This window comes from Jiulongibacter sediminis (assembly GCF_001306455.1).
Classification (GTDB): domain Bacteria; phylum Bacteroidota; class Bacteroidia; order Cytophagales; family Spirosomataceae; genus Jiulongibacter; species Jiulongibacter sediminis.
The window spans coordinates 461372-519042 of the sequence record NZ_LGTQ01000009.1 but is presented as its reverse complement, the minus strand read 5'-3'; the positions used below and the strand labels follow the sequence as shown (position 1 = coordinate 519042).

The 57671-nt window shown below is 42.6% G+C and carries 42 protein-coding genes (2 of these 42 running past the window's edge); 28 read left to right on the top strand and 14 right to left on the bottom strand.

The window, feature by feature from the left end; genetic code table 11:
* The 3 genes from AFM12_RS12900 to AFM12_RS12890 all read left to right on the top strand — a co-directional run.
* A protein-coding gene (locus AFM12_RS12900; protein WP_055148828.1) for an efflux RND transporter permease subunit crosses the window boundary here: on the top strand, positions 1 to 1428 show its final stretch. It extends 1827 nt beyond the left edge of the window; 1428 of the gene's 3255 nt are visible here — the last part of the coding sequence; its start codon lies off the left edge, out of view; the stop codon is at positions 1426 to 1428.
* A 4-nt stretch (positions 1429 to 1432) separates the two neighbouring features.
* Positions 1433 to 2857 (top strand): TolC family protein, encoded by a 1425-nt coding sequence (locus AFM12_RS12895; RefSeq protein ID WP_055148826.1) that lies wholly within the window; start codon positions 1433 to 1435, stop codon positions 2855 to 2857.
* A gap of 169 nt (positions 2858 to 3026) precedes the next feature.
* Entirely contained in the window at positions 3027 to 4571 is a 1545-nt protein-coding gene (locus tag AFM12_RS12890) for a M81 family metallopeptidase (protein WP_055148824.1), read from the top strand.
* A gap of 122 nt (positions 4572 to 4693) precedes the next feature.
* On the opposite strand, the gene AFM12_RS12885 is transcribed toward AFM12_RS12890, so the two are convergent.
* A complete protein-coding gene (locus AFM12_RS12885; RefSeq protein WP_055148822.1) occupies positions 4694 to 5056 on the bottom strand; it encodes a DNA gyrase inhibitor YacG in 363 nt (120 codons plus the stop codon).
* Between the two features lie 212 nt (positions 5057 to 5268).
* Here AFM12_RS12885 and AFM12_RS12880 point away from each other — a divergent pair, with 212 nt between their 5' ends.
* Positions 5269 to 5583 carry a single-stranded DNA-binding protein gene (locus tag AFM12_RS12880; protein ID WP_055148820.1) on the top strand — a complete coding sequence of 105 codons (315 nt, stop codon included), beginning with the start codon at positions 5269 to 5271 and terminating at the stop codon, positions 5581 to 5583.
* 115 nt (positions 5584 to 5698) lie between these two features.
* Positions 5699 to 6688, top strand: coding sequence for a sterol desaturase family protein (locus AFM12_RS12875; protein ID WP_055148818.1), 990 nt, complete (start codon positions 5699 to 5701; stop codon positions 6686 to 6688).
* A 68-nt stretch (positions 6689 to 6756) separates the two neighbouring features.
* On the opposite strand, the gene acs is transcribed toward AFM12_RS12875, so the two are convergent.
* From acs to AFM12_RS12855, 4 genes are all read right to left on the bottom strand, one after another.
* The gene (gene acs, locus AFM12_RS12870) at positions 6757 to 8649 is read right to left on the bottom strand and encodes an acetate--CoA ligase (RefSeq protein ID WP_055148816.1); all 1893 of its coding nucleotides are present in this window, start codon (positions 8647 to 8649) and stop codon (positions 6757 to 6759) included.
* A 35-nt stretch (positions 8650 to 8684) separates the two neighbouring features.
* Positions 8685 to 10382 (bottom strand): sodium:solute symporter family protein, encoded by a 1698-nt coding sequence (locus tag AFM12_RS12865; RefSeq protein WP_055148814.1) that lies wholly within the window; start codon positions 10380 to 10382, stop codon positions 8685 to 8687.
* Position 10383: 1 nt separating this feature from the next.
* Positions 10384 to 10644, bottom strand: a complete 261-nt coding sequence (locus tag AFM12_RS12860; protein ID WP_055148812.1) for a DUF4212 domain-containing protein — start codon at positions 10642 to 10644, stop codon at positions 10384 to 10386.
* A 157-nt stretch (positions 10645 to 10801) separates the two neighbouring features.
* Positions 10802 to 12994, bottom strand: a complete 2193-nt coding sequence (locus AFM12_RS12855) for a S9 family peptidase (RefSeq protein ID WP_055148936.1) — start codon at positions 12992 to 12994, stop codon at positions 10802 to 10804.
* A gap of 268 nt (positions 12995 to 13262) precedes the next feature.
* Between AFM12_RS12855 and AFM12_RS12850 the strand changes: the two genes are divergently transcribed.
* The 7 genes from AFM12_RS12850 (at position 13263) to AFM12_RS12820 (ending at position 19951) form a co-directional block, all read left to right on the top strand.
* Positions 13263 to 14393, top strand: coding sequence for a Re/Si-specific NAD(P)(+) transhydrogenase subunit alpha (locus tag AFM12_RS12850; RefSeq protein ID WP_055148810.1), 1131 nt, complete (start codon positions 13263 to 13265; stop codon positions 14391 to 14393).
* 112 nt (positions 14394 to 14505) lie between these two features.
* Entirely contained in the window at positions 14506 to 14796 is a 291-nt protein-coding gene (locus AFM12_RS12845; RefSeq protein WP_055148808.1) for an NAD(P) transhydrogenase subunit alpha part 2, read from the top strand.
* Between the two features lie 108 nt (positions 14797 to 14904).
* A complete protein-coding gene (locus AFM12_RS12840) occupies positions 14905 to 16290 on the top strand; it encodes an NAD(P)(+) transhydrogenase (Re/Si-specific) subunit beta (protein WP_055148806.1) in 1386 nt (461 codons plus the stop codon).
* Positions 16291 to 16528: 238 nt separating this feature from the next.
* On the top strand, positions 16529 to 17035 hold the full coding sequence (locus AFM12_RS12835) for a glutathione peroxidase (RefSeq protein ID WP_374754269.1): 507 nt from the start codon (positions 16529 to 16531) through the stop codon (positions 17033 to 17035).
* Positions 17036 to 17078: 43 nt separating this feature from the next.
* On the top strand, positions 17079 to 17957 hold the full coding sequence (locus tag AFM12_RS12830) for a 1,4-dihydroxy-2-naphthoate polyprenyltransferase (protein ID WP_055148802.1): 879 nt from the start codon (positions 17079 to 17081) through the stop codon (positions 17955 to 17957).
* Positions 17958 to 18021: 64 nt separating this feature from the next.
* A complete protein-coding gene (locus AFM12_RS12825) occupies positions 18022 to 19356 on the top strand; it encodes a tetratricopeptide repeat protein (protein WP_055148934.1) in 1335 nt (444 codons plus the stop codon).
* A gap of 16 nt (positions 19357 to 19372) precedes the next feature.
* A complete protein-coding gene (locus AFM12_RS12820; protein ID WP_055148800.1) occupies positions 19373 to 19951 on the top strand; it encodes a hypothetical protein in 579 nt (192 codons plus the stop codon).
* Between the two features lie 49 nt (positions 19952 to 20000).
* Here the strand turns inward: AFM12_RS12820 and AFM12_RS12815 are convergent, their stop codons facing one another.
* From AFM12_RS12815 to AFM12_RS12795, 5 genes are all read right to left on the bottom strand, one after another.
* Positions 20001 to 20717 (bottom strand): DUF2927 domain-containing protein, encoded by a 717-nt coding sequence (locus AFM12_RS12815; RefSeq protein WP_055148798.1) that lies wholly within the window; start codon positions 20715 to 20717, stop codon positions 20001 to 20003.
* A 30-nt stretch (positions 20718 to 20747) separates the two neighbouring features.
* The gene (locus AFM12_RS12810; protein WP_055148796.1) at positions 20748 to 21197 is read right to left on the bottom strand and encodes a GNAT family N-acetyltransferase; all 450 of its coding nucleotides are present in this window, start codon (positions 21195 to 21197) and stop codon (positions 20748 to 20750) included.
* 65 nt (positions 21198 to 21262) lie between these two features.
* The gene (locus tag AFM12_RS12805; RefSeq protein ID WP_055148794.1) at positions 21263 to 22033 is read right to left on the bottom strand and encodes an XRE family transcriptional regulator; all 771 of its coding nucleotides are present in this window, start codon (positions 22031 to 22033) and stop codon (positions 21263 to 21265) included.
* Positions 22034 to 22168: 135 nt separating this feature from the next.
* A complete protein-coding gene (locus AFM12_RS12800) occupies positions 22169 to 22768 on the bottom strand; it encodes a DUF4126 domain-containing protein (RefSeq protein ID WP_055148792.1) in 600 nt (199 codons plus the stop codon).
* Positions 22769 to 22921: 153 nt separating this feature from the next.
* Entirely contained in the window at positions 22922 to 23806 is an 885-nt protein-coding gene (locus AFM12_RS12795) for a YicC/YloC family endoribonuclease (RefSeq protein ID WP_055148933.1), read from the bottom strand.
* Positions 23807 to 24101: 295 nt separating this feature from the next.
* Here AFM12_RS12795 and argS point away from each other — a divergent pair, with 295 nt between their 5' ends.
* Positions 24102 to 25877, top strand: a complete 1776-nt coding sequence (gene argS, locus AFM12_RS12790; RefSeq protein WP_055148790.1) for an arginine--tRNA ligase — start codon at positions 24102 to 24104, stop codon at positions 25875 to 25877.
* Positions 25878 to 25881: 4 nt separating this feature from the next.
* Here argS and AFM12_RS12785 read toward each other — a convergent pair whose 3' ends face one another.
* Positions 25882 to 26391 carry a hypothetical protein gene (locus AFM12_RS12785; RefSeq protein ID WP_055148788.1) on the bottom strand — a complete coding sequence of 170 codons (510 nt, stop codon included), beginning with the start codon at positions 26389 to 26391 and terminating at the stop codon, positions 25882 to 25884.
* 66 nt (positions 26392 to 26457) lie between these two features.
* The gene (locus tag AFM12_RS12780) at positions 26458 to 27366 is read right to left on the bottom strand and encodes a histone deacetylase family protein (RefSeq protein ID WP_229308502.1); all 909 of its coding nucleotides are present in this window, start codon (positions 27364 to 27366) and stop codon (positions 26458 to 26460) included.
* A gap of 187 nt (positions 27367 to 27553) precedes the next feature.
* Between AFM12_RS12780 and AFM12_RS12775 the strand changes: the two genes are divergently transcribed.
* The 5 genes from AFM12_RS12775 (at position 27554) to AFM12_RS12755 (ending at position 32875) form a co-directional block, all read left to right on the top strand.
* The gene (locus AFM12_RS12775; RefSeq protein WP_055148786.1) at positions 27554 to 28507 is read left to right on the top strand and encodes a glycosyl hydrolase family 18 protein; all 954 of its coding nucleotides are present in this window, start codon (positions 27554 to 27556) and stop codon (positions 28505 to 28507) included.
* Between the two features lie 118 nt (positions 28508 to 28625).
* The gene (locus AFM12_RS12770; protein WP_157687395.1) at positions 28626 to 29069 is read left to right on the top strand and encodes a lipocalin-like domain-containing protein; all 444 of its coding nucleotides are present in this window, start codon (positions 28626 to 28628) and stop codon (positions 29067 to 29069) included.
* A gap of 65 nt (positions 29070 to 29134) precedes the next feature.
* Positions 29135 to 30115, top strand: a complete 981-nt coding sequence (locus AFM12_RS12765; protein ID WP_055148782.1) for a polysaccharide deacetylase family protein — start codon at positions 29135 to 29137, stop codon at positions 30113 to 30115.
* Positions 30112 to 30861, top strand: a complete 750-nt coding sequence (locus tag AFM12_RS12760) for a LytR/AlgR family response regulator transcription factor (RefSeq protein ID WP_055148780.1) — start codon at positions 30112 to 30114, stop codon at positions 30859 to 30861. Before AFM12_RS12765 ends, AFM12_RS12760 begins: the two co-directional genes overlap by 4 nt.
* Before the next feature lie 97 nt (positions 30862 to 30958).
* A complete protein-coding gene (locus AFM12_RS12755) occupies positions 30959 to 32875 on the top strand; it encodes a sensor histidine kinase (RefSeq protein ID WP_082391326.1) in 1917 nt (638 codons plus the stop codon).
* Here the strand turns inward: AFM12_RS12755 and AFM12_RS12750 are convergent.
* Positions 32855 to 33595: a methyltransferase family protein gene (locus AFM12_RS12750; protein ID WP_055148776.1), complete on the bottom strand. Its 741-nt coding sequence runs from the start codon at positions 33593 to 33595 to the stop codon at positions 32855 to 32857. The two genes, AFM12_RS12755 and AFM12_RS12750, sit on opposite strands and share 21 nt — an antisense overlap.
* A gap of 36 nt (positions 33596 to 33631) precedes the next feature.
* Complete coding sequence (locus AFM12_RS12745) at positions 33632 to 34261, bottom strand: DUF4230 domain-containing protein (RefSeq protein ID WP_055148774.1); 630 nt, start codon at positions 34259 to 34261, stop codon at positions 33632 to 33634.
* Positions 34262 to 34336: 75 nt separating this feature from the next.
* Between AFM12_RS12745 and miaA the strand changes: the two genes are divergently transcribed.
* The 10 genes from miaA to AFM12_RS12695 all read left to right on the top strand — a co-directional run.
* Positions 34337 to 35245 (top strand): tRNA (adenosine(37)-N6)-dimethylallyltransferase MiaA, encoded by a 909-nt coding sequence (gene miaA, locus AFM12_RS12740; protein WP_055148773.1) that lies wholly within the window; start codon positions 34337 to 34339, stop codon positions 35243 to 35245.
* Positions 35246 to 35343: 98 nt separating this feature from the next.
* On the top strand, positions 35344 to 35967 hold the full coding sequence (locus AFM12_RS12735; protein ID WP_157687391.1) for a YceI family protein: 624 nt from the start codon (positions 35344 to 35346) through the stop codon (positions 35965 to 35967).
* Between the two features lie 100 nt (positions 35968 to 36067).
* Positions 36068 to 36769 (top strand): (d)CMP kinase, encoded by a 702-nt coding sequence (cmk, locus tag AFM12_RS12730; protein ID WP_055148769.1) that lies wholly within the window; start codon positions 36068 to 36070, stop codon positions 36767 to 36769.
* The gene (locus tag AFM12_RS12725; RefSeq protein WP_055148767.1) at positions 36762 to 37814 is read left to right on the top strand and encodes an NAD(P)/FAD-dependent oxidoreductase; all 1053 of its coding nucleotides are present in this window, start codon (positions 36762 to 36764) and stop codon (positions 37812 to 37814) included. Before cmk ends, AFM12_RS12725 begins: the two co-directional genes overlap by 8 nt.
* Complete coding sequence (locus tag AFM12_RS12720; RefSeq protein ID WP_055148765.1) at positions 37801 to 40104, top strand: BamA/TamA family outer membrane protein; 2304 nt, start codon at positions 37801 to 37803, stop codon at positions 40102 to 40104. The genes AFM12_RS12725 and AFM12_RS12720 overlap by 14 nt, the downstream gene beginning before the upstream one ends.
* A gap of 567 nt (positions 40105 to 40671) precedes the next feature.
* Positions 40672 to 52110, top strand: a complete 11439-nt coding sequence (locus AFM12_RS12715; RefSeq protein ID WP_165492348.1) for an SdrD B-like domain-containing protein — start codon at positions 40672 to 40674, stop codon at positions 52108 to 52110.
* 51 nt (positions 52111 to 52161) lie between these two features.
* Positions 52162 to 53253 (top strand): PorP/SprF family type IX secretion system membrane protein, encoded by a 1092-nt coding sequence (locus AFM12_RS12710; protein WP_229308501.1) that lies wholly within the window; start codon positions 52162 to 52164, stop codon positions 53251 to 53253.
* A gap of 51 nt (positions 53254 to 53304) precedes the next feature.
* On the top strand, positions 53305 to 55812 hold the full coding sequence (locus tag AFM12_RS12705) for a carboxypeptidase regulatory-like domain-containing protein (RefSeq protein ID WP_055148761.1): 2508 nt from the start codon (positions 53305 to 53307) through the stop codon (positions 55810 to 55812).
* 59 nt (positions 55813 to 55871) lie between these two features.
* Positions 55872 to 56759, top strand: a complete 888-nt coding sequence (locus tag AFM12_RS12700) for a type IX secretion system membrane protein PorP/SprF (RefSeq protein ID WP_055148760.1) — start codon at positions 55872 to 55874, stop codon at positions 56757 to 56759.
* 192 nt (positions 56760 to 56951) lie between these two features.
* On the top strand, positions 56952 to 57671 hold the 5' portion of the coding sequence (locus tag AFM12_RS12695; RefSeq protein ID WP_055148758.1) for a 2-oxoglutarate dehydrogenase E1 component. Its footprint extends 2046 nt past the window's final position; 720 of the gene's 2766 nt are visible here — the first part of the coding sequence; its start codon is at positions 56952 to 56954; its stop codon lies off the right edge, out of view.

The window sequence follows — 57671 nt, the reverse complement described above, 5'->3', positions numbered from 1 at the left end:
TCCTCGTTGGCAGGCTATGAAATCATGACCGAAGGCCGTGGGTCCAATGCCGGAACCTGTTTAATTAATCTCAAAAACTGGTCTGATCGCGAACACACCGTCAACGAGGTGATTGAAGAACTGGAAGAAAAGTCTAAAGACCTTGGGGCTATCATTGAGTATTTTGAACCGCCGGCTGTTCCTGGTTTTGGCTCCTCAGCAGGTTTCTCCTTACGATTGCTTGACAAAAATAACACTGTTGACTATCAGGACTTTGACCGTATCAATAAACAATTCATGGATGCTCTTGGTAGGCGGGAAGAGTTAACAGGACTGTTTACCTTTTTTGCAGCCAATTACCCACAATATGAACTCGAAATTGATAATCAGGCAGCCATGCAAAAAGGGGTTTCAATTGGCAAAGCCATGGAAAACCTGAACATCATGATCGGTAGTACTTATGAACAGGGGTTTATTCGTTTCGGGCGTTTTTTCAAAGTGTATGTTCAGTCGGGTCCTGAATTCAGGCGACTGCCCTCTGATGTACTTAATATGTTCGTGAAAAATGAGCACGATGAAATGGTACCCTATTCTTCGTTCATGAAACTGGTCAAAAAGCAGGGGCCTAATGAGATTACCCGGTATAATATGTATAACTCGTCTTCTATTCAGGGGCAACCCGCCAAAGGCTTTACCACCGGAGATGCCATTAAGGCCATTGAACAGGTAGCCAAAGAAACCCTGCCGCGTGGTTATGATATTGCCTGGGAAGGCCTCTCCTATGATGAAGCACGTCGCGGTAATGAGTCAATTTATGTTTTTGCCGTAGTTCTCATCTTCGTTTACCTCGTTTTGGCAGCTCAGTATGAAAGCTTTCTGCTCCCGATGGCTGTTATCTTCTCTTTACCGGTCGGAATCTTCGGCTCGTTTGTGATGCTGAAGGCCATGGGACTCGCCAATGACGTCTATGCTCAGGTAGGGCTTATCATGCTCGTAGGTTTGTTAGGAAAAAACGCCGTGCTGATTGTGGAGTTTGCCGTGCAGCGTCGCAGAGAGGGAGCTACCGTACTTGACGCTGCCATCGAGGGAGCGAAGGTGAGGTTCAGGCCAATTCTGATGACCTCTTTCGCCTTCGTAGCTGGTTTGATTCCGTTGGTGATTTCACACGGTGCCGGTGCTATCGGTAACAAAACTATTGGGGGCTCGGCCTTGGGAGGTATGCTCTTCGGGACACTGTTCGGAGTACTCATCATTCCGGGTCTGTACTACATTTTCGGAACACTGTCTGATGGTAAACAACTCATTAGGGACGAGGATAGCGACTCCCTCTCTGAACACTTTGTCCAGAGCAATGAAAGCCGAAGCCGCCTTATGGAGAGTCTGCGAAAAGCCAATGCCAAACTCAAGAATCTTCTTGGCAGTAATTCTGAAAACGAAAACGACGAGTAAAATCATGAAAAAACTAAAATTCATTGCAGTAGCAGGCATTTTGCTAATCATGAGCTCATGTAAAACGCCTCAAATCACGGGAAAAATTGAGAACAGAAACTTACCGGCTGATTTTGGTGGTCAAAAAACGGCCGAATCTGTGGAAAAAGTCAACTGGGAGGAGTATTTCCAGGATCCCTACCTGGCGTCACTCATAGATACAGCCCTGAATAAGAATCAGGAGTTGAATATCATGATGCAGGAGATTGAGATCAGTAAAAATGAGGTCCTGGCCAGAAAAGGTGAATATTTGCCTTTTGTAGGTTACCGGGGCGGAATGGGCCTTGACAAAGTGGCCCGCTACACAAATATCGGTGCCATGGAAGCGACTACTGACATCAAAGAAGGTAAAGAGATGCCTGAGCCACTTCCTGATTTCCTGGGTGGTTTATACGCCACCTGGGAGCTGGACATTTGGCACAAATTGCGAAATGCACGCAAAGCTGCCTTTAACCGTTATCTGGGAAGTCAGGAAGCCCGAAATTTTATGGTGACCAACCTCGTGGCTGAAATTGCCAATTCCTATTATGAATTGCTGGCTCTTGACAATCAGCTGGAAATTGTACAACAAAACATTGAGATTCAAAGTAATGCTCTTGAAATTGTCAAGATTCAAAAAGAAGCCGCCCGTGTGACACAATTAGCCGTGAAGCGATTTGAGGCCGAAGTCTATAAAACCAGAAGTCTTCAGTATGAAATTCGTCAGGATATCGTAGAAATAGAGAACCGGATCAATTTTCTGACCGGCCGTTTTCCTCAACCTATTTTGCGAAGTTCCGGTGATTTTGTCAATCGACAGATCGTTTATAAGGAAGCGGGCCTGCCTGCTCAGTTACTGGCAAACCGACCAGACATCAGACAGGCCGAATACAACCTGGAAGCGGCCAAACTGGATGTGGACGTGGCCAGGGCAAACTTTTACCCCTCGCTGGGTATTTCAGCAGCCTTGGGTCTGAGAGCTTTCAATCCCATTTACCTCGCAAATGTTCCAAAATCTTTACTGACCTCCCTCGCGGGAGATCTGATCGGGCCCTTGATCAATAAACGAGCCATTACAGCGACATATTTAAATGCCAATGCTGCTCAGATTCAAACGGTCTATGAATATGAGAAAACCATTCTGGGGGCCTATCTGGAAGTGGTGAACCAACAAGCCAATATTGAAAACCTGGCTCAAAGTTTTGCACTCAAAAACCAGCAGGTAGATGCTCTGGTGGCTTCCATAGGTATCTCTAATGACCTCTTTAAAAACGCAAGAGCAGATTATATGGAAGTTTTACTTACGCAAAGAGAGGCGTTAGAGTCAAGATTTGAGCTAATAGAAACGAGAAGACAACAAATGAACGCCCGGGTCAATATTTACAGAGCTCTGGGTGGTGGCTGGAATTAACTTTTCCGATTACAGGTTAGTTTGGGTGAAACAGGTAGCCTCCTTGGTCTTTGACTTTGGAGGCTCTTTTTTGAATAAAAAATGACGATTGACCATACCATTAATCCTTTCTTAATTTCCCATTAAGACAAATGGCGTATATTCATTGCTCAAAACTAAACCAATTCGAATGCATAAACCGCTTCTCGCCCTTCTGGGTATTTTGGGCCTGTTCGGCTGTACCGGAGAAGATAGCCTCCCTAAAATTGCCATTGCCGGTCTGGCCATAGAGTCCAGCACTTTTTCACCAGCTATTACAGAAGCAGAGGCCTTCCATCCATTAACAGGAGAAGAGATTTTCGATTATTACCCTTTTATGGCTGAGAATACTCCACAAAGAAACAGTGCTCAGTGGGTACCGACTCTTACCGGAAAAGCCTTGCCTGGCGGTACGGTAAGTAGAGCGGCCTATGACTCTCTGGTTAATCTGACGCTGGAAAAACTAGCTACCGAAGCCCCCTATGATGGTCTCTTTTTTGACATTCATGGAGCCATGAGTGTTGTTGGGCTTGACGACCCTGAGGGTGACTTCATTGAAAAAATAAGGGAAGTAATAGGTACTGAAACGCTTATTTCTACCTGCATGGATCTTCACGGAAATGTCTCTGAGAAACTGGCTAAAAATACCGATTTGATTACAGCCTACAGGCTTGCACCACATGAAGATGCTATGGAATCAAAACAAAGGGCAGTTGATAATCTGCTCGACAGGCTTAAAAGTGGAAAAGGTAAGCCGAAGTTTAAAGCATGGATTCCGGTTCCTATCCTGTTACCGGGGGAAAAAACGAGTACTCGAATAGAGCCCGGAAAAAGTCTTTATGCCAAAGTAGAACCTTTAACGCGGCAAGAGGGGGTTATTGACGCTGCCATCTGGATTGGCTACGCATGGGCTGATGAGCCTCGAAATCATGCCGTGGTTATGGTAACGGGAGACGATCAGCAGGCTGTGGCCTCCGCGGCGGAAAAGTTGGCGAAAAGCTTTTGGGAGGTCAGAGATGAGTTTGAGTTTGTAGCTCCTACAACAACCTTTGAAGAAGCCATGGAAATGGCCTTAGATAATCTCCGCCCTCCTTTCATGATCAGTGATATGGGCGATAATCCAACTGCTGGAGGTGCCGGAGACGTAACCTGGACACTGAACGAAATTTTAAAAAGGCCGGAATTTAAAACTGAAAAGGGGCCTTCTCTGATTTATGCCTCTATCCCGGGACCTGATTTTATTGAAAAAGCCAAGGCTGCTGGCATCGGTAATATAGCAGAAGGCATGGCCGGTGCGGCTGTCGACAATCGCTTTGCTCCGCCTCTTAAACTAAAAGGAAAGGTTCTAGCGATCAAAGAGGGCGACCGTCATGCTGAGACTGAGGTGGTGGTACAAATTGGTAGTGTAAAAGTTATCGTTACCGGGAAACGGAAACCGTACCATTATGAAAAGGACTTTACCGAACTTGACCTGAACCCAAGAGAAACTGACATTGTAGTGGTGAAAATTGGCTATTTGGTACCGGAACTGTACGAGATGCGTGGCAACTGGGTTATGGCTCTAACTCCTGGCGGAGTAGATCAGGATTTGGAAAGACTGGGATATAAGCGGATAAGGCGACCAATGTTCCCACTTGATAAAGACATGCCGACGCCAGATCTTTCTGCCCAATTCATTGAAAATTCAGCCAACTAATACAATCGTGGCACGGCTAGGATCATTGATTGGCGGTCGTGCCACGAATAAAACGTAAACTCCGAAATCAAGTCTTGCCACGACCTTGCTCTTTAGTGGGTAGTCTTGGTACAACTCAAAACCTAATCCTCCTCCCCTCTATTGTCCTTGACAATCAGAAAAAAATCATTATCTAGCTCTAAATAACCGTAGTCATACACAAAATAGTAGGTGCTTCCTTTCTTGGTGGTTCTGAGGCTGGTGATCAGATTGAAATCAAAGCCATTTTTGAGAAGAGTACTCCGAACAGTTTTGGCTTTATCTTCTTTACAAATGCTTTCCAAAATCTTGTAGTTTTTCTTCAAAGCATAATTGGTATTGCGAATCAGATTGGTAGATACCGCCTTCAATTTATTATTGTAACTATTGCGGCAAGGCTCTGAGCAAAACTTCTTATCGGCCCGACCAAAAATAGGTCTCCCGCACTCTGGACAACTTCTTTCCATGTGAATTCTTTATGTGTTCTATCAAATATAAGAAGAAAATTAACTTCTGTAAGTAATTGTAAATCAATAAGAAAAAAGACAACAAATACTTATACATGCTTACACTCGTTTATACATATTTATAAACCGACTCTTGTTTGGACAACCCGCCAACTTTGTCCCATCGATCTGAAACACAGGTCACTTTCATAACATAAACAAACATTACGAACATGAACACAGTAACATTAATCGGAAACGCAGGTAAGAAGGCAGAAGTATTAAACTTTGATAAAAACAAGAAAGCCGTATTCAGCCTGGCTACCAACCAAAAGTATCAAAAGAACGGGCAGGAAATGACCAAAACGGAATGGCATAATGTAGTAGCCTGGGGCAAATTAGCTGAGCAATGTCAGGGCTTGATTGTCAAAGGAAAATTTGTCAAAATTGAGGGTAAAATCAATTACAGAAACTACACCAACAAACAAAACCAAAAGGTGTACGTCACAGAAATTCAGGCTTTTAAAGTAGAGGATATGGCCGGGTAATCTTCCTTAAACAAATTGGACAGGTCGCTTTACAAATTTGAGTGACCTGTTTATTTTTTATTAAGGTTCTGTTAAACCATTGGCCGTATTTTCATAGGACATTTAACCCTATATCATGGAAATAATAGAATCAATTTTAAAGGAGATCTGGTTGTTCTTCGGCCTGGACAATCTGATAAACTTCTTAAAAGAAGGTGATTTTTCTGTTTTTAAAACTTGGGACGGTATTACCAGTATTCTAGGACCCATCGTGCCACTGATGGTCCTTATAGAATTAATTTCCGGCCTGATTCAGAAAAACCCTCAAACGAAAGTCTACCAGACCAACTTTCTTATTTATGTACTTAATCGAGTTATTGGCCGCTTCATCTCAATAGGGATTGTCGGCTTCATGATCGCCATTTTTCAGCCAATCGCTCCCTTTCAGACCAGCTTTACCTGGTACTGGTTTATTTATGGCTATGTGGTTTGGGAGTTTTCCCATTTCATTTACCATTATTTGGGTCATAAAGTCCGCCTGTTCTGGTGTTTTCACAGTACGCATCACACCCCCGAGGATATGAATCTCTCGGTTACCTACGCTCATTTCTTTCTCGAAGGAGCCTATGCAGATACAATACGGGCTGGAATTTGTATCATCGCCGGAATAGAACCAGCTATGCTTTTCACCATTATGTTCATTGATGGCTTCTGGGGTGCTTTGATTCATTTGGGAGAAAACGTGATCAAAGATGGACGACTGGGCTTTTTGGAAAAGATCATTCTGACGCCATCGCATCACCGGGTACACCATGCACGAAACCCATTATACATGGATACCAACTTCTGCAATTTGCTCAATATCTGGGACCGGGTTTTCAAAACCTATCAGGAAGAAGACAAGAACGTCCCAATCGAATATGGCATCACCCGACCTATCAATTCAGGAAACCTGTACGATGTCTATTTCAGCGAATTTGTGGAATTGGCCAAAGACGTTTGGAAAGCTCCAGGACTAAAAAATAAAATCCTTTACCTTTTCATGCCACCTGGCTGGAACCACAGTGGAAATCACAAAACCGCGAAAGTCGTAAAAGAGATTTACACGCTACAAAAAACTTCCTAAAGACCTATGGTCAACAAAAAAGCTCAAAACCATTCAAGGTTTTGAGCTTTTTGTAATCAGAGATAAGTCTATAACCCGGCCTTCTCCTTAATCTCCTCAACAACTGAAGGATCAAGTAGTGTACTGGTATCCCCAAGCGATGAAACATCACCTTCAGCAATTTTGCGAAGTATCCTACGCATAATTTTGCCCGAACGGGTTTTAGGCAAACCGCTCACAAAAAGAATCTGATCAGGCTTGGCGATAGGACCAATAATTCGGGTCACCGTAGCCAGAATATCACGTTTCATCAAATCTTCTTCATGAACCTGACTTTCCATAATGATATAAGCGAAAATGCCCTGCCCTTTGATATCATGAGGGTAACCTACCACGGCAGATTCCACAACACCGGTGTGTGAATTCAGAGCATCTTCTACTTCAGCGGTGCCAATTCGGTGACCGGAAACGTTGATGACATCATCTACGCGACCAGTAATACGGTAGTACCCATCTTCGTCACGCATACAGCCGTCACCCGTGAAATATTTATGCTTATAGGTTGAAAAATAAACCTGTTTGCAACGATCATGATCACCCCAGGTGGTTCTGATAATTGACGGCCAAGGGAACTTGATCACCAAATTTCCATTCACGCCATTTCCTTCAATAACTTCACCTTTTTCATCTACCAGTTCTGGCTGAACACCCGGCAAAGGAAGAGTGGCAAAAGTCGGTTTGGTCGGTGTGATATTCGCTAAAGGCGAAATCATAATCCCTCCGGTCTCGGTCTGCCACCAGCTATCGCAAATGGTACAGTTTCCTTTACCAATATTGTCGTTATACCAGTGCCAGGCTTCTTCATTTATGGGCTCACCAACAGAACCTAATACCTTCAAAGAACTTAAATCCTTGTTTTCCCAAAACTCCTTACCAAAGCCCATCAACGAACGAATGGCCGTAGGAGCCGTGTAGAAAATGTTTACCTTATGACGCTCTACAATGTCCCAGAAACGGCCCGCATCAGGGTAGGTAGGTACACCTTCAAACATGATCGAAGTTGCACCGGCCGCCAGAGGACCGTAAATAATATAAGAGTGACCCGTTATCCAACCGATGTCGGCGGTACAGAAGTACACGTCACCAGGGTCATATTGAAAGACATTTTGAAACGAATACGTAGAGTAGACCATATATCCGCCACAGGTATGCACCACTCCTTTTGGTTTACCGGTAGAGCCTGAGGTGTATAGAATGAAAAGTGGATCTTCAGAGTCCATCTCAGTAGCCGGACAATCAGCACTTACCTTTTTAACTTCTTCTTCCCACCAGTAGTCTCGACCTTTGATCATGGAAATAGGCGTACGGGTTCGTGTCGCCACGATGACCTTTTCTACTGTAGGACAACCAATCAAAGCGTCATCCACCGTCTCTTTCATCGGGATTTTCTTCTGACCCCTAAAAGCTCCGTCAGTGGTAATGATCATTTTACAATTAGCATCATTGACCCTGTCAGCAATCGATTTAGCTGAAAAACCTCCGAAAACTACCGAGTGTATCGCCCCGATTCTGGCACAAGCCAAAACAGCAATAGCCAGCTCTGGAATCATGGGCATATAAATACAAATTCGGTCACTTTTTTCTACCCCATGACCTTTCAAAACATTAGCAAAGCGACTAACCCGCTCATGCAAAACTTTGTAAGTGATGGTTACTGATTCGTCTTCTTTTTCATTAGGTTCCCAAACTATGGCAGGCTGATTTGGCCGCTCACGAACATGACGATCCAATGTATTTTCGGTGATATTGAGTTTACCTCCTACAAACCATTTGACGTTAGGCTCCTCAAAATTCCAGTCGAGCACTTTGGTCCACGGTTTTTTCCATTCAAACTCCTGGGCTACTTCTCCCCAAAATCCTTCCGGATCGTCAACGCTTTTTTTGTATTGTTCCTGATAATCTTCAAAAGTTCTGATTCTCATAATGACTAATCAATAATTTCAGTTTAATAGTTTGTTTAATGCTCAATCGCCTTACCAGCCCCTCTTGGTATACGAATATCCTCTACAATGGCCTGCACATCTTCTGGCGGTGCCGGGGTAAACCTTGAGATGACGACAGATACAACAAAATTGATGAGCATCCCGATCGTCCCGAAGCCCTCGGGTGAAATACCAAACCACCAATCAGCCTCAGTAGCCGTGGCTTCATCACCTATCCAGTGAAGCCTGAAACGGGCTATATAGTAGATGGTGATCAAAAGGCCCACCACCATACCGGCAATGGCTCCTTCTTTGTTCATTCGCTTATTGAAAATACCTAGAATAATGGCGGGAAAAAACGAAGCAGCCGCCAACCCAAAGGCCAATGCCACCACAGAGGCTACAAAACCCGGTGGGTTGATGCCAAAATATCCTGCCACACAAACAGCTACCAATGACGCCAAACGGGCAAACATCAGCTCCTTTTTATCTGACATAAAAGGCATAAATTGTTTCTTCAATAAGTCATGCGACACCGAAGTGGAAATGACCAAAAGTAGTCCTGCCGCAGTTGACAAAGCTGCCGCCAACCCACCTGCTGCTACGAGAGCAATTACCCAATTGGGTAAACGGGCAATCTCCGGATTGGCAAGAACCATAATGTCTCTATCTATTGTAAGTTCATTGGTTTCAGCATCGGCCACATATTGGACCAAGCCGTCCTGGTTTTTATCTTCAAACTGTATCAGGCCTGTTTTCTCCCAATTCCCAAACCAGGCCGGCAATGAATCATAAGCTTTATTGCTCACAGTTTCAATTAAATTCGTTCTGGCAAAAGCCGAAATGGCCGGAGCCGTGGTGTATAAAATAGCAATTAAAGCCAGAGCGTAACCCGCTGAAAGTCGGGCATCTTTAACTTTTGGCACCGTAAAGAAACGAACAATGACATGTGGCAAACCTGCCGTCCCGATCATCAATGCCGCCGTGATCATGAAGACATCCAGTTTCGATTTCTGACCACTTGTATATTCTGCAAATCCCAATTCACGATGCAGCCCGTCCAGTTTATCAAGCAGATACATGCCATCCGATGTTTTAGCACCAAAACCAAGCTGTGGCAAAATAGTATCCGTCATTTGAATACTGATAAAGAATGCCGGCACCATAAAGGCGAAAATGAGGACACAGAACTGTGCCACCTGAGTGTAGGTAATGCCTTTCATTCCGCCTAAAACAGCATAAAAGAACACGATGGCCATCCCAATGATGACGCCGGTGTTGATATCAACTTCCAGAAAGCGGGAGAACACTACTCCAACTCCCCGCATTTGACCGGCTACATAAGTGAAAGAAACAAAAATGGCACAGACCACCGCCACCGTACGAGCGGTATTTGAGTAATAGCGATCCCCTATAAAATCAGGCACTGTAAATTTACCGAATTTTCTGAGGTAGGGAGCGAGCAATAAAGCGAGTAAAACATAGCCCCCTGTCCAGCCCATAAGATACACTGAGCCGTCATAACCCATAAAAGAAATAAGGCCCGCCATGGAGATAAAGGAGGCTGCAGACATCCAGTCCGCCGCGGTGGCCATTCCATTAGCCAAGGGAGAAACACCTCCACCGGCAACATAAAAGTCTTTGGTAGAACCGGCTTTTGACCAGATGGCAATACCGATGTATAGAGCGAAAGAAAGACCGACAATAATATAGGTCCAGGTTTGTATATCCATCTTAGTCTTCGTTTACGTTAAATTCCTTGTCCAGCTTATTCATAAGCCGTACATAAACAAAAATGAGGACAATAAATACGTAGATAGAGCCCTGCTGTGCAAACCAGAAACCAAGCTTGAATCCACCCATTCGAATGGTATTGAGCTGATCCACGAAAACGATGCCGCAGAGATAAGAAACTATAAACCAGATACTGAGAAGTATGGCGAGGTAGCTCAGGTTTTTACGCCAGTAAGCTTCACGAGTTTTCTCGTCTTTCATTTATTTCTGTATTAGGGTTGAATTCAAAGGGGTGAATTTAGGAAAGTCTGCTTTCAGGGCAAAGGATTGCAGGAAATTGATAGGATTGTTAATAAGTGACTAATGGAAAGGACAAGAAAAAGCCTGAGCTGGCAGCTCAGGCTTTTCATCCTTCAAACTATTTTGCACCCGGAGGACAATGCTCCAGTATGTAATCCAAAAATAGTTGATTTAAATGCTGGCGGGATCCAGGCTCTTCACGAATGCCGTGTGTGCCATTAGGGTAAGCCATGAACTGAAACTTCTTTCCATGTTTTACCAATTCATTGATCAGCATTTCGGCGTTTTGATAATGTACATTATCGTCACCTGTACCATGAATATAGAGTAGATTACCCTGCAAACCATCCACATGATTCACCGGAGAGCCCTCTACAAAACCCGCCAGATCTTCTGGCGGAACACCCATATAACGCTCCTGATAGATATTATCATAAGTCAATTGATTGGCCACAGCCGCCACAGCAACACCGGTTTGATAAATTTGAGGGTATTTGAAAAGGAGATTTAGAGTGGTGCTTCCTCCGCCGGACCAGCCATGCACCGCAATCCTTTCCTTGTCTATAAACGGATATTTCTCCATTAAAGCCATCGCCCCTTCTGCCTGATCTTTGATATTGACGATACCTATATTTCTGTAAATCGCTTTCCGCCATTCTCTTCCTTTGGGCAGCGGAGACCCCCTGCCATCAATGGCCACATAAATATAGCCATGATCTGTTGGCCTTACGGCGTGGTGGTAGCTGTAACCTGCGGTCCAGTTGTCTTTGGCATTGGCAGATGCCGGCTCAGAGTATACATAAAAGAGAGTTGCATACTTTTTTGATGGATCAAAATCCTTTGGTTTGGCCATCCATCCACTCATTTGAATACCACTTTTAGTGGTAATATTGAGAAACTCAATGTTTGAAGCCGCCTTCTTTGCAGGATCAATTTTCCTCTCAATCGAGTTCTCAGCATCCAAAGGCTGATGATTCGGTAAGGTAATCCACTCTTTCAGCGGGAAAGTATAATAATTGCTGAAGTCGTGCATGGCATATCTGCCATCCGCTGAAATGGTATAACCGTGCGTTCCGGGCTGAGAAACCGGAGTAAGCCGCTCCGCTTTTCCTGCACTGGCCACAGAAACCCGATAAAGATATTTCTGCATCGGGTTATCTGGCGAGGCCGTAAAATAGACATGATCCGTTTTTTCGTCATACATGAGGGGATCTATCACATCATACTCTCCATCAGTAACCAATCTCACGCTTTTACCGTCTCTTGAAATTCGGTAGAGGTGATTCCAGCCATCTTTTTCACTTACCCACAGAAACTCTCGACCGTCGTTTATCCACTCCCAGCCGGCGGGATTATCGTCATGCCAGATAGTTCTTACATCTACCCAGGCTTCGTCAGTCTCTTCAAAAATAGTTCTTGTCTCGCCGGTTTTAGCGTTAGCATACATGATTTTCGAGACTTGTTGCTTACGATCAAGTTGCTGAATCATCACCTCGTCTGAGTTGCCCGCCCATTCCATTCTTGGAATGTAATTTTGCTGAGGATCACCCGGAATGTTCATCCATTGTGTTTTACCGTTTTTGGCATTCATCACACCAATTCTGCACACCGAGGGTGCCTCACCTACCTTAGGGTACTCAATTGGGATCACTTTAGAATAGATACCATCAGTATTATTGATCAAATTGAAATACTTAATACCCGAAGCATCCAGCTGCCAATAGGCAATTTTTTTACTGTCAGGGCTCCATCTGAAACCATCATAAATACCAAACTCTTCTTCGTAAGCCCAGTCGAAGGTTCCGTTGATCAATTTTGGATTACCATCCGTTTTAGTCAGCTGCTTGATCTTTCCGGTTTTGAGGTCTTCCACATAAATATTGCGTTCAGAAACGTATGCGACCTTGGATCCGTCAGGAGATATTTTAGCAAACATCAACGAAGCCTCTGGTAAACTTTTACCTAATTGCTTTAGCTCATTACTCTTTAAATCCAATAACCAGTAATCACCACGGGTTTTATAACGCCATACTTTCTGGGCATTGGTATAGATCAAGAGCTTTGATTGATCAGATGTAAAATTGAAATTTTCCAAAGGCAATGGCTCGTCAAACCCTGCCGGAGTTAACCTTTCAGCAGAAATAACTCTTTCATACCTGTTTTCCTCCAGAAGAAACTTGACAATAGCTCCTTCATATTCTTCATAATAGCCTTCGCCGTCAGGAGTCCACTTAGTCCCTGAACCTGGTTGAGCGGAGGCATTAAAACAATAAAGTATTGATAACGTGATAACTACAACAAAACGTCTCATGCAGATGGTTTTACTTTGTTTGATGAATTTTGGCAAATCTAATAAAATATGACCCATTTTTTATCTGATCATTGCAGGTGCAATCGATTGTTAGGAGAAATACATATTTTTGCCCCGTATAACAGAACCATTCTTAAGGAAATTTAACGCCGTATTCTTTTGCCAGAGTACTTCCCAAGCCTACCAATTCTGGCTTGCTGACGTCGAATTGTCTGAAAGTAATGTTATTTTAGACTCTATTTTACACGATTAATTCAAAGGAAGTTTAATGCAAATAGCAGTTTTAAAGGAGACCAAAGCTTACGAAAAACGTGTGGCTCTTACTCCTGAAATTATCAAACAATTGATCAAAAAGGGCTTCGAAGTCAAGGTAGAAACCGGAGCTGGCCAAAACTCTTCCATTTCAGATGCCGATTACGAAGCCATAGGGGCTACCATCGCAAAAGACGCGAGATCGGCGGCAGATGCAGATGTGGTAATGAAGGTCAATGCCTTTACTGAAGAGGAAGTAGGTCACATGCGTGATGGCGGTATCTGTATGTCATTTATGTATGCGTATACCATTCCTTCGGTGCTGGATGCCATGAACAAGAAGAAAATCTCTTCTTTCTCAATGGACGCCGTACCGAGAATTTCCCGGGCTCAGAAAATGGATGCCCTGAGCTCACAGGCAAATTTAGCTGGTTACAAGACGGTTCTGTTGGGAGCCAATGCCCTCGGTAAAATTTTCCCACTAATGATGACCGCCGCCGGCACGATTACCCCATCGAAAGTCCTGATTTTTGGTGCCGGTGTAGCCGGCCTTCAGGCTATTGCAACAGCTAAGCGTCTTGGAGCTATTGTGGAAGTAACCGATGTTCGCCCTGAAACTAAAGAGCAGGTAGAATCACTAGGTGGCCGTTTCCTAACCGTAGAAGGTGTGGAAGGCGTAGTGGTAGAAGGCGGCTATGCCAAAGAGGTATCGGCAGAATACCTTCAAAAACAGAAGGAGTTGATCCAGGAACGTATCAAAGAAGCTGACCTTGTAATTACCACTGCTCTGGTCATTGGTAAAAAGGCTCCGGTTTTAGTATCGGAAGAAATGGTCAAAACCATGAAAGCCGGTTCTGTAATCGTAGATATGGCCGTTGAATCAGGAGGAAACTGTGAAGTGTCAGAGATACATCAAACCGTTGTAAAACATGGTGTAACCATTATTGGCGAATCGAATTTACCTTCTTTATTGCCTGTAAATGCAAGTCAATTGTATGCAACCAACATCAGCACTTTGCTGCTGCACCTTGCAGATAAAGACGGCTTTAAATGGGAAATAGATGAAGAAATCACCAAAGGTTCTCTCATTACTCATGGCGGACATACGGTTCATGAGTTTACGAATAGTATTTTGTCGAAAAGTTAAAATAATGACCGAGGACCGGTGACCGGTGACCGAGGTCAAAATAAAACCTGGAAGCGAGATGGAATTTAGACTTCGGTCATCCGTCCTCGGTCTTCCGTCAAAAAACAAAAACATGTCCTTAGAATCATTAATTATCCTTTTGTATGTGCTGGTTTTAGCCAGTTATCTGGGTTTCGAGTTAATCTCAAAAGTACCTCCTACCCTTCATACTCCTTTAATGTCAGGCTCAAACGCTATTTCTGGTATCACTATCGTGGGTGCTATTCTGGCCTGCAATGAGCTTGGCTACGGCACCGTCAGCAAATGGCTTGGAATGCTCGCCTTAATATTAGCCACTATTAACGTGGTAGGCGGGTACGCCGTTACCGACCGAATGTTAAAGATGTTTAAGAAGAAAAAGTAGAGGGAAGTGAGAGGTTTGAAGTCAGAAGTTTGAAGTTTCTCAACTTCCGACCTCCGACTTCCAGCTTCCAACCCTAAAAATTTTCAAAAGAAGAAAGAATCTAAAAAAATGAACATAGCAATACAATTTGCCTATTTGATCGCCTCGGTACTTTTTATCATTGGGATCAAGAAAATGAATAAGACCAAGGAGGCCCGCACCGGAAATCAGCTTTCAGCTTTAGGAATGCTTGTGGCTATTTTGGCGACGGTCGTTCAGGTACAAAGTATCTCTTTGGTTGAAATACTCATCTGTGTGGTTATTGGCTCTGCCATTGGCTTATACATTTCTGTCAAAGTAGAGATGACGCAAATGCCGGAAATGGTAGCCTTGTTTAATGGTTTCGGTGGACTGGCTTCACTGGCAGTAGCATCATCAGATTATTGGCTCAAAACTCAGGAACTCGGGCAGCACGTAGGTCCGATTATCGGAACCTCCGCGGCATTGAGTATTTTCATCGGCGGACTAACTTTTACGGGCTCCATCATTGCCTTCCTTAAACTCAACGGTAAGATCTCCGGTAAACCGATCATGTTTAAAGGCCAGCATCTGGTTAATCTTCTTTTATTGATTGGAGCAGTAGTAGCAGCGGTAGTTGCCCTAATGAATCAGGCAGACTCCATTTATATCATTGCTCTTGTAGCCATTGCTTTGGTATTGGGTATTCTCGTGGTAATCCCGATCGGTGGAGCAGATATGCCGGTGGTGATTTCGCTGTTGAACTCATATTCAGGTATGGCCGCCTGTACCACTGGTTTCGTCCTTAATAATAACGTGCTTATCGTTTCAGGTGCTTTAGTGGGTGCTTCCGGGATCATTCTTACGCAAATTATGTGTAAAGCTATGAACCGTTCCCTGATGAATGTTCTTCTTGGAGGTTTTGGCCAGACGGCCTCTGAATCTGGAGGAGAGGGAGAAGAAGTCGTGGTCAAAGAAGTTGGAGTTGAAGAAGCCGCCATGCTTTTTGATGCAGCCACTTCGGTGATTGTGGTTCCTGGTTATGGTATGGCCGTGGCTCAGGCTCAGCATGTGATCAGAGAACTTTCTGAGCAGTGTGAGAAACGTGGTATTGAGTTTCGTTTTGCCATTCACCCGGTGGCAGGACGTATGCCTGGTCATATGAACGTATTATTGGCAGAGGCCAATATCTCATACGATAAGCTGATTGAGATGGAACAAATCAATGACGATTTTTCTAACACCGATCTTGTTTTTGTTGTCGGTGCCAATGACGTGGTGAACCCTGCCGCCCGCAATAATCCTCAAAGCCCGATTTACGGAATGCCTATCCTTAATGCCGATAAAGCGAGAACAGTGATTATTTCAAAACGAAGTATGGGTGTGGGTTATGCCGGTATTCAAAACGAGCTTTTTGGTTATGACAATGCTCTGATGTTATTCGGCGACGCCAAACAAACCATTACAAAAGTGGTGAGTGAGATGAAGGAGATGTAGTCTTTTATAAGACTGGGAGAAGTAAGATTTAAGACATAAGACCTTTCATTAAGGAACCTCCTTGAACATAAAAAAGTTATGAGAGTTGTAGTTGAAAAGCTACAACTCTTTTTTTATTCAGTCGACCTAAACCTTAATACAAATGAAGATAGTTGCTGCCATTGTGTTGGCCGTTCTTGCAGTTCTGGCCCTTATGAATTTCACTACCATAAAAAATGTTTTATCAAACAAACGAGCGATGAACATAATACCAGCTAGCAGCCTCGCCAATGGCTCTTTGTACGATTATAAGATGGAATCTCTGGAAGGAGAAGAAATTGACCTTTCTCAATACAAAGGCAAGAAAGTAGTGCTTCTTAATGTAGCCTCTAAATGCGGTTTTACTCCTCAGTACGCCGACTGGCAGAAGTTTCATGAGGAGCATGGTGAGGATATCGTTGTCTTAGGCTTCCCTGCAAATAATTTCGGTGGACAAGAGCCCGGATCTGACGAGGAGATTGGCGAGTTTTGTCAAAAAAACTACGGTGTAACTTTCCAGATGTTCTCTAAAATTGATGTCATTGGAGACAACCAGCATCCACTTTACAAATGGCTGAGCAGTAAAGAACTTAACGGTTGGAATGATAAAGCACCCACCTGGAACTTCTGTAAATACGTGGTAAACGAAGACGGTCAGGTAACACACTTCTTTGCTTCAAAAATTAAACCCGAGGACGCAGAATTTAAGGCGGCGGTTGGGATTTAATTTTAGCTTTGCACTTGAAAATTGAAAGCAAACCTGATCTAAAGTGAAAAACTGGATAGAAGCCGCACGGCCACGAACCTTACCTTTAGCCCTTTCCTGCATTTTTATGGGTACTTTTTTGGCGGGTTATCAAGGCGTTTTTGATGGAAGAGTTTTCGGATTGGCCTGCCTAACCACCATATTACTTCAGATCCTTTCAAACTTTGCAAACGATTATGGCGACACTCAAAACGGAGCCGACTCCTTAGATCGGGTAGGTCCTCAAAGAGCCGTTCAAAGCGGTGAAATATCTCCCGAAAGTATGTTCAAAGCCATCATCATTTTTGGGGTACTTTCTCTTGTCAGTGGAATTTTACTGCTGTATTTTGCTTTTAGACAAGCCAATCTACAGGCCTTCTGGTGGTTCTTAGGATTAGGTCTACTCTGCATACTGGCGGCTTACACCTACACAGCAGGCAAAAAACCCTATGGCTATGCAGGCCTGGGGGATATCTCAGTTTTAATTTTCTTTGGTCTGGTAGGTGTTTTGGGAAGTAATTTCCTGTTTACCCATCGTTTTGAAGCCGTCAATATATTACCTGCCTTGAGCTGTGGATTTCTGGCTACAGGAGTCTTAAACCTGAATAATATCCGGGATATAGAGTCAGATACTAAGGCAGGAAAGTTTACAATTCCGGCTCGTTTGGGTAAACAAAAAGCTATCGTCTACCATTGGATTTTACTAGCCCTGGCTGCTCTTTCTATACTTGCCTTTGCACTCATGAGGGGTGATATTAGCTGGTATTTTCTCATAGCTTTCCCTCTGTTTTTGATCAATGCTATCAAAGTTAAAAAGCTAGATAACCCCGATCCTCTTTTGAAGCAACTAGCCCTTAGCACCTTGTTTTTTGTCATACTTTCCGGCCTTTCGATGCTCTTTTGAGTAAAACTTTCGTTTTCTACCATTGAAAAAATTAATTTTGGGCTTATCCCTAAAAAATTCTTCAATGAAATTACGTATTCTATCTTTCCTGATTTTAATCTCTTTTGGTAGCTATTCTCAGCAAACTGCCGCCGACTTTTTTGAAAGCGGTGTTAACAAGAGTAAAGCCGGCGACTATACAGGAGCTTTAGGCGACTTTAGCAGAGCAATTGCCATGAACCCTGAAAACGCTCAGAGTTATTTTAACCGAGGCCTTACTAAACAAGCTCTGAAAGACCACCGTGGTGCTATTAAAGACTTTACAACGGCCATTGAACTAAATCCTCGTGAATCATTATCTTACCTCTACAGGGGTATGAGCCAGTCTGAGCAGGGTGATCCTAAAACAGCAATTCAGGATTTTAACCGTACCATTGAACTCAACTCAAACGACGATTACGCATACCTTCAAAGAGGTGTAACACTGGCCAAATTAGAGGAGTATCGTAAGGCAATTTCTGACTTTAATCGTGTGGTGGAGCTTGCTTCAGATGCATCCTCAAAATACCAGGCTTTCTTCTCAAGGGGGTATTGCAAAGCTAAATTAGGGGACTATAAAGGCAGTATTTCTGATTACTCAAAGTCTATTGACATTAACCCAAAAAGAGCCGCAACTTTTGCTGAGCGTGGTGCCAGCAGACTTAAAGTGGAAGAATATGCAGAGGCCGTTTCAGATTTTGATAAAGCACTCGAACTCAGCCCTCAGGATGGAGAAAGTTTTTATCAAAGAGGTTTCGCCAAGGCTAAAATGGCAGATTATGTGGGAGCTTTAAAGGATTTTGATTCTGCTTTGAGAATTCAGCCGACCGATATCAAATCGTTATATGGCCGTGGTTTTTGCCACTCAAAACTGAATAATCAACGCAGTGCTATTTCTGATCTTGATAAAGCCATAGAGTATGGCAACACTAACCTGGATTCTAAAGTCGTCTATTCAACCGCAATGCCGGAAGACAAGCTGGCCACTTTAAGAAACGGAGTGACAGAAAACATCGAAATCCCTACATTTTCCGACAATAGGTCTGAGGCTTATTATGTAAGGGGCGTTGCTCAGGCAAAATCAGGAAGAAATAAAGATGCCCTTGAAAATCTCAATAAGGCGATTGAATTAGATCCGGTTTTTGCTCCGGCTCATTTTTCCCGGGGTCTGGTAAGATCATCTGAAGGGCTCCAGAAAGAGGCTTTGGTAGATATGGATAATGCCATTACTCTTAACGAATTCTACAAAGAAGCATTCTATGTTAGAGGCCTCATTTATCAGGCTCTCGGTAATACAGACAAAGGATGTCTGGATTTAAGCCGTGCTGGAGAGCTTGGCTATATTCAGGCTTACGATGTCATTAAGAACCTTTGCAACTAAACAACTTTGAATTAAAATGAAGAAATTATTTTTTGCCTTAATTGGGCTTTTCCTAACAACTTCTACCGTTTCCGTAGCACAGATTCAGAATATTGACTCTATGCTTGACAAAGTAATATCGCTGCAAAAAAGTGGCGACAACAAAGCTTTGGGTGATGCTCTTGGAGTACTTAGCAAAGGATTGGAAACCGAAGCAAATGAAACAGGCGGCGATTTTAAAGCAGGCCTTCTGAATCAGGTGAGTGGTTTGAACAAGATGATTCCGTTGGCATCCAGAGGTATGGTAAAAGCCGGCCCACTTCAAAAAATAATTTCAACCATCAAACTTATGCTGGGTGCCAACAGAGTTGGCAATCTTCTGAATGGAGGTGGGAGCCTGATGGGCAAGGCCTCATTATTAAAATCAGGTCTTGGTATGATGAAAGGCGGTTCTTCAATACTTGGAGACAATGCCAACCAGTTCTCTAGTTTAATTGACGGTGCTATGGGTAATGTTAATAAACTTGGCGGCGGTGGAATTGCAGCCAAAGCAGCTGAAAAAGCCTTACCAGGTCAGTTAGGAGGAATCCTCAATATGGCAAAGGGCATTCTTTAAGAATGTACTCGCATGATATTTTTTAAGGGTGGTCGAAAGGCCACCTTTTTTATTGCAAAAGGGTGTTCTCTGATGTATAAATACTTCTGAGCAAAGCATCTACCTCTAATTCAGTGAGTCCGGTGGTCATTTGAGGGTGGTATAAAAGACGGATAAGTTCCTTGTCAATTTCACTGTATTCATCAGTGTAGGTATAGGATTGCTGAAAAATGCTGTCAGGATACTTTTCAGAGTCCCTGGCCAGTCCTAATGACTGTGTTAGTTCTTCTCTCAAAAGGTGATGCTGAGCACGGCTGTCTGCCCTTTCAGTATCCACATACATATGGCCTCTGTTAATTTCATTTCGGCCATTCCAGAATACCGAGAAAAGTCCATAGTTACTCTTCACATACTCTTTTTGACTGGGATAACGAACCACATAATCACCGGCTTTACCAAAAAAAATATGAAAATTGGACTCCAAAGAATCTGCCACCAACTCCAGTTCAAAACCATCAGAAACTAAACTATTAATTTCATTTCTAACATTCTGAAGCGTGGAATACAACGGCCCTTCAGCATAGCCTGATACATAAATCCGCATTGGTTCCTCCCATTTCCGGGTAATGGGAGAGGCTGATCCAAACTCGAAGCCCAAAGCTACCTCTTTGAAGTAGGCAATAGCCTCTTCCTGAAAATCAGTAAGCTCTTCTGCTGGTTTCGGCTCAGATATTTGACAAGACCAGAAAAATAGGATAGAAAAAACAATGTATACGACACTCCTCAAAACATAAGTCTTTTCTAATTCAACCGTCTTTCAGAATAGATATTTCTCAAAACAGACACTATTTTCCACTTCGGCATACTGCCCGTAGTTTGGGATCAACTCATAACCGTTTTTTGTGTAAAGTGTTACGGCATCTTGCTGTCTTTTACCTGTTTCAAGAATACACTTGCGGTAGCCGAGTTCCAGAGTCCATGTCTCCAGCTCCTTTAAAATGATTGTCCCGGTACCTTTTGACCTTCCTTCAGGAGAAACATACATTCGCTTGACCTCCATGCTTTCAGCATCATATTCTTTGATCGCCCCGCAGCCTATTGGCTGGCCATTATGAAAAATCACCACAGCATGTTTGATCATTGTGATACCATTATACTGATGGTAAAAGTCGTGATCGTCACCATCAATGACAGCAAGTTCTGCATCAAGCTGGCTGACAAGCTTTTGAAAGTCCGGATTTTCAGAGTCGGTTCGTAAAATTTCCATGAATAGCGTTTTACCCCGAAATATCTCCAGAATTTCAATGAATATAAAGACCTGCCAGTATTGTTTTACGCTTTCCCGGCCTGTAGCTCCCGTTCTCCCAGTTTCATTTGAATATCCTGAATAGCGGTGTAAATAAGGTCTGAAACCTGTACATCAGTAGGATTTATACTACACACAAAAGACCAGACTTCAAAAATGTCTTCTGCCTTAACTTCATACGGCAGATAAGCCTTGTTATCAGAGTGAAACTGAACTGTGCCAGTATTATCTAATGTATTATAAAGACGTTTGTACACCAGCCCGTCATTTTGTGTAAGTACAATATAGGTGTTACCGTCTTTGATATCATCCAGCTGCTCCACGTACGTACCGATCACATAGGCTCCTTCTGTAAGCGGTGGCATGGAGTCTCCCTTGATTGGGAAGCCGCGGTATTTGCCATGCGTGGCATACGGCAAACTGATACGGGGCAGCTGCTCAATAAACTCAGCATCGGCATAACCATCCAGATAACCGGCCGAGGCTTTCAGTGGCACCAGTTCTATGAGATCGTTCTGATCCTGATCCACCATAACCGGAAAGAGGATGCGGTTCCCTCCTATTTTCAGCAGGTCACGCAGGTCATTGACCTTGGTGAGATCAATTTTAACTAGGGAATCCACCGAAATATGGAAATAATCTGAAAGCTCAATGAGCATATCAATCGGCGGAGCGGCCCGGTGCTCTTCCCAGGAGCTGAGGCGTGAGCGGGTAATGCCGAGCTCTTCGGCCAGGGCTTCCTGAGATAAACCGCGTAAATGACGCAGGTGGGCGATGTTCTTACAGATTTTTTTCATATCCGATACTGCAATAATTATTAGCACAAATCTGCTAAAATATTGGGCAATCGGCAAAAAATGCTAAGAATTGTAGCGGAGAACTAAATCATAGACCCTTAGTCGCTTCAGTTCAGTTAGTCGTGCTACGAAAGTTTAGGAGATTTCTCTGGAGTTTTGCTTTTGCTGTCTCCGCTTATACAGCTTCCGCCAGACCCAAATCACAAAATAAAGGGCGATCAGGCCAATGAAAATGGGAATCCAGATGGCAAAAAGAGAGACCAGCACCGACATGATATTCTCAAAAGAAGAAAGGAAACTATTGCCAATACCGCCGGTAAACTTTGTACTTCCTAGTCTCAGCAATGAAGTACCGGCCTGAATAGTACCAGCAACTCCCCCACCTGCAATAAGACCAAGCCCCCATTGAATAACGGGGTCATCAATTTGCAAAAAGGAGCTTGTCAGTAGGGTGCCTGCCAATACCGCCGCCGGCCCCGCGATGGTATCCAGCAAATTATCCACTATAGGCACATAATAGGCTGCCAGCTCAAAAACAACGGCTACTGCCAGCACTATCGTCGCCGGCGTTTCACCCAGCCAAAGCATATTATCGGCCAGCGAAAACAGTCCGAATTTCGCCGCCAGATTCGCCACAAAAAGCGGCACAAAAATCCTGAAACCCGAAGCCGCACTCAAAGCCACCCCCAGCAATAAAGCCGGAACGTAAGGGGTGATATTTTGAAGTGTTTCCATTGTGCTAGAGGTCGGATGTTTGGTGTTTGATGTTGGAAGTCTTGAAGTTAGAAAGTTTAGAAGTCAGGAAGTTTTTGAGTTTGGAGGTTTCGCCTGTCACAGGTCTTTTGTCTCATGTCTTGAGTCTTATGTCTTGAGTCTTAAGTCTTCCCCCTAAACTATATTCATCGTCTGCTCCTTAATTTTCTCCAGCTCATCTTTCATTTGAACCACAAGCTTTTGAATTACGGCGTCGTTGGCTTTGGAGCCGATGGTATTGATTTCGCGACCTATTTCCTGAGAAATAAAATTGAGACGCTTACCGTTTCCACCTTTTTTGAGTTCTTCCACAAAATATTTGAGGTGATTGCCCAGCCTCACTTTCTCTTCAGAAATATCGTACTTCTCTACATAGTAAATCAGCTCCTGCTCAAAACGGTCTTTGTTAAAATTCTCGTTTTGCTCCCAGTCAGAAATGGCCTTTTGCAGCCGCTCTCTAATCACCGGAATTCGCTTGGGGTCCTGCTCGGCCACTTTATCTAAAAACTGCCCGATATTGGCGATATACTCCTCAAATTTCACCTTGGTGGCCTGCCCCTCCTGTGTTCTGAACTCGATGCACTTATCAATCGCGACTTTCACCGTGTTCAGGATATTATTCCAATCTTCGGCTGCTTCCTCCTCATTGACCGCCTCCGAATTATAGGCATTAGGCATCATGGTGGCCATACGCAACACATCGGTTTTTGAACCTTCAAAACCAAGTTCAGCCGCTGTTTCCATCAGGTCTTTGAAGTAGGCTTTCACTAAAGACCTGTTCACCACCGTACCGGCTCCTGCCTCACTTTTGGGCACCACATTGAGTGATAATTCGATTTTTCCACGGCCCAGCTCCGTAGATAACAGGTTTCTCAACTCCACTTCTTTATCAGAGAATGTTTTTGGCATTCTGCAAAAAATATCGGTAAACTTTGAATTGAGGGTTTTAACATCGGCCGTAATAGCCACTTTATCATTTTCAAAAGAAGCCGAGCCAAAGCCCGTCATTGATTGAAGCATATTGAAGCGTTTTGATTGAGTCGTCGGCACATCATTGTGAAGACTTCTCAAAATTAGCCATTAAGCCAGACAATACCTTTTATAAACCCGTTTTATACATTAGAAAATCTGCTACAAAACGAAATGACTTCAAATCAGTCCGTAAACCCACTTAAATTCATTTACCAGAGGTATACTATGCCAAATAAATTTAAGTGTCTGATTTTTTGCCATTTAGTTTTTCACTACGATTCTCCAATGCATAAACCGGGTTAAAATCCCTAATTTTGCAGCTTCGTTTACGAAACAGCAAAAAATGAATATTGAAAAGCAACTCACCGAGGATATCCAATCGGCATTAAATCATCTTTTTCAGGAAGAAATGGAGGTCACTCTCCAGCCTACCCGAAAAGATTTTGAAGGCACTTACACCTTTGTGGTTTTTCCTTTGGTGAAAAAGCTACGTAAAAATCCTGTGGAAATTGGTAATGCTATCGGTGAGTACCTCAAAGAAAACTCTTCCGTGGTTTCCGGTTTTAATGTGGTGCAGGGTTTTCTCAATATTTCATTGCAGGAAAACACCTGGAACTCGCTTTTCAATAGCCTTTTAGAGAAAAAAGGCGATTCAGATTTTGACTCAAACGGATCTTCAGTTCTGGTCGAATTTTCTTCACCAAATACCAACAAGCCGCTTCACCTTGGCCACCTCAGAAATAACTTTCTGGGCCATAGTGTTTCGGAGATTCTCAAAGCTAATGGCTACGCTGTCACCAAGGCTTGTCTGGTCAATGACCGTGGGATTCATATTTGTAAATCCATGATTGCGTACCAACTTTTCGGCAATGACGAAACGCCTGAAAGTGCCAGCATCAAAGGCGATCATTTGGCTGGAAAATACTATGTGGAGTTTGACAAAGCTTATAAAGAAGAAATAAAATCGCTGATGGCTAAAGGCCAATCTGAAGACGAAGCGAAGAAGAACGCCCCGCTCATGAAACAAGCTCAGCAAATGCTGCAGCAATGGGAAAACGGCGACGAAGAAGTAGTGACCCTTTGGAAAAAAATGAATGGCTGGGTTTACGATGGATTCAATGCCACATACAAGAAAATCGGAATCGATTTTGATAAAACATACTACGAGTCTGACACATATTTGCTAGGCAAAGACATTGTAGAGGAAGGACTAGAGAAAGGTATTTTCTTCAAAAAAGAGGACAATTCAGTCTGGATCGACCTGAGCGAGGAGGGACTTGACGAAAAACTGGTTTTGCGTGGAGACGGCACCTCGGTTTACATCACACAAGACATTGGAACCACTGAACTCAAATTCAAAGATTTTGGTACGGACAAATCCGTTTGGGTGGTGGGCAATGAGCAGGATTACCACTTTCAAGTGCTTTTTGCCATTCTCAAAAAGCTTGGACGAAGCTATGCTGAGGGTTGCTATCACCTGAGCTATGGCATGGTGGATCTGCCAAGTGGTAAAATGAAATCAAGAGAAGGAACCGTCGTGGATGCCGATGATTTAGTTTCAGAAATGATCGCCACCGCCAGAGAAACCACCGAAGAACGCGGAAAAATCGACGATTTCAGTGAAACGGAAAAAGATGAGCTTTTCAGAACATTGGCTCTGGGTGCATTGAAATACTTCTTACTCAAAGTGGAGCCTAAAAAACGAATGCTCTTCAACCCGGCAGAATCTATTGATTTCCAAGGAAATACAGGCCCTTTCATTCAGTACACTCACGCTCGTATCAAGTCTATTTTGAGAAAGGCAGCTGCTGACGGTCTGTCTGTTCCAGAGCAAATCGGTGATATTAAAATGGCTGAAATTGAGACTGATCTGGTCGGTCTGCTTGCCGAATACCCGAATTATATTCAAAAAGCTGCGAATGATTACGCCCCTTCAGTCATTGCGAATTACTGCTATGATCTGGCGAAAACGTTCAACTCTTTTTACGCTGAATTAAGCGTTATGAATGAGTCAGACAGCCAATTGAGAGATTTTAGATTGGCTTTGATTGAACAAGTCGCCGCGACTCTTAAAAAAGGAATGAGGTTATTAGGAATTGATGTGCCGGAGCGGATGTAAAATCCTAGTCCGCTTTTCTAAAAGTCAGCACTTGTTGAACAGACGAGGCTGCGTTGAGTTCGGATTGTGAAACCTTTCCAGGCAATAAAAATGCGGCATCAATCAATACATTTTTCTCCCAACTTTGATGTGAGAAGTCGTATGTCGGGTCATTGATTTCCGGGGTCATAGCTATGAGTGTTTCACCCGCCGTTTGCAAATGGAAAATTCTTGGGTAATACTTATAACCCGTGATGGTTATTTTGTTCTCCGAGTTCAAATATTCGTAATTCTGAGCGAAAGCCTTTCCTCCAAAAACCTCATCAATTCTGTTATTTTCTTTGATTTCCCACACCAACTGATTCATGGATGCTTCATAGAGCTTTGCAGGATCAACCTTGTACTCTTTGCCATCAACTCTAAAGTTTACTGACTCTATCTCCCACCTACCAAGAATATTTGAGGCATCGTTGATTTCAAGAGTTTCACAAGAGAGAAGGGAAATAAAAATTAAGGTTAAAAGGGTTCTGGTCATGAAATGCTTTTACATTGTTATTTAACCTGCAACTAAGATGCCAGTCAAATGGAAATAGCAGACTTGTTAATTAAAAATTTCTTTAGCCAGTCTGAAGGTATTGCAATGAGCTTCTACAATTACCCTTAACTGTTTTGAGTAACCTCCACCCATGGCGATAACCAATGGAATATCCTTTTTCCGTGACGTTTCAAGCACAATTCTATCTCTTTCTTTGCAGCCTTCCAGGCTCAAAGAAAGTTTTCCCAGTTTGTCAGTCTCCAGAATATCTACGCCGGAAACATAAAATAGAATGTCAGGCTTTTGCTCAGCAATGAGACGATCAAGAGTAGACCTTAGAATTGAAAGGTATTCTTTATCGCTCAAACCCGTCTCCAGCGGAATGTCCAGATCAGACACCTCCTTTCTGAGCGGATAATTGTCTTTGCCGTGCATTGAGAAGGTAAAAACACGCTTTTCGTTCTCGAAAATTTTCGCTGTTCCATTGCCCTGATGCACATCCAGGTCAATAATGAGGATTTTTGAGACCTTGCCTTCGGTCAATAGTTGTGCTCCTGCAACAGCAAAGTCATTCAAAATGCAAAAGCCTTCTCCACTGCCGGCATAAGCATGATGCGTACCACCGGCTACATTGAGAGCCACGCCGTTTTGTATGGCAAAGTCACAACAATCAACTGTCCCCTGAGTGATAATAAGCTCTCTTTTGACCAATTCAGCAGACATTGGCAATCCAATTTTTCGAGCTTCTTTGGCTGTCACTGTTTGCTTTTGTAAAGCCTCAATATATTCGGCCGTATGAACTTGGGCAGCCAATTCCCATTTCAAAGGTTTAGGACTAAAAAAGTCGGATTGATCATAACTACACTCATAAAGTAACTGACCGGGAATCAGCTCATACTTCTCCATCGGAAACCGATGACCCTCCGGCAATGGGTGGCAGTAAACAGGGTCGAAAGCAACTTTGATTTCAGGCACTGAAAAAATTTGGATTTATATTTTACAGGTCTTGGATCAACATCAGTTGAGGGCTTTAAAATTCACTGCAATCCCTGATTTTTCAAAATCAAAAGCTGAAAACGCCTACTCAAATCGGCCTTGAGGCGACATTCTTTCAGATCAGAGTTTTGATTTTCTAAATTGAAACCTCATCAATAAACCAATCATGCGAAAAAACTTATTACTCCTGCTTTGCCTTCTTTCCTTTGGAGCTGTTGCACAGCAAAATTTCAAAAAAATCGCTTACTGTGTACCCCGGACACCGATCGAGGAGATTCCTTTTCAATATTTAACTCATATCAATTATTCCTTTGCCATACCAGCGAAAACGGGAGACACCTTAATTCCGTTGGAAGATGATTCTTATCTCAAAAGTTTGGTTAAAGCCGCTCATGAAAAAGAGGTCAAAGTCTTTATTTCCATCGGCGGATGGGGTATTGGCGATGGTGGCGGCGATGATACCCGTTTCCATAAAATGGCCGAAACTGCTGAGGGACAAGCTCGATTTATTAAAAGCACAATGGACTTCGTCAATAAATATCACCTTGACGGTGTGGATTTAGACTGGGAGTATCCGGACCCTGACCACCGCTCGGCAGATGATTTTGTTACCCTTTGCCGTGTACTATATCAACAATTACATGCTTCAGGCAAAGAACTTACTGCCGCAGTCGTTTCAGCTGGAAAACAAGCTTATGGTATTAAAGAAGAAGTTTACCCCTACATGGACTGGCTTAACATTATGGTTTACGACGGTGATTATGGCCCTAAAGAACTCAAACACCACTCACCCTACTCAATGGCCGTACGCTGCCTTGATTTTTGGTTAAATGATCATAATCTCCCTGCCGAAAAATGTGTTTTGGGCCTGCCATTTTATGCTAAAAAAGGGTTCGGAAATTTTGGATTCCCGTACAAAAAACTTCTTCAGGAAGGTGCCAGTCCGTACGACGACTATTGGAACGGGCACTTTTATAATGGCATGTTTACTATTGAAAGAAAGGTAAAGTTAGCTATCGAAAAGAACCTTGCCGGTGTAATGGTCTGGGAATTAAGCCACGATACTCAGGATGAATTTTCACTTTTCAAAGTGATTTACGAGACATCTGAAGGCCAGTGATCGAATAATATTCGGTAGAATGTAGATTAAAAATATAATTATAACGGTATTTCACAGTTATCCATAAGATAATTATCTATGTTTGACCATTAGTCATAAAAATACTCAAATGAAACTCATGAAAGCCAAACTATGCATTCTGGCACTAATTTTTGCCTTAGCTGCCTGTAAAAGTTCTGATCCAGAGCCATCTTCACCCATAGAAGGCACCTGGAAAATCCAAAGTGTAATTCTTACAGACGCTGACGGACAAGAGACCAATTTCTGGGCACTTTATGTGGCCTTTTTCCCTTGTTCAGCAGAAATCACCTATACTTTTGATGCCAATGGAACATATTCTACGTTTGTACCTGCTGGTTGTGTTGATGATGATGGAGAAACTTTGGCTCTTCTTTCGGGCACCGGTGGCTCTTATACCCTGACAGGCAGTACGATTCAGGTAGATGTAGATGGCTCAACGCTTCCGGGAAATATTACTTTCAGCGGCAATACAGCTACAGTAACCACTGTTGACCCAGACGACCTTACCAGTACATTAACCATTGTTTTTGTGAAGGCTTAAGGGTTTAAAAGCCTCTTTGATACAGGAGGAGAATTCTCTACTTTTGATTATAAGTAAATCAGAAGATGCAGAGATTTCTCTTCCTTTTTTTATGCCTTTTAGGCTATCAACTTTCAGCTCAGAGCTATGCTGAATTACTGGGCTACCCAAAAGATGCTAAAGTGCTCATTCTTCACGTAGATGATGTTGGAATGAGTCACGACTCCAATCTCGGAGCCATTGAAGCGATTGAGAATGGCATAGCCAACAGCCTGAGTATGATGATGCCGTGCAGCTGGGTACCGGGCTTTCAAAAATACCTTGAGAAACACCCGAATATTGATGCAGGCCTTCACCTTACACTAACTTCAGAATGGGATAATTACCGCTGGGGACCCTTGGCTGGCAAACCTGCTGTACCGGGCCTCGTAGACGAGCAGGGAGCTCTTTGGTCATCAGTCAGAGCTACAGCAACGCATGCTTCCGCCGACGAAATTGAAACAGAGATCAGAGCCCAACTTGACCGTTCCCGAACCATGGGTTGGGAGCCAACTCACCTTGACAGCCACATGGGTACCCTATTTGCCCGTCAGGACTATCTGGAACGTTATCTCAAAGTAGGAATGGAAGAAGGTATTCCGGTGATGTTCCCTGGAGGGCATAATACCATGATCATGGAAACTGCTGGCAGCACCGGACTTACGCTTGAGATTACCACAGCAATAGGGAAGCAATTATGGGCTGCTGGTTTACCCGTTCTTGACGACCTGCATAATATTTCTTACGACTGGAAAGGAGAAGAGGCTATGTCTGAAAAAGAACTTCAGAGGTACAAAACCAAAAATTACATTGAAAGTTTTGAAAAGCTTATGCCCGGCATAACAATGGTTATTATGCATTGTACATGGCCTACAGAGGTTTTCACTGAAATATCAAATTCAGGGCAAACCAGAAAAGGAGACATGCTAGCCATGACAGACCCAGACCTCAAAAAATACATCGAAGAAAACAACATCATTCTGACCACCTGGCGGGAGCTGAAAAAAAGAAGAGACGCTATCAAATGACAAGCATCAAAACTGTTCTCATTGACGATGAGCGACATTGCAATGAAACTCTGGAGTACTTTATTCAGAAGTATCTGCCTACTCTGAAAATTGAGGCTATTTTTTCAGACCCTGTTGAAGCTCTGGACTTCCTCAAAGAGAACAAAATCGACTTGGTTTTTCTGGATATTCAGATGCCTCGTCTTAATGGTTTCAACCTGCTATCTGAGCTTCAACCCTTTGATTTTGAAGTCATTTTCGTGACTGCCTTTGATGAATTTGCTATCAAAGCAATAAAATATGCTGCTCTGGATTTCATTCAGAAACCAGTTCAAAAAGAGGAGTTAATTGAGGCTGTAAAACTTGTCGAGAAGAAAAATAAGATCAAAGAACAGCATCAGCTTTTTGATCATCTGCTTAACCTCATGAAAAATGAGAGCAAGAATTTCAGTAAAATCTCCTTACCAACTGCAAAAGGCTATATCTTCTTTGATATTGATCAGATTATGTGGTGTGAAGCACAAGGCAATTATTCTCAAATAAAGATCAAAACAGGTGAAGAGTATCTGGCCAGCAAGAACCTGAAATCGCTTCATGAAACGTTGGATGACCCGAGATTTATCAGAAGTCATAATTCATTTATTGTCAATAAATACTACGTCAAAAGCTTCGTGAAGGCAGATGGTGGTTATCTGGAAATGGAAGATGGAAAAGCCGTTTCGGTCTCAAGAACCAGAAAAGAACAGGTTTTGAGAGATTTATTCTGATGCAGTCTGTGCAGTTTTACCGACCAACGGTACAGATACAAAAGCCATTAATCAAAATCGGGAAAAGAATTCAGGAAAACACCTTAAGTTTAGTCTGATGAAACGCCTCGTCCTCTTTCTGCTGCTCCTCAAGACCATTCAGCTATACAGTATGCCAGTGGACACACTCCATTTTTATGCTGACGCCAAACTTGATTCCTCATTAGAGAAGGCGTATTTGGAAACAGAAAAAGGAATTTCCTTAGAGCAAATCATACAAACTAGTGACGGCTGGCAACTCTGGTCAAACAAACTTCAACCCACTCCCGGTAAAACACAGTGGATTCACTTTTTTGTTGAAAACCTTGACCCGGGTAATTCAAAATTGTTTTTTGCCAATACCAGTATTGATCTTATTCGCTTCCATGTCATTATTGATAGCCAGATAAAGACAAAGACAATTGGCGAAATGGTACCTGGCTATCAACTTTCAGGGGAGCAATATATTGGCTACGACACCTTTGATTTACCCTACGGAAAAGTTGCTGAAGTTTTCGTCGAAATCCCTCCGGTCGAAGGTTATTTTCCTTTTATTAAATGGCTTCCCAAAAATACCGCATATCCCAGATTCTCAGTAGGAAAGACAGAGCAAATGATGACCAGCCTTGCTCATTACTACAGCCACAATATCAATGAATTACAAATAAGAAACCTATATCAGGGGGCTTTAATTTTAATGACCATTATCTGCCTCTTTTTCCTGATCAGAAACAGAGGTAATCAGCTTTTTTTATTCTACTTTTTATATGTTTTAGCCGGCCTCTTCTATTCCCTTTTTCAGAGTCGGGGTTATACTTATGTCGGTCAGTTTTTCCAGCTGATTCCGGCACTTTATAAATTTGGTGGGGAGCTCTTTTTCTGGGCAGGCCTTGGTGCCTATTTCGGCTTTGCCGCTGAGCTTATGAATATTCAAACAGCTTCGCTAAAAACTTATCGGTTTATTCGCAAAATAATGGTCGCTCTCTTTATCACAGGGTTATTAATTTTCACCTTTCTGATAACCCACAATAATAATGCGGCTTTTGACTGGATCAAGATTTACACCCGTATCCCTGTCCTGATTTTCTATGTGGGTTTCCTAATCCATCTGGCAAGAAATTATCGGCAAAATGCTCTTCTAAAATACATTTTAATAGGGAATGGACTTCTTATCTTTTTTGCATGCATTGCCTGGGTAAAAGATATTTTTGACCTGATGTATTGGCCGGGGCCTCTTGATCATCTCTTCACCTTGCCTTTTGCCATGTTACTTGAAATCGGCGTATTTGCCTTTGCCATGGCTCAAAAACAAAAAGAGGATCAGGAAAAAGTACTCAAAACTGAAAAAGCCATTTTGGAAACAGAAATGCTGGCTCTGCGTAGTCAAATGAACCCTCATTTTGTTTTCAATAGCCTTAATAGCATCAGGAATCTGGTGATGAAAGATCAGAATGAAAAGGCCATAGATTACCTCTCAAGATTCTCAAAATTGGTGCGAACCATACTCCAGCAAACACAAAAAAAGACAATAAACTTAGACGAAGAACTCGAAACTTTACAGCTCTACATTCAATCAGAATCTGACCGGCTGGATACTCCTCTTGATTTTACAATAGATATAGAAAAAGGCCTTGACCTCTCAGAAATCAGCTTCCCACCCATGCTTCTACAGCCTGTGGCAGAGAATGCTATTTGGCACGGTTTACAAACCTCAAAGCAGAAAACTAAGGTTATCCATGTCGCGGTAAAAAGAGTTGATCAAAATCATCTGAGAATTATTATCAGCGATAACGGAATTGGTCGTAAAGCCAATGAAAAGCTCAAAAGTGAGCAAAATAACAGTCGTATTTCGATGGGTTCGGAAATCACTGCAAAGCGACTTCAACTGTTTAATGAACAAGGCGGAGCCCGGATAGAAATGAGTTATAATGATTTGCCAAACGGGCAGGGCACTCAGGTCTTTTTCGATTACTTTTTAACGACCGTCTTCCAGTAAACTGGTCCTCTTCAGTACTTTGAAAATCAAATAGAAAATCATACTGCCGACAAAACCGTAGAACCAGAAATTTTGAACCACCGAAAGCTCACAAGTGGCGGTATAATTTTTGAGAAAATCAAAAAGCCAAAATAGTCCAAAAAGGGCCGCAATACCATTCTTCTCTTTCTTTAAAACTTTCTTCAGACTAAACGGGTATTTCGGCTTAACAAAACCAGAAAGTTTAGGCACAAAAGCAGGTTTATTCTCGGCCCAGCTAAGGTAGGCCTGGCCGAATTTTCTTCTCAAAAAAGCTTCTTCAGCGTACATGATACGCTCATAATAAACCCAGTAGAAAAGTGTAAAGGCCACAATAAACCAAAGATTTGCCGTAAGCATAGCGACTGCAAGCCACATGAAATAATTGCCTACGTACAGCGGGTGACGCACCAGTGAATAGATACCGGTTTGATTAAGTTCATCGGCTACCTGACCCTCTGCCGTATTCCGGCCAGATGTATTTTTGGGCGTAAAACCCACCGTAAAAACCCGAATGAGCAAACCAAAAAAACCAACACCTAGTGAAAAAAACCAATAATTAGGATTCAGAAGCCAATGGTTTTCCTTTTCGACTTCCAAAACAAAGACAACTGTGGCTACAATCAGAAAAATGAGAGGGAAATAACTGCGGTAACGAAACAAAAAATTGCCTTGACTTTCAAACTCTTCCTGAAGTGCCATTAGCTGAAATTTAATTTGGCCACAAAGGTAGTTTTTCTAGTTCAATAAACCTTTCACCGTCTCAGAAAGACTCTTTTTTCTGCCACCGCTTTTTCCAATTTCCATCTCCCAGTTCATCGAAGCCGCCAGCTGCTGCATCATCACTTTAAGTTGTTTATTGGCACTATCCGGCAAGTCACTTTCCAGAGCTTTTTGGAGCATCAGTTCACGTGCCTCATTGATAATTAGGGTATAATCATCATTCTTAAATTTGTGTAGCCAGCCCTGATCTATGTCGTAAAATTTATATTCGGGGTCTATAGAGAGAACTTCGGCTTCCGGGAAAAACTCAATAATCACCTTCTTCTTATTGCCATCAACCCGCCATTGTAACTTTGAAAAATCAAAACCCATAGCCACCCGAGCTTTAGCTACGATCAATGCTTTCTTATTGGACTCAAACAAACCCCAGAAATTCTTTCGACTATTGTGATCATAAATCTCAGTGAAGTAACCTTCAGCCAAAACAACCTTAAAAACCTTTTCAATTCGCTCCAGGAGTACATTTGACTCTACCTTTAGCATTTCCTGGTGTTTCTTTTTCTTTAAGCCGTGTCGCCAACTAAAGATCTGCCAGGTGGCAATACCCCCGATAGCCAAAGCAAGTATAAATAAGATGGATTCCATTTAGTTTAAAATTGAGTAATAGGCCTACAATTACCTATTTTCGTGTGTTAAATTTACAATTTTTTCAGTCAACAGGTGAGCAAAAATAAGCTGGTTTTAATCGTAGGTCCTACAGCGGTTGGCAAAACTGATCTTTGTATTCGTTTAGCTCAAAAGCTCAGCTGCGATATCTTCAGTTGCGACTCACGCCAGTTTTATCAAGAGATGAGTATCGGCACAGCCAAACCGAGACCTGAAGAGTTAGCTGCTGTCAAACACCATTTTATCAACAACAAAAGTATCGAAGAAAATTACACTGTTTCTGATTTTGAGCAGGAGATGATCAACGAACTTGATACTTACTTCTCACAAAATAATACCGCAATACTTACGGGGGGATCCGGTCTGTTTGCCAAAGCGGTCACACATGGTTTTGACCCTATACCAGACATCCCAAAGGAATTAAGAGATGAATTAGTCTCAAGACGACAAACTGAAGGAATAGATTCATTAATTGAAGAGCTAAAACAACTTGACCCGGAATATTGTAAAACTGCTGATCTTTCAAATAGTCAACGGGTGCTCAGAGCTTTAGAAGTTTCAAAGTTCACAAAAAGACCATTTTCATCATGGCATCAAAATACAGCCAAAGAAAGAGATTTTGATATTTTAAAAATTGCTTTGGAGAGACCCCGAAAAGAGCTTTATGAAAGAATAAATCTTCGGGTCGATTTGATGCTCAATGCAGGACTCATCGAAGAAGTCAGATCCTTAGAAAAGTACCGACACAAGAATGCATTACAAACCGTTGGATACAGAGAAATTTACGGGTACTTAGATGGTGATCTAAATTTTGAAGAGGCTGCCGAGCTTGTCAAAAGAAATTCCAGAAGATATGCCAAAAGACAATTGACCTGGTTTAAAAATCAAGACCTTTTTGAATGGTTTCACCCTGATGATTTTGAAGGTATTCTGAAAAAGATTAAAATTTTCTTAAAAAAATAACCGACGAGAAAACTATTCTCCACCTGTTTCTGTTTCGCTCATTGTATGTATCTACATTTAATAAGATGCAGCGTAAACAAATTTTAAAAGACAAGAAAATGAAGAAAATCAAAGTTTTAGCCCTTGCTGCTTTGGCCAGCACAGCATTCTACGCATGTACAAGCTCAACAGAATCTGAAACAGATGAGGTTGCCGATGAAGTAGTAACCCTGTCAGACGGTTCACACGAAATCAGTGCTGAAGCCAGCGAGGTTAGTTGGAAAGGCGTAATGTTAGGTGTTAAAGAGCATACAGGAACTGTAGCACTTCAAAATGGAACCATTGAGGTAACCGATGGTGCAATTACCGGAGGTTCTTTCACTGTGGATCTTGCTAATATTGTCCCAACTGATTCAGCTTATAATGAGGAGCAAACAAGAGAGAAATTGGTAGGACACCTTTCATCTCCTGATTTTTTTGATGTTGAAAATCACCCAACAGCTACTTTTGTTATCACAGGATCTGAGGGTACAACGGTAATGGGCGATCTTACAATCAGAGGAATTACCCATCCTGAAAAAGTTGAAAATGTAGAAATTCATGCTGTTGACGGTGTGGTAAACATTAAAGGTAATATGACTTTTGATCGTAAGCAGTACGATGTAAGCTTTGATGTACCTATGAAGGATATGGTTATCTCTGACGATGTAGAGCTTGACCTTTCAGTTGTTTCTATGATGTAATCCATCAATTTATGATATTCAACAAAGCCGGTCTCAAACGAGCCCGGCTTTTGTTTTTATTCAGGGGGCTCTTTGTACTTTTGTACAAACCGACCTCCATATGAACAAAATCATTATCGCCATTGACGGGCACTCCAGCTGCGGAAAATCTTCGACCGCCAAAGGTGCAGCCTCACGCTTAGATTATACTTACATAGACACGGGAGCAATGTACCGTGCAGTAACGCTCTATTTTCACAATCATCACATCTCTTTGTCAAATGATAAAGAAATTGAAGAAGCTCTGGATGCTATTGACATCGAGTTCAGAAAAGATAAATTGGGTAAAAGCCTAACGGTTCTGAATGGTGTTTCGGTTGAAAACGAGATCAGGAAATTATATATCGCTAATAAAGTTAGCGAGGTGAGTGCTCTGCCACAGGTGCGTCATGCTATGGTGGCCCAGCAACGCAAAATGGGGCAGAAAAAAGGCGTGGTTATGGATGGCCGCGATATCGGTTCTGTGGTTTTCCCGGATGCTGAACTCAAAATCTTTATGACTGCTGATCCCGTGGTTCGTGCTCATCGCAGACAAGCTGAACTTATGGAAAAGGGAGATTTGATGAGCTTTGAAGATATTTTAGAGAATCTCAAAAAGAGGGATTACTTGGACTCAACCAGAAAAGAAAGCCCATTAATTCAGGTGCCTGACGCTGAAATTATTGATACTTCTCACATGACTCTCGAAGAGCAGATTGAACTTGTTTGTATTCTTGCAGATGAGGCAACGGCCCATAAACTGAATTCCGCTGATAATGATTGATTTCCTGATTGTAGGGCAGGGTCTGGCTGGAACCACTCTGGCCTACCAATTACTTAAAAAAGGAGCTTCTATAAGTATTATTGATAACCCTGCTTTACCCAGCTCTTCAAGAGTGGCTGGTGGGATGTTTAATCCCGTCACCGGAAAGCATCTGGCCAAAACCTGGTTAGCGGATGAGCTATACCCATACTTGTTCAATTTTTACCGGGAAATAGAGAATCTGACTGGAGAAATTTTCCTATATGAAATTCCAATTTACCGGCCATTCAAGAATGAGCAACAAAAGGCTCAGTTTGAAAAGTTAATCCCCAAGCATCAGATTGAGAAATATTGTAAAATCATTCCACCACAAACAGAACTCCAAGGCAAAGTCTTGAACCCACTTGGCGGTGTTTTGACAGAGCAATGTGGAAGACTCGATGTTGAAAAATTCCTGGATGCTTCGAAAGGTTATTTCGATAAGCTTCGAAGTATCTCAAATGAGGAATTTGATTATAAATCTATTGAAATTCAGGAAAGCACAATATCCTACAAAGGAAATGACTATCAATACATTATATTCTGTGAAGGCTTTCATGCGATTCGAAATCCTTTCTTCAAAAACCTGCCTTTCAATCCTGTAAAAGGAGAAACTTTAGATATTAAACTAAATACTAAACTACCCCCGCAAATTATTAATCAGGGTAAATGGCTTATGCCCTTAGAGGGTAGCACTTTCAAGGCAGGGGCTACATATGTTTGGCACGAACTTAACGACCGTAACTCTGAAGAAGGTAAACAACAAATTGAAGATGGAATTCGTCAATTTTTGACTGTTCAGTTTGAGGTTATTGATCAAAAAGCCGGGGTTAGGCCCGCCACAAAAGACCGTCGACCTTTTGCAGGCTTGCACCCCGAATTTCCATCGCTTGGAATTTTCAATGGCTTGGGCACTAAAGGTGTCTCTCTGGCTCCCTATTTGGCGGCCAATTTTGCCGACCATCTTCTAGACGGAAAAGAAATTAATACAGAGACAACCATTGACAGGCTTAATGCGTTATATTAGAAACCTGTACGTTCCCGGAGGATATATGAGAAGCATTTATAGTTTACTTTTTTTGCTCACCAGTGTTAGCGTTTTTTCGCAAGGATACTACGGTATTACTCAAAAAGAGTTCGGGCAAAACAGACTACAGCTCCGCAGGCTTGATTGGAGAACGATCAACAGCAACAATTTTGAATTTAATTACTACCGCGGAGGAGAAGATATTGCACGTAAAGCGGCAAAAATAGCCGAAAGCGAATATAGAAAAATAACGGAGGTACTGGGTTATACACCCTTTACTACCATGAAGATTTTCCTCTACAACAGTGAGACACAGTTGTCTCAAAGTAATATTGGTCTTACGAGCCCGATTCTTTATGACGGCGGCATCCTCAATCTCTCCAGATCCAGAATAGAAATTCCTTACACTGGGAATGACAGCACTTTTCATCAGGCCTTAGTCAAAGAAATTTCAGGTCTGTTTGTTTATGACATGCTCTATGGAGGCTCCTTGAAAGAAGTCTTGCAAAGCTCTCTTTTATTAACAGTGCCTGAATGGTACATAAGAGGTATTTCCGCATACATTTCGCAAGAAGGCATGAGTCAGGAGTCTATAGCCAGACTTAGAGAGGTAATGGCCCGGCATGCCGATAAAAAAATTAGTAGTATCACCGGACCGGATGCCGAACTTATTGGTCAATCCATATGGCACTATATCGCCACCCGCTACGGAAGAGACAACATTTCAAATATTCTGAACCTCACCAGAATTATCAGAACTGAGCAAAGCAGTATTACCAGCACCTTAGGCGTTTCTTTCAAAAGGTTTGTTGATGAATGGAAAAGTTTTTACCAAAACGGTTCGGTTGTTGCAAAAACAGAAGCCATTCAGGAGCCAGAAATACCAACCCCGTTATCGCTCAATGATGTCCCGAAACTTGAAAATTTAAAGGACAATGAAATTGACACTGAGCATTATGAGTTTGATGAAGTCAATGTTCTGGAAGCCAAGGAAACTATTGTTCAGGCCGAGGAAGAGCATAGTAGTACGTTCAACAGAAACAGATTAAACCGTGACCCCGAGGAACTTAAGATTTCCTCACCGAAACGTTATGAAAATCTACTTCTGGCTCAAGACCTCAAGACAAGTTTTTATAATGATCCTGTTCGTCGTTTGGGAATGGCAAACTCTATTGCGATTAATGACCTACTGGAAAATCATGTGATTAAGTTTGACCTTTTTATTACTCCAAGCGTTCAGAACCATGATATGGGTGCAAGCTACATGAACTATGAAAAGAGGGTAGACTGGGGTTTTAGCTTCAAACGCAGATCCATCCAATTGGATGATATTCACCCAAAACAATTTTATCTTTTCAGACCCCTTCAGATTTTACTTCCTGATGCCTCTATAAACAGAAGAATCCTTCTTCATGAATTACAGGCTCATATGCATTATCCAATGAGCAACAATATCAGGCTTGAGTTCACGCCATCATTGTTCTTTAATAATGATATTGACCATGTCGAGTTAAGCCGTCAATCGCTGAACACGACTTATGCCGGTTTAAAGACTTCATTAATCTACGATAACACCACTCAAAAGACTTCTGATGGTTTTCTGGACGGAACACGAGCAAGGGCAGATTTACAGGGTAATGTGAGTTTTGCAGGGCAAAACCAAAACTTCAACCGTTTGAGCGTTGATGTCAGACATTACCAACCTATTCTGAAAGGTATTCAGCTGGCTGGACGACTGAGCTATGGAAAGTCAATGGGTCAAAGCCCGAAATACACCTTCCTTGGCGGAATGGAGAATACCCTCAATCGAAACATCTACCCTACGCCCGGGCAAATTCCAGGTGAACCCGGAGATTTAAGGGATATAACTTTCTATAATTATCCCGGCAACCTGAGAGGCTTTGATTTTGGAAAACTTTATGGTACAAATCACCTTCTGACTAATATTGAATTGAGACTCTCATTGGCCCGATATTTCCCGCAGAACTCAATCACTTCAAGTGTCATCAGGAATCTAAAGTTAGTTTTGTTCAATGATATTGGAACATCCTGGAACGGTAATAAAGGACCATGGAGCAGACAGAACAGCCTCAATACTCAGGTGGTTGGAGATGGCAATCCCTTCTACGCCGTGGTCACCAATTTTAAGAATCCTTTCCTCATCGGATACGGTGCTGGGGTCCGAACCACATTGCTCGGTTTTTACATAAAAGCGGACTACGGTTTTGGGCTTGAAAACAAAGAAGTAGGCCCTGGAAAATTTTACCTGTCTCTGGGTCATGATTTCTGATCAACTTCGCCTTTATAGTGATAAATAAGCGTTTGGTCTGTCCCAATGAAACAAAAAGTTTGAAATCTTGGCACAGTTTTAGAGTTACAGGAAACTCCTGATTTTTTGGGTTATCAAACGCCAAAAACCTTGATAATCAGGTAAGAGACTCAAAAATAGTCACCAATTTAAATAATTGATAGCCAGCCACTTATACACTACCACTGCTGCTTGATTTATTAAACGGATACTGCTCTTCCCTTTGGCACAATTTTAGTTCTTTACCATTTGAATGTTCCAACCCGTAAAGAGTGGAAGCATGAAACTGTTTTTTGGGCACCGATTTAGTTAAGTTCAAGGTGCAGGACAAAAAAAACGCATATGGTAAGAACCTCTACAATACAGACCCCAATCATTCAGGACGATTCGACTTCTTTGAAGTCGACTGCAGGGCTTGGTCGAAAACTGACCTCAAGCACGAAGCTCGGACTGTCTGAAAACAAAAGCTGGTCTTTTTGTAGTAGCTGTTCTCACAAAATTGGAACGTCAATAAATCCACAGACATCTACTACAAAGTCACCAGACATTATGAGATCATCAATCTTATTGTTTCCAAAGATACTTTCTAAACTGGCCGCTTCCATAGTCACGCTTATCGGTCTTTCTTCAGGTATTCTCTCAGCTCAGGACATTGATTTGGCAGTAAGACAGGATATTGATAACTCTGTACCGTCAATTGGAGATCAGATAACATATTCCCTTTATTTGGTAAATGAGGGTACTCTTCAAGCCACAGGCGTGCAGGTTCAGAGCCAGTTACCTTTAGGAGCAATAACAAATGTTGGTACAAACGCAGCAACAGGTACAGCAGTATATAACCCAGTAAATGGAATCATCACCTGGGATGTAGCCTCTTTGGCAGGTCAGGATTCAGTGTTGTTGGAGGTTACGGCTGACGTAGCCGCAAGAGGAGTTTTCTTCAATGTCTCTCAGGTTATGGCGGCTGATCAGAATGATATTGACTCAAACCCGGCCAACAATCTTCTTCAGGAGGATGATATTTCCTCCACATGTTTCTCAGTACCCATATTCTGGTATCCGGGAGATGAATACACAGTTAGCATTCCTGCACCATATAACTCAGGTTCAGGAATTATTTGGTATAAAAATGGGGTAGCCGTTACGGCAGGAACTGAAGGTGCTACGGTAAATCCGGACTCATCCTTAACAATTTCAGGACCTGGAGATTTTACATTTGAAACAGCTGTTTCTACCTGTCCGGCCACGGGCTGTTGTGCCATTATGATTGAAGAAGGCCCATACGGTGAAATCGGAAATTATGTTTGGGAAGACACCAATGAAGATGGCATTCAGGATTCAGGTGAACCGGCAATTGCCGGTGTAACGGTTTATTTATACAATGGTTCAGGTACATTGCTTGATTCAACTTTTACAGATTCTAACGGTCTATACCATTTTGACTCTTTAACGGACGGAGATTATCAGGTACAGTTTATCGCTCCAAATGGGAGAAACTTTACCGCTCAGGATAATACCACTGATGATCTTGACTCAGATGCCGGGATAAATGGATTTACTCAAATTGTAACCATCGATGTTCTTGATTCCCTAGGCAACACCAGACCAACAGTTGACATCAACAGAAACAACTATACGGTGGATGCTGGTATTATCCCTGTATATTTTGACCTGGCATTGAGAAAAACTTTGGTTTCTGCTGGTCCGTTTGTGGCAGGTGATAGTGTGATCTTCAATCTTGAAGTTATTAACCAAGGAAATATTCTGGCTACTCAGGTTTCTATTGCCGACTACACTCCGGCCGGCTTAACCTTGTTAGAGGCCAATAACTGGACGGCTGATGGCGATATAGCCAGATATAATAACTTATTAAGTGTAGCTGTAGGATCTTCTGAAAATGTTGAGGTAACATTTATAGTTGGCAGCGGCTTTGCCGGTGACGTTACCAATGCGGCAGAAATCACGTCTGCCAAAGGCCCGGCTGGAGTGGATGTTACTGATATTGATTCGACACCAGACGATACTATTGATAACGATGGCCCGGTATCAAACGATACTGTGGACGAAGATGGCAAAAATGGTGGTGACGAGGATGATCACGATATCGAGGTCTTTACTGTTCTTCCTGAGCCACAGGTGTTTGACCTCGCTTTAACGAAGAGACTTCAAACAGCCGGACCTTACAATCCTGGTGATGTGATTACATTCGAAATTGAAGTTTACAATCAGGGAAATCTGGATGCCAACTTTGTACAGGTTAGTGATTATGTTCCATCCGGGCTGACCTTCCTGAATGTAACTAACAACTGGGCACAAAGTGGCGATACCTTAAGATACATTCCGAATATTAGTTTAGCAGCGGGTGATTCCACAACTATTACGGCTACTTATCAAATCAATACAGATGCCTCAGGAACGATAAGAAATGAAGCTGAAATTGCATCAACTAAAGGACCCAATGGAGAAGATATCACTGATGTTGACTCTACCCCTGATGAAGATAGAACGAATGACGGAACTTCCATTAATGACGAAATCAATCAAGACGGGAAAAATGGAGGTGATGAAGACGACCACGATTTCGAAAGTTTCGTTGTTGAAACACAAAACTTTGTCTTTGATCTTGCTCTTTCAAAATCAATCGTAATCTCAGGGCCCTATTACGTGGGGCAAACGATTACCTATGGTTTAACTGTTTCAAATCAAGGTAATCAGAATGCAACACAAATTAATCTCGTAGATTATACTCCGGCCGGACTGACTTTGACTGACGCAAACTGGACAGAAAACGGTATTACAGGCAATGCTGAACTGAATTCTCCGCTAACTCTCTCTGCCGGGAATGACACATTAATCTATATTACCTATACTGTTACCGGTTCAGGTTTAATTGAGAATGCTGCTGAAATTGCCTCAGCAAAAGGACCAATCGGGGAAGATGTAACCGATATTGACTCTACACCAGACACTTCAAATACTGACCCTGATGCTGAAGATGATCATGATTCTGACACTATCACTGCTCAGCCTGCTCCTGTATTTGACTTGGCGTTAACCAAAAACGTAATATCCTCTGCTCCTTTTGAACCGGGTGATAACATTACTTATGCAATTCAGGTAATCAATGAAGGAAATATCGATGCCATTGGTATTGAAATTACTGATTACATACCAGCCGGACTAACTTTGTCTGATATCAATTGGGCGGAGACTTCACCGGGTAAATTGACCTATAATAGCTTATTGTCGCTTGCAGCAGGCAACTCCACCACAGTAAACATTACATTCAGTATAGACGGAAGTGCTATTGGCTCTATTGTTAATAGTGCTGAAATCTCAGCTGCACTTGACTCAAACGGAGACCCTGTTACAGATATTGACTCAACACCGGATAACATCAACTCTGATGCTCCTTCCGAAGATGACCATGACTCAGAAGTAATTACAATTACTCCTCAGGCTACTTTCGACCTTGCACTAAGAAAAACACTGGGAACTCCAGCTCCATATCAGTCTGGTCAGGTTGTTACTTATGATATCGATGTAATTAACCAAGGCGATGTTCTTGCCACATTTGTTAATCTTGTTGATTATGTGCCTGCAGGCCTGACTTTAGTTGCAAATAACAACTGGTCAATGGCCGGAGCCAATACAGCTACCTATAACAATCAGATCAGTCTGGCGGCCGGTACACAAACAACTGTTCAAATTTCTTTCACGATCGATGCAGGATTTGAAGGTCAAACAATAAGAAATATTGCTGAGATCTCTTCAGCAAAAGGTCCCGGAGGATCTGACCAAACTGACATTGACTCCACTCCTGATTCTGATAGTAGTAACGATGGAGCCAGTACTAATGATGAGATTAATCAGGACGGGAAAAATGGTGGTGATGAAGATGATCATGATTATGAAGACATCACTGTGGAGGCACCTCAGAACTTTGACCTTGCTATCAATAAAGCTATTGAAACTGCCGGGCCTTTCTATCCGGGTGATTCCATTACATTCTCGATCAATGTATTTAATAATGGAAATGTATTAGCCAACGGCGTGGAAATTACCGACAGGTTCCCTGCAGGCCTTACTTTGGCTGATGGTAACTGGAATATGAATGGTGCGTCTGCCGCCACCTATACGGCTTTATTGAGCCTTGCACCGGGTACAAGTCAGGAAATCAATATTACATTCGCTATTGATCCTAATACCGCTAGTGGTTCTTACTCAAATGTGGCTGAAATCACGGATGATAAAGGACCAAATGGTGAAGAGGTCACGGATGTTGATTCAACTCCAGATAATAACATACCATCCGAAGATGATCAGGACAGTGCCGTGTTCACAATCTCTGAGCAAGCCAGCCTTGGTAACTTCGTATGGGAAGACCTGGATCAGGATGGTATTCAGGACACGGGAGAACCGGGTATAAACGGTGTTTTAGTAACGCTTGAAAGACCAAATGGTGCTTTTGTGGCCAGCACTACCACAGATGCTAACGGATTCTATGCTTTCGACAATCTGGCTACCGGAGACTATGTAGTTGTCTTTGGACAACCAAGCGGATACACCGCAACCAATGATAATCAAGGTGGTGATGACGCTCTGGATAGTGACGCCGATCCTATCACCGGAGCATCACACATTGTTAACCTCTCCGCAGGTGAATACGATCAAACCATTGATGCCGGCTTCTATCTTGACAGCCAGTGTTATGAAATTACGGCTATCACGGCTTTAAACACTAACATTTGTGTGGGTGACTACGCCTCTTTCTCGGCGACTTCTTCAAACGATGCCAGCATCGCCTGGTATTACTCATCTTCCGGAGGTGCACCATTTGGGACTTCCGCCAGCGGAGTTGAATTTGAAGTCAACCCAACTACCACGACGACATACTATGGAGAATTAACTTCGGTAGGTACTCCTGGTTGTCCTAACGTGAGAGTTCCTGTCACTGTGGTGGTAAATGCAATTCCGGGTACTCCAACATGTAGTACGCCAGTTGAGGTATGCTCAGGTGAAACAATCAACCTGAATGATCATATCCTTAATCCGGTGAGTATTCCGGGAAGCACTTTTGAGTGGCATACGGCTAATGACCCATCCTCGCCATTGGTGAGTAATCCAACTGCCGTAGGTGCAGGCTTGTACTATTTGTTTGAAAAATCAGCTGCGGGCTGTTTCAGTAATGCAGCTATAACAACAATCATTGAAAAGCCTTGTGAAGAATTTATTGACCTTAGTCTGATCAAAATTGCGGACAACAGAAATGTTGAACCTGATGATCTGGTCACCTATACGATCTCAGTATCGAACGCCGGACCAGATGTGGCCACCAATGTAGTTATTGAGGATATCTTACCTTCAGGTCTGAGTTTTGTATCCAGTACGAACTTTACCAATAATAATGGCACACTGACTAGCAGTTTTGCCAGCATTGGAGTAAATCAAACAAGAACTCTGACATATGTTGCGAGAGTTATGGCAACTTCAGGAAGTATTGTGAATGTAGCTCAAGTGAAGAGTGCAGATCAAACTGACGTTGACTCAACACCTGGAAACAGTGCAACCAATAACGAAGATGATGATGACGATGAGATTATCAATGTTATTGGACCGGATCCTGTTTCAGATTTAAGACTTCAGAAACTGGTAAGCAATAATACTCCGGCTACCGGAGACCTTATCAGCTACACTATCAGAGTAACAAATGACGGGCCTGATGACGCTACGAATGTTGAAGTTCAGGATGTGATTCCTGCCGGATTAACATTCATTTCATCTACGAACTCATCGTTCGCTTCAGGAACTGTTACGGCACAGTTTGCCAGTATCCCTTCAGGCGAAACTGTTCAGTTTACAATTTCTGCCACCGTTACCGGATCGGGCACAATTGTCAATTACGCTCAGGTAACAGCTTCTGATCAGGATGATACAGACTCTACACCTAATAATGGCACCGGAGCAAATGAGGATGATGATGATTCGGTAAGCATCACAGTGACGGATGATTGTAACCCATCTACCCCGGTAATTTCTACCAATAATGCTTATATCTGTCTTGGTGAGTCTACGGTATTAAACGCCATAGGATGCAACGGAACGGTTCACTGGTCAAATGGTACCACCGGAACTTCTATAACTGTAAGTCCGGAAAGCAATACAACATACACTGCAACGTGTTTGGTAAATACATGTGAAAGTGCTCCGTCTAATCAGTTGGTAATAGTTGTTAATTCACTGCCAATTCCAACTATTTCTGCGAGCAAAACAACGATATGTTCTGGTGAGAGTGTAACCCTCTCAGCGAGCAACTGTTCTGGTAGCATCACCTGGAACACAGGTCAGTCTACCGCAAGTATAACTGTAAGTCCGGCGATGACGACATCCTACTCTGTGATCTGTACGAGTACAGTTGGATGTTCGGCAACAGCCACTCAGGCAATTACTGTTGGTACAGGTCAAACTCCAACCATAGTGGCGTCCGTTGATACTATTTGTAATGGGGAAAGCTCAACACTTACAGTAAGCAATTGCTCAGGTGGTATTTCATGGAGTACAGGAGAAACTACCCCAAGTATTACCGTTTCACCTACGAACTCTACCACCTACACTGTTCTCTGCGGATCAGGTAGCTGTTCTGGTAGTGCAAGTCAAACTGTAAGTGTAGGTTCCGGAACCACTCCAAATATCACTGCATCAGATAATAATATTTGTTCAGGTGAGACAGTAACATTATCCGTTGATAACTGTAATCAGAATATTGTTTGGAGCACTGGTCAGTCAGGAAGCTCGATCACGGTAACACCAACGGTGACAACCAATTATACAGTATCATGTGGAAATATTTGTGTGAGCACCTCAAATGTTACAATAAATGTAACAGATGGCATTGCACCTACCATTTCTGCTTCTGCTACAGACATCTGTGAGCCTGCCGATGTAACCTTGACAGCTTCAGGATGTACCGGAACTGTGGCGTGGTCAAATGGAATGACCGGCACCTCTATTACTGTGAATGTTTCACAAACCACAACCTTTACTGCAACATGTAGCAGCGGCGGTTCTTGTGTAAGTGGAAATTCAAACACTGTCACCGTTAACGTTGGTACGCTATCAACACCAACTATTACGGCAAGCGGTTCAACAGTTTGCTCAGGTTCTACGGTTACAATTACGGCAAGCAGCTGTTCAGGAACAGTAGTCTGGTCAAACGGAATGACAGGAGCAAGCATTACTGTTTCTCCTACTACTAAAACGGTTTATACAGCAATATGCCAGGTTGGAGGATGTTCCAGTGGAAACTCTAGCCCAGTTGAGGTGGATGTCATCACTTCGCCAAATGCTCCGGTTATTAGCTGCAGTGCATCGAGAATATGTCCGGGCGATTCATTGGTTCTAAATGGACTTGGCTGCGAGGGTACAGTAAAATGGAGTACTGGAGAAACAGGATCTTCTATTACTGTTGCTCCTACCGCAACTACAATATATACTGCAACCTGTATGATTGGTTCTTGTGAGAGTGAGATTTCCGCTCCTGCAACGATTAATGTTGGCAATCCTTTCCCTCCTCAGGTTAGCTGCGATAATACTTTGATTTGTCTTGGAGCTTCAACAACCCTGGAAGCTGCCGGCTGTGTAGGCACAGTTGTTTGGTCTGATGGTCAGACTGGATCTGTCATTACAGTATCACCTATAACCATGACAAGCTACTCAGCAATTTGTAAAGGCTCTACTTGTGAAAGTGAAACATCTAATGTGGTTACCATAGGTGTTTCAGCTAACAGTATACAAGCTCCTACTGTAAGCACATTAACAAATACCTGTCCGGTAGAAACTGTTAATCTTGCTAACGGGGTGACAAGCTCTCCGGTTTCCGGAGGTACTTTTGTGTTCCGTACTGGAAATTCGCCAAACTCACCTGCGGTGACAAACGCATCGGCTATAGCTAGTAGCGGCACTTTCTACGTCTTTGAAAAAGGAAATAACGGATGCTACAGCCCTGGAGCTCAAATTGATGTTGCTATTATAGCTTGTGAAAACCCTCTTGACTGCTCTCTTGATCCTGCCACAGCAAACGCAGGTTCAGATAGCACCATTTGTCTAAGCTCTGACTTCTACACCTTAAATGGAAGTATTGGTGGGGCCGCTCAGGCAGGAACATGGACAACTTCAGGTAGCGGAACGTTCGAGAACAGCACTTCGCCGCAAACCAGATACTTCTACTCGCTTGACGACGTAACCAATGGTTCGGTGGTACTGACACTAACAACGAATGATCCAGACGGATCCGGCTCTTGTGAAGCTGCTACGTCTTCGGTAACATTGACAATAAATGGAGTGACTATCAAGCCAACTATCAGTTCTGATAAGTCTCCGAATATTTGTCTTGGTGACTCAGTAATTCTGACAGCGAACGAAACCGCAACAGAATACCTATGGAGCACTGGTGACACTACTAAATCAATCACAGTAAAGACGCCTGGTGAGTATACCGTGAGGGTGTTCAATAGTGAAGGCTGTGCCTCTTTAAGCTCAGATGTATTTACAGTAACTACTTCTAGCACTATCACTTCTCCATCAATCAGCGACATGGTAAGCAATACCTGCCCGGCCACTTCAGTTGATCTGGAAGCAGCTATTAACAGCACGCCTGAGACTAACGGTGGTGAGTTTGTATTCCATACTGGAATGACTCCAAGTTCGCCAATGCTCTCAAATGTTTCAGCAATGCCAGCGGGTACATACTACTTGTTTGAGAAATCAACAACAGGCTGCTACAGCAATCCTTCTCAGGTAACAGTGGTTATCAATAGCTGTGAAACCAACGAGGAAGACGCTGAAGTGGGTATCGTGATCGTCGGCAATGCTTCAGAAGTTACTATAGGTGACGAGGTGGTTTATACTATCACTGTAACCAATAATGGACCCAACGTAGCTACCAATGTGGCTATTGAAAATGAAATTCCATTAGGAATTGAAATAGTGGGAAATACTCCTGGATTGACTTTGAGTAATAATTATTTGATTGCGACCATTCCATCAATGGCTGTAAATGCCACGGAAACCTTCGTTTACACAGGTAAAATCACCAAATCCGGGGTTATCAGTAATATTGCTAAAATCATTGCTGTAGATCAGACTGATCCGATTAAGATCAACAACATCAGCAGATTTGATGTAGAATGTTCTACATGTCTTGAAATCTGCATTGCTACAGCTCTGGATGCTGTGGAAGAACAACAGGAGAACGGAAGTTATAACGTTACCTTCACCTCACTGGTTGAAAATTGTGGTAACGCCGAGTTAAGTGGTGTAAGCCTTACGCTTGACATGCTAACCATGTTTGGCACCACCGCTACGTACACTATGATTCAGCAGCCTACCGTAAACAGTGGTTCTGCTCTGGTAGCGAATTCCTCGTTCAATGGTAATTCTGATCAGAACATTCTGATCAATACGGGTAGTTCTCTACAGCCTTCTGATATTGATACAGTGACATGGGTGATTAATGTGGTTCCTAACGGAGATAAAGGTCCGTTTGATGGTAATTCTTACGTGACAGGCGTAGCTGAGACCATTTTCGGTACTACATCTGAGGTTTCTGATGTTTCTAACGACGGTCTGATTGTTGACCGGACTGATGCCACACCAACCTCTGTAAGATTATTCAAAACACCTAGTATTGGAATTGCTCTGGCGATCATTGATACCGTAAGGCAAGCTGATGAGTCTCTCAATGTTACTTATCAGGCTATTGTGAAAAACAACGGTGCTCTTGACCTGTATGATGTAATTGTAAAAGATGCATTGTCTGAAACTTATGTATCTCCTATCACTTATTCAATGGTAGGTGTACCAACAGCCAATGCCGGAAGTACATTGCAAATCAATACTAATTATGATGGCGACACAGATGACGCATTAACTCTTACAGGAAGTACACTTGCCATTGGGGTTGCTGATACTATCTGGTTCACGGTTAATGTGCAGCCTAATGATAAAACAGAGTTCTCTAATCAGGCAACTGCACAGGGAACCGGAGCTCTGGAAGATAGCAGCACGGAATCTGTAGTTGATGTTTCCAACACAGGTTACAACCCTGATACTCCGGGTAGTCAGCCGACAATTCTGGAGATCAATATTGAAAATACGCAGTCTGTTCAGACGCCTTGTATAGGCTCTGCATTGTATGCAGCAGAAGTTACAACTCAAGAGAATGGGTCTGTTGATGTTACCTATAAAGCAATCATCAGAAACTGTGGTAATGTTAACCTGAGCAATGTGAGATTGTGTGATTCGCTTACAGCAGACTTCGGTGCACCGGTGGCAGTGTTATTAAAAAGTGCTCCTTCCGTGAATTCAGGAAGTACGCTTACCATTGATAGCAACTACGACGGAATCAATAACGTTTGCATCCTTGATAGCACTAACAGTACTCTTGCACCTGGTAAAACAGATACAATTAGCTGGACAATCAACCTGACACTGAATAGTAATAACGGTCCGTTCAGGAAAAATGTGACTGTGATGGCTACGTCAGCAGGTGGTTCAGAAGTTTCTGACATCTCCAATGACGGTGTAAATCCTGATCCGGTGGGCGAAGCTCCGACTGTCCTGAACTTCAATAACCTACCTGATGACATTATCGGTATCGCTAAAGAGTTGGTGAGCATTGAGAATGTAGAAGGAAATAAGTTTGACGTCGTGTTCAACTTCACATTGAAAAACTATGGTAAAATTGACTTCACAGGAGTGCAGATTCAGGATAACCTGGCTCTTACTTTCGGAGATAAGGTTGCCATTGACAGTGTAAGAGTCTTTGATGCGTCAGAAGGATTGACCGTCAACGAAAACTTCACCGGAAAAGGACTATTGATTGATCTTTTGGTTGACAGCACCAGTACTTTGGCAGTGAACACGACCAAAATGGTTTCATTGTTTACCCGAGTAGATCTCACAGAGGCAGATACCAGTAAATATGAGAATATGGCACTGGCCATAGGCTATCATAACGGTACTTCAACCGATGATCAGTCTACAACAGGCACTAACCCTGATCCTGACTCTGATGGTACACCATTTAACAACACAATACCGACTCTGATTGATTTCGGTACTGTTGTTGAGCCGGAGAATACGACACCTTTGGGTATTGCCAAGGCTGTTACTGATACGGTATCAATAGTTGATGGAAGCTATCAGGTTACATACACTGTTATTGTGAAAAACTATGGTAGTAATGCCCTAACAAATATTCAGTTGACAGATTCATTGTCACATGTATTTGATGATAGCACAGACTTCGTACTGATCGTTCCTCCGACCGTTGTCGATGCGAATGCCTCACTAAAAGTGAATGCAGCCTTTGACGGAATCACCGACTTGAATATGCTGGTTGCCGACAGTAGTAGTTTGGCGGCAGGAGAAAGTGATACACTTACATTCAAGGTGAAAGTAAGAAACAACAGCTCTCAGGCCATTACGTATAACAACACAGTGTATGGCTCAGCCAGCGACGGTTCTGAAATTGTGACGGATAAATCTAATGCAGGTCTAAATCCTGACTCTGATGCAGACAATAATCCAGGCAACAATAACGTGCCTACGCCACTAACACTAAAAACTGGTGAGAACACATCTAACCCGAATGTAGCAGTGCTTATTCCGGGTGGTATTTCACCAAACGGTGATGGTCTCAATGATAACCTGGTGATTGAAGGTATCACAGCTGATGATGATGTGAGATTTAAAATCTTCAACAGATGGGGTGAGCTGGTCTTCATAACTGAAAACTATAAGCTCCTCTACCCTGGTGCCAATGATGGTTGGAACGGTACGGCAAACACCGGTATAAGAGTAGAAAAAGAAGATTCTAAGCTTCCTGATGGAACTTACTTCTACACTGCGGAAAGTACAAATGTTGAATTGTTTGATGGTAAGCCATATTACAATTTCATCACCATATCTGGTGGTACAAGAAAATAGGAAAGAAAATGGCCGGATGGCTCTGACTATCAGATCATCCGGCTTTTAAAAATGAATAAAAATAAGCAACTTGTAAGTCTGATTACTACTTATAAGCAGTCTGACACTGAATTTGAATCGTATACGAAAATGAATAACATGAGAGGTCTAAAACTATTATCAGGAAAAATAGCCTTACTTCTTGTTGGTTTAGTTGTATCACTACAATCTATGGCTCAGCAGGAAGTAATGTATTCTCAGTACATGTTTAACACGCTGGCCATTAATCCGTCTTACGCCGGCAGCCGGGATGTACTCAGCCTTACCGCCCTTGGCCGTTACCAGTGGATTGGCGTACCAGGCTCTCCCACTACTTACTCCTTTACTCTGGATATGCCGGTAAAGAATGAGAAAATGGGGATTGGCCTGATGGCGTACTCAGATGCCATTGGTGTTAGCCGTACTACCGGTATTAATATCCCGTACGCGTACAGGGTAAAGCTCGGTTCCAAAACTACATTGGCTTTGGGAGCACAGTTAGGCTTAGACCATATCAGTAATAATCTTTCAAATGTGGCGAATGTGGCCTCAGGTGATGAGGTGTTTGATGGTACAAGTGATGTGAATAAGCTTTTCCCTAATGCCGGTCTCGGTATCTTCATCAGCAATGACAGAAGCTACTTTGGATTCTCTGTTCCAAAAATCATAGAGAATAATCTTTCTCAATATGAGATTGGTGGCGAGCAGTTTATCACAAAACAAAAAAGACACTACTTTGCGATGATGGGTTTTGTGATGGGTAAAGGCAATGTAAAGGTCAAACCATCCATGATGTTCAGGTACACCAAAGGTGCTCCTTTAGGAATTGACGGTAACATCAACATTTGGTTACGGGATAAAATTGCCTTTGGTGTTTCGGCCAGAAAATCTCAGGCTACTTTGAGCGGACAGGAAGTAATGGATGCTATTGTGGGTATTTTTGAGCTTCAGCTCACGCCGCAATTAAGAGTAGGGTATTCTTACGATTATAATACCACTACATTGAACAATAGAAATACTGAGAAATTCTCAAACAGACTAACGGGCACACCGACACACGAAGGACTGCTCAGATATGAGTTTGGGTATGGTAAGGATAAAATACTTACTCCGCGTTACTTCTAAGGACTCAACCATACAATCAACCTTTACAATAGGTCAAAAAAATAGTATATCATGTTTGTCAGGACTCAAAAAATAACGCTTGCCATTTTCTTTGGAATGTTGATTTCCTTCAGCTCCATAGCTCAGCAATCGCTGCTAAAAATGGCAGAGCACCATTACGATAACCTATCTTTTATTAAAGCAATTGAAGCTTATGAAAGGGCTCTTGAAAAAGATCTTTCAGGAGATGAGGCCACTATGGCCCGTATTCAACTTGCAGACAGCTATTGTAAAGTCAAAGACACTCAGAATGCTGAACGCGTTTTTAGGGACTTGCTGGGTGCCGGTACAGAGCTTTCAGGTGAGAATAATAATGTTTACCTCAAATATGCCCAGGTCCTGGCCAGTAATGGTAAATACAGCGAATCACAAAGCATGTATGAGCAATACAACGAAAAGGTAAAAAATGATCCCAGAGGTTCAGCCTTTTCTCAGCTGTATGAAGACATCTCGGTACTTTCCAGAAATGCCAACTGTTATACAATAGATTACCTTTCAATTAATACAACGGCTGCTGACTTCAGCCCGTCTTACTATCAGAACGGTCTGGTGTTCGTTTCAAACCGAAGCAACATGGCTGGTGTTAAAAGAGTTTTCAGATGGAGCGAAACACCATTTCTTGACCTTTTCTTCCTTGAAGATATCGGAGAATTAGGAAGCTCATCAGCAGGTTTAGGTGGCAGTACTCCGGCCGATAATTCAGGAAAAGGTCGCAAAAAGAAAATCGGTTTTGTAGGTTCTGACGAATACACTGCTCCTACTGCCAATGACTCCAAAACCATTGGCTCTTACGGTGGAGCCAATATTAATCTGGGTTACGGCTATGGAGATACGCCGGTTACTGAATCAGAGAAATTCAGTGGTTCTATTAATTCAAAATATCATGAAGGCCCTACAGCATTTTTCAAAGATGGTCAAAGAGTCATTTTTACGAGAAATAACTTCGTTAAAGGCAAAAGCGGCGAAAGCTCTGACGGTATAAACAAATTGAAACTTTACTTAGCCACTGCAGAAAAAGACGGATGGGGGAATATCTCCGAGCTTCCATTTAACAGTGATGAGTACTCAACGGGGCATCCTGCTCTCAATGATGACGAATCACTGCTCTTTTTCGCTTCAGACATGCCGGGAGGTTTTGGGGGCACCGATATTTATGCCTCGAGACTTGAAAATGGTAACTGGTCTCAGCCTATCAATCTTGGGCCTGCCATTAACACCAAGGGGAATGAAATGTTCCCATTTGTTGACGAGAACGGAAACCTTTACTTTTCTTCTGAAGGCCTTCCGGGAGCCGGAGGTCTTGACATCTTCTTTGCACAGCTTTCAGGCACTGAAGTTCATGGAACCCCAATAAATCTTGGAATGCCGATCAACTCAAGCAAAGATGATTTTGGAATGGTTACCAATGGTTTGAGACAAAAAGGATATTTCAGCTCAAACAGAAAAAGAGGTGGAGACGATGATGATATCTACAGTTTTGAAAGACAATGTGAACTACAGGAAGGCTGTGATCTGATTCTCGCTGTATATGATGCTGAAACAAAAATGCCTTTAGATAACGTAACCATCACTTATGGTGATGCCAGCGGAGAGTTGAATGAGGCTACGACCAACAGTGATGGAAGCCTGATTTTGAAAAACCTTGCTGAAAATAACGAGTATACTTTCAGAGCTACCCGTGACGGATACACGGCAAACACGGTAAGCTTTATTACAGAGAATTGTGGGAATGAAGCCACGAGAATTGAAATTCCTTTGAGTGCTCCTGTTGAAGTGGTTCAGGGAAATGACCTCGATGCCACATTGCCTGATAACGGAGATACAGGTACAAGCGGCATTGGACTGGAAAGACCAGAAGATGGACTTTCTGAAAGTGGTTTCTCCAATAATGGCACATGTACTATTTCTGGCCGTGTGTTAGCTCAGGGTACAACCAACCCAATAGACGGCGTGTTGGTTTCTTTGCTCAACGCTTGTGATGGAACAACTCAAACTGCCTACACAGATGTTTCCGGCTACTTTGAATTTATTGCAGTTGAAGACTGTGACTATACCATTTCAGGCACCAAAGCTAATCTGGCTTCAGATAATGTAACAATTACGAAACTGAACTGCGATAACGGAGGAGAGCGTAGAGACCTCTACATGTTCGGTACCGGTGATGTGGTAAGGATTGAGAACATTTACTTTGACTATGGCAAATGCAATATTCGACCTGACGCACAGGTTGGACTTGATAAACTTGTTCAGGTATTACGTGAGTATCCAGGTATGAAGATTGAGCTATCGTCTCATACCGACAGCCGTAGCCCTGCCGACTTTAACCAACGTCTTTCTGATGGCAGAGCCAAAGAGTCTGCCGAGTACCTTTTCAAAAGAGGCATTAGCAGAAATCGTGTTGAATACAGAGGTTACGGTGAATCACAAATCACCAACGGCTGTGTAGACGGTGTACCGTGTTCTGAAAAACAGCACCAGGCTAACAGAAGAACAGAATTTAAAATCCTTCAGATGAATTGAAACTTTAACTTTTAAATGGGCCGCTTACATTTGTAAGCGGCTTTTTCGTTTAAAAACTTATGAAGAATATAATTCTGCTCTACTTTCTCGGTTTCACCACAGCCTTTGCACAGATCGGTCTTGAAGATCAATATCAGTTCAATATGCTTTCGCTAAACCCGGCCTTCACCGGAGAACGGGGAAATTTCGGTGTCTCAGGTCTACTTGGTCAGCAATTCAATGGCACGTTTACTCCAAACCAGATTTCTCAATTAATAAGCATGGATGGTAAATTGGGAGAAGGAAAGAGTGCCTTAGGATTTCAAGGTTTCAGATCAAATATTACGGGTTTCACCAATAATGGTATGACACTGTCATACAATTACTTCTTACCGTTGAATGATAAATTAAGAGTCAATCTTGGAATAAACGCGGGTTTTATGATTTCACCAAATTTTATAGGGAATGTCGATATACTTCAACGTTTTAATCCTTTTGGTGGACCCGGAGCCGCAGTATTCAGCGAGACCGCCTTTCTTGGAATAGCGGCCCCTACCCTTTTCGGAAATTCTGACATTTACAGCACGTTGAACAAAAACGTAAAGATCTCGGGAGGCTACCGTTTCGGCACCTATGAAAATATTGGTATCAATCTTAGTGGCTTGGCGAGTCTCGCTACCAGATCAAGCGATGCCAATGGTTTTGATATAAACCTCAAAATCTGGCTTGGAAATAAAATAGGACTCGGGGGGGCATACCGAATGCAGTCCGGATTTTCAAAAGTAATACCGAGCCTCCAAATGAGGGCTTCAGAAACCTCCACCATTGGCTTATCCTATGACGCCCAGCCTTTGCTTTTTACCAACAGAAATACCGGTTCAATTACTCCTCGTGGAGTTTTTCAGTTACTCTATCGGTATGACGTCTTCAACTTAGGTGAAAAATCCCCTTTTCTGAACCAGTTTTAACTACAATACGTATCCATACATAGAGTCATTGAGGGGTATTTGACGATTAAAGATAGTTTCCCTTGATCCTTGGAAAGAAATCCCCATAATTCGCATATTAAAAGTGAGGAATGTTACATGAATTAATGTTCATCCTCTAACTTTGCCAGTCCAATTAAATATTCAAGCTTTTAAGCAACGGTACTAAAACAAATGGATCAGTATTCTTACGTGGCCAATGCAGACGTTTCAGCAATAGAATCGCTCTACCAGCAGTACAAAGAAAACCCGGAGTCAGTAGATGAAAGCTGGCGGAACTTCTTCAAAGGGTTTGAGTTTTCAGAAACATGGAAATCTAACGGCACAGTTTCTTCAGAAGGCAGTGCATCAGATGAGCATGTCAGAAAGGAGATTGAAGTAGTTCACCTTATTAGGGGTATCAGAGCACGTGGTCATATGGCTGCCAATATTGATCCTTTATACGATAGACGAAAAAAAGATCCTAATCTTGAATTAAAAGACTTTAATTTAAGTGAGGCTGATCTGGATACCGTTTTCGAAGCAGGTATTGAAGTTTTAGGTCGCCCGGCTACACTTCGCGAAATTAATAATTCACTTCGCAAAGTTTACATGGGCAATATCGGTTTTGAGTATCAATACATCAGAGACCGTAAAATCAAAGGCTGGTTCAGAAGAAAACTGGAGAAAGATTACCTCAATTTCAAACCGACCGTTGAGGAGAAAAAAAGAATTCTTAAAAAACTCAATCAGGCAGCTGCCTTTGAGAACTTCCTGCATACCAAATTCTTAGGAAAAAAACGTTTCTCTCTTGAGGGAGGCGAGTCTGCCATTCCGGGTTTGGACGCCGCTATTAACAAAGGTTCTGAGCTGGGAGTTGAAGAAGTAGTGATTGGTATGGCTCACCGTGGTCGT

Bases quoted from the DNA above. Each gene is read 5' to 3' on its own strand.
- AFM12_RS12705 (WP_055148761.1), top strand. From the start codon at position 53,305: ATGTTTGTCAGGACTCAAAAAATAACGCTTGCCATTTTCTTTGGAATG.
- AFM12_RS12795 (WP_055148933.1), bottom strand. From the start codon at position 23,806: ATGCTTCAATCAATGACGGGCTTTGGCTCGGCTTCTTTTGAAAATGAT.
- AFM12_RS12825 (WP_055148934.1), top strand. From the start codon at position 18,022: ATGAAATTACGTATTCTATCTTTCCTGATTTTAATCTCTTTTGGTAGC.
- AFM12_RS12725 (WP_055148767.1), top strand. From the start codon at position 36,762: ATGATTGATTTCCTGATTGTAGGGCAGGGTCTGGCTGGAACCACTCTG.
- AFM12_RS12710 (WP_229308501.1), top strand. From the start codon at position 52,162: ATGAATAAAAATAAGCAACTTGTAAGTCTGATTACTACTTATAAGCAG.
- AFM12_RS12805 (WP_055148794.1), bottom strand. From the start codon at position 22,033: ATGAAAAAAATCTGTAAGAACATCGCCCACCTGCGTCATTTACGCGGT.
- AFM12_RS12700 (WP_055148760.1), top strand. From the start codon at position 55,872: ATGAAGAATATAATTCTGCTCTACTTTCTCGGTTTCACCACAGCCTTT.
- AFM12_RS12865 (WP_055148814.1), bottom strand. From the start codon at position 10,382: ATGGATATACAAACCTGGACCTATATTATTGTCGGTCTTTCTTTCGCT.
- AFM12_RS12735 (WP_157687391.1), top strand. From the start codon at position 35,344: ATGAAGAAAATCAAAGTTTTAGCCCTTGCTGCTTTGGCCAGCACAGCA.
- AFM12_RS12750 (WP_055148776.1), bottom strand. From the start codon at position 33,595: ATGGCACTTCAGGAAGAGTTTGAAAGTCAAGGCAATTTTTTGTTTCGT.
- AFM12_RS12850 (WP_055148810.1), top strand. From the start codon at position 13,263: ATGCAAATAGCAGTTTTAAAGGAGACCAAAGCTTACGAAAAACGTGTG.
- AFM12_RS12770 (WP_157687395.1), top strand. From the start codon at position 28,626: ATGAAAGCCAAACTATGCATTCTGGCACTAATTTTTGCCTTAGCTGCC.
- AFM12_RS12845 (WP_055148808.1), top strand. From the start codon at position 14,506: ATGTCCTTAGAATCATTAATTATCCTTTTGTATGTGCTGGTTTTAGCC.
- AFM12_RS12745 (WP_055148774.1), bottom strand. From the start codon at position 34,261: ATGGAATCCATCTTATTTATACTTGCTTTGGCTATCGGGGGTATTGCC.
- AFM12_RS12855 (WP_055148936.1), bottom strand. From the start codon at position 12,994: ATGAGACGTTTTGTTGTAGTTATCACGTTATCAATACTTTATTGTTTT.
- AFM12_RS12785 (WP_055148788.1), bottom strand. From the start codon at position 26,391: ATGACCAGAACCCTTTTAACCTTAATTTTTATTTCCCTTCTCTCTTGT.
- AFM12_RS12820 (WP_055148800.1), top strand. From the start codon at position 19,373: ATGAAGAAATTATTTTTTGCCTTAATTGGGCTTTTCCTAACAACTTCT.
- AFM12_RS12715 (WP_165492348.1), top strand. From the start codon at position 40,672: ATGAGATCATCAATCTTATTGTTTCCAAAGATACTTTCTAAACTGGCC.
- AFM12_RS12875 (WP_055148818.1), top strand. From the start codon at position 5,699: ATGGAAATAATAGAATCAATTTTAAAGGAGATCTGGTTGTTCTTCGGC.
- AFM12_RS12755 (WP_082391326.1), top strand. From the start codon at position 30,959: ATGAAACGCCTCGTCCTCTTTCTGCTGCTCCTCAAGACCATTCAGCTA.
- AFM12_RS12800 (WP_055148792.1), bottom strand. From the start codon at position 22,768: ATGGAAACACTTCAAAATATCACCCCTTACGTTCCGGCTTTATTGCTG.
- AFM12_RS12880 (WP_055148820.1), top strand. From the start codon at position 5,269: ATGAACACAGTAACATTAATCGGAAACGCAGGTAAGAAGGCAGAAGTA.
- AFM12_RS12810 (WP_055148796.1), bottom strand. From the start codon at position 21,197: ATGGAAATTTTACGAACCGACTCTGAAAATCCGGACTTTCAAAAGCTT.
- acs (WP_055148816.1), bottom strand. From the start codon at position 8,649: ATGAGAATCAGAACTTTTGAAGATTATCAGGAACAATACAAAAAAAGC.
- AFM12_RS12775 (WP_055148786.1), top strand. From the start codon at position 27,554: ATGCGAAAAAACTTATTACTCCTGCTTTGCCTTCTTTCCTTTGGAGCT.
- AFM12_RS12885 (WP_055148822.1), bottom strand. From the start codon at position 5,056: ATGGAAAGAAGTTGTCCAGAGTGCGGGAGACCTATTTTTGGTCGGGCC.
- AFM12_RS12840 (WP_055148806.1), top strand. From the start codon at position 14,905: ATGAACATAGCAATACAATTTGCCTATTTGATCGCCTCGGTACTTTTT.
- AFM12_RS12760 (WP_055148780.1), top strand. From the start codon at position 30,112: ATGACAAGCATCAAAACTGTTCTCATTGACGATGAGCGACATTGCAAT.
- AFM12_RS12890 (WP_055148824.1), top strand. From the start codon at position 3,027: ATGCATAAACCGCTTCTCGCCCTTCTGGGTATTTTGGGCCTGTTCGGC.
- AFM12_RS12860 (WP_055148812.1), bottom strand. From the start codon at position 10,644: ATGAAAGACGAGAAAACTCGTGAAGCTTACTGGCGTAAAAACCTGAGC.
- AFM12_RS12720 (WP_055148765.1), top strand. From the start codon at position 37,801: ATGCGTTATATTAGAAACCTGTACGTTCCCGGAGGATATATGAGAAGC.
- AFM12_RS12835 (WP_374754269.1), top strand. From the start codon at position 16,529: ATGAACATAATACCAGCTAGCAGCCTCGCCAATGGCTCTTTGTACGAT.
- cmk (WP_055148769.1), top strand. From the start codon at position 36,068: ATGAACAAAATCATTATCGCCATTGACGGGCACTCCAGCTGCGGAAAA.
- AFM12_RS12895 (WP_055148826.1), top strand. From the start codon at position 1,433: ATGAAAAAACTAAAATTCATTGCAGTAGCAGGCATTTTGCTAATCATG.
- argS (WP_055148790.1), top strand. From the start codon at position 24,102: ATGAATATTGAAAAGCAACTCACCGAGGATATCCAATCGGCATTAAAT.
- AFM12_RS12765 (WP_055148782.1), top strand. From the start codon at position 29,135: ATGCAGAGATTTCTCTTCCTTTTTTTATGCCTTTTAGGCTATCAACTT.